Source organism: uncultured Psychrosphaera sp. (assembly GCF_947500655.1).
GTDB lineage: Bacteria > Pseudomonadota > Gammaproteobacteria > Enterobacterales > Alteromonadaceae > Psychrosphaera.
This window is the reverse complement of sequence record NZ_CANMSK010000018.1, coordinates 1-57,671: the sequence shown is the minus strand read 5'-3', so window position 1 is coordinate 57,671 and position 57,671 is coordinate 1. Positions and strand designations below refer to the sequence as shown.

General features: G+C 37.2%; 47 protein-coding genes (1 of these 47 running past the window's edge). 32 read left to right on the top strand and 15 right to left on the bottom strand.

Features of this window, described 5'->3' with window-relative positions; translation table 11 throughout:
* On the top strand, window positions 1-1,901 hold the 3' portion of the coding sequence (locus Q0940_RS13965) for a TonB-dependent receptor (RefSeq protein ID WP_299269680.1). 121 nt of this gene lie to the left of the window's left edge; only the last 1,901 of its 2,022 coding nucleotides appear in the window; its start codon lies off the left edge, out of view; the stop codon is at window positions 1,899-1,901.
* 133 nt (window positions 1,902-2,034) lie between these two features.
* On the opposite strand, the gene Q0940_RS13960 is transcribed toward Q0940_RS13965, so the two are convergent.
* A complete protein-coding gene (locus Q0940_RS13960) occupies window positions 2,035-2,748 on the bottom strand; it encodes a hypothetical protein (RefSeq protein ID WP_299269677.1) in 714 nt (237 codons plus the stop codon).
* A gap of 69 nt (window positions 2,749-2,817) precedes the next feature.
* A complete protein-coding gene (locus tag Q0940_RS13955) occupies window positions 2,818-3,546 on the bottom strand; it encodes a hypothetical protein (protein ID WP_299269674.1) in 729 nt (242 codons plus the stop codon).
* Between the two features lie 212 nt (window positions 3,547-3,758).
* Between Q0940_RS13955 and Q0940_RS13950 the strand changes: the two genes are divergently transcribed.
* The 5 genes from Q0940_RS13950 to Q0940_RS13930 all read left to right on the top strand — a co-directional run bounded on the left by Q0940_RS13950 (window position 3,759) and on the right by Q0940_RS13930 (window position 8,740).
* Window positions 3,759-4,181, top strand: coding sequence for a type II toxin-antitoxin system PemK/MazF family toxin (locus tag Q0940_RS13950; RefSeq protein ID WP_299269671.1), 423 nt, complete (start codon window positions 3,759-3,761; stop codon window positions 4,179-4,181).
* A 734-nt stretch (window positions 4,182-4,915) separates the two neighbouring features.
* Window positions 4,916-6,394, top strand: coding sequence for a hypothetical protein (locus tag Q0940_RS13945; RefSeq protein ID WP_299269668.1), 1,479 nt, complete (start codon window positions 4,916-4,918; stop codon window positions 6,392-6,394).
* Window positions 6,395-6,408: 14 nt separating this feature from the next.
* On the top strand, window positions 6,409-6,876 hold the full coding sequence (locus Q0940_RS13940; RefSeq protein ID WP_299269665.1) for a CreA family protein: 468 nt from the start codon (window positions 6,409-6,411) through the stop codon (window positions 6,874-6,876).
* Window positions 6,877-7,085: 209 nt separating this feature from the next.
* Entirely contained in the window at window positions 7,086-7,589 is a 504-nt protein-coding gene (locus Q0940_RS13935) for a hypothetical protein (protein ID WP_299269662.1), read from the top strand.
* 497 nt (window positions 7,590-8,086) lie between these two features.
* On the top strand, window positions 8,087-8,740 hold the full coding sequence (locus tag Q0940_RS13930) for an outer membrane beta-barrel protein (RefSeq protein ID WP_299269659.1): 654 nt from the start codon (window positions 8,087-8,089) through the stop codon (window positions 8,738-8,740).
* An 85-nt stretch (window positions 8,741-8,825) separates the two neighbouring features.
* Here the strand turns inward: Q0940_RS13930 and Q0940_RS13925 are convergent, their stop codons facing one another.
* Window positions 8,826-10,754 carry a M14 family metallopeptidase gene (locus tag Q0940_RS13925; protein WP_299269657.1) on the bottom strand — a complete coding sequence of 643 codons (1,929 nt, stop codon included), beginning with the start codon at window positions 10,752-10,754 and terminating at the stop codon, window positions 8,826-8,828.
* 185 nt (window positions 10,755-10,939) lie between these two features.
* On the opposite strand from Q0940_RS13925, the gene Q0940_RS13920 reads away from it, so the two are divergent.
* On the top strand, window positions 10,940-11,467 hold the full coding sequence (locus Q0940_RS13920; RefSeq protein ID WP_299269654.1) for a DUF2058 domain-containing protein: 528 nt from the start codon (window positions 10,940-10,942) through the stop codon (window positions 11,465-11,467).
* A gap of 419 nt (window positions 11,468-11,886) precedes the next feature.
* On the opposite strand, the gene arsJ is transcribed toward Q0940_RS13920, so the two are convergent.
* From arsJ to Q0940_RS13885, 7 genes are all read right to left on the bottom strand, one after another.
* A complete protein-coding gene (arsJ, locus tag Q0940_RS13915) occupies window positions 11,887-13,125 on the bottom strand; it encodes an organoarsenical effux MFS transporter ArsJ (protein WP_299269651.1) in 1,239 nt (412 codons plus the stop codon).
* Between the two features lie 32 nt (window positions 13,126-13,157).
* Window positions 13,158-14,165: an ArsJ-associated glyceraldehyde-3-phosphate dehydrogenase gene (locus tag Q0940_RS13910; protein ID WP_299269649.1), complete on the bottom strand. Its 1,008-nt coding sequence runs from the start codon at window positions 14,163-14,165 to the stop codon at window positions 13,158-13,160.
* Between the two features lie 24 nt (window positions 14,166-14,189).
* Window positions 14,190-14,681 (bottom strand): dual specificity protein phosphatase family protein, encoded by a 492-nt coding sequence (locus Q0940_RS13905; protein WP_299269647.1) that lies wholly within the window; start codon window positions 14,679-14,681, stop codon window positions 14,190-14,192.
* 76 nt (window positions 14,682-14,757) lie between these two features.
* Window positions 14,758-15,612: a metalloregulator ArsR/SmtB family transcription factor gene (locus Q0940_RS13900; protein ID WP_299269644.1), complete on the bottom strand. Its 855-nt coding sequence runs from the start codon at window positions 15,610-15,612 to the stop codon at window positions 14,758-14,760.
* A 228-nt stretch (window positions 15,613-15,840) separates the two neighbouring features.
* Window positions 15,841-16,659, bottom strand: a complete 819-nt coding sequence (locus Q0940_RS13895) for an ion transporter (RefSeq protein WP_299269641.1) — start codon at window positions 16,657-16,659, stop codon at window positions 15,841-15,843.
* Between the two features lie 108 nt (window positions 16,660-16,767).
* Window positions 16,768-17,787: a hypothetical protein gene (locus Q0940_RS13890; RefSeq protein WP_299269639.1), complete on the bottom strand. Its 1,020-nt coding sequence runs from the start codon at window positions 17,785-17,787 to the stop codon at window positions 16,768-16,770.
* Window positions 17,788-17,866: 79 nt separating this feature from the next.
* Window positions 17,867-18,493, bottom strand: a complete 627-nt coding sequence (locus tag Q0940_RS13885; protein ID WP_299269636.1) for a YigZ family protein — start codon at window positions 18,491-18,493, stop codon at window positions 17,867-17,869.
* 444 nt (window positions 18,494-18,937) lie between these two features.
* Between Q0940_RS13885 and dgt the strand changes: the two genes are divergently transcribed.
* From dgt to tyrS, 3 genes are all read left to right on the top strand, one after another.
* The gene (gene dgt, locus Q0940_RS13880; protein WP_299269633.1) at window positions 18,938-20,386 is read left to right on the top strand and encodes a dGTPase; all 1,449 of its coding nucleotides are present in this window, start codon (window positions 18,938-18,940) and stop codon (window positions 20,384-20,386) included.
* Window positions 20,387-20,511: 125 nt separating this feature from the next.
* Window positions 20,512-22,017, top strand: coding sequence for a carboxypeptidase (locus Q0940_RS13875; protein ID WP_299269630.1), 1,506 nt, complete (start codon window positions 20,512-20,514; stop codon window positions 22,015-22,017).
* A gap of 238 nt (window positions 22,018-22,255) precedes the next feature.
* The gene (gene tyrS, locus Q0940_RS13870; protein WP_299269627.1) at window positions 22,256-23,455 is read left to right on the top strand and encodes a tyrosine--tRNA ligase; all 1,200 of its coding nucleotides are present in this window, start codon (window positions 22,256-22,258) and stop codon (window positions 23,453-23,455) included.
* A 119-nt stretch (window positions 23,456-23,574) separates the two neighbouring features.
* Here tyrS and Q0940_RS13865 read toward each other — a convergent pair whose 3' ends face one another.
* Entirely contained in the window at window positions 23,575-24,072 is a 498-nt protein-coding gene (locus tag Q0940_RS13865; protein ID WP_299269624.1) for a diguanylate cyclase, read from the bottom strand.
* A gap of 199 nt (window positions 24,073-24,271) precedes the next feature.
* Between Q0940_RS13865 and Q0940_RS13860 the strand changes: the two genes are divergently transcribed.
* The 12 genes from Q0940_RS13860 (at window position 24,272) to Q0940_RS13805 (ending at window position 38,850) form a co-directional block, all read left to right on the top strand.
* A complete protein-coding gene (locus tag Q0940_RS13860; RefSeq protein WP_299269621.1) occupies window positions 24,272-24,613 on the top strand; it encodes a hypothetical protein in 342 nt (113 codons plus the stop codon).
* Between the two features lie 246 nt (window positions 24,614-24,859).
* A complete protein-coding gene (locus Q0940_RS13855; RefSeq protein ID WP_299269618.1) occupies window positions 24,860-27,664 on the top strand; it encodes a bifunctional aconitate hydratase 2/2-methylisocitrate dehydratase in 2,805 nt (934 codons plus the stop codon).
* Window positions 27,665-28,327: 663 nt separating this feature from the next.
* Window positions 28,328-30,916, top strand: a complete 2,589-nt coding sequence (acnB, locus tag Q0940_RS13850) for a bifunctional aconitate hydratase 2/2-methylisocitrate dehydratase (RefSeq protein WP_299269616.1) — start codon at window positions 28,328-28,330, stop codon at window positions 30,914-30,916.
* 214 nt (window positions 30,917-31,130) lie between these two features.
* Window positions 31,131-31,703 (top strand): hypothetical protein, encoded by a 573-nt coding sequence (locus Q0940_RS13845; protein ID WP_299269613.1) that lies wholly within the window; start codon window positions 31,131-31,133, stop codon window positions 31,701-31,703.
* A 17-nt stretch (window positions 31,704-31,720) separates the two neighbouring features.
* Entirely contained in the window at window positions 31,721-33,202 is a 1,482-nt protein-coding gene (locus tag Q0940_RS13840) for an SUMF1/EgtB/PvdO family nonheme iron enzyme (protein ID WP_299269610.1), read from the top strand.
* 196 nt (window positions 33,203-33,398) lie between these two features.
* Window positions 33,399-33,647 (top strand): 30S ribosomal protein S16, encoded by a 249-nt coding sequence (rpsP, locus tag Q0940_RS13835; RefSeq protein ID WP_105053488.1) that lies wholly within the window; start codon window positions 33,399-33,401, stop codon window positions 33,645-33,647.
* A gap of 26 nt (window positions 33,648-33,673) precedes the next feature.
* Entirely contained in the window at window positions 33,674-34,213 is a 540-nt protein-coding gene (gene rimM, locus Q0940_RS13830; protein ID WP_299269605.1) for a ribosome maturation factor RimM, read from the top strand.
* A 5-nt stretch (window positions 34,214-34,218) separates the two neighbouring features.
* Entirely contained in the window at window positions 34,219-34,974 is a 756-nt protein-coding gene (gene trmD / locus Q0940_RS13825) for a tRNA (guanosine(37)-N1)-methyltransferase TrmD (protein ID WP_299269601.1), read from the top strand.
* 47 nt (window positions 34,975-35,021) lie between these two features.
* Window positions 35,022-35,390 carry a 50S ribosomal protein L19 gene (gene rplS / locus Q0940_RS13820; RefSeq protein ID WP_105053486.1) on the top strand — a complete coding sequence of 123 codons (369 nt, stop codon included), beginning with the start codon at window positions 35,022-35,024 and terminating at the stop codon, window positions 35,388-35,390.
* A gap of 243 nt (window positions 35,391-35,633) precedes the next feature.
* A complete protein-coding gene (locus Q0940_RS13815) occupies window positions 35,634-36,725 on the top strand; it encodes a 3-deoxy-7-phosphoheptulonate synthase (protein WP_299269593.1) in 1,092 nt (363 codons plus the stop codon).
* A 12-nt stretch (window positions 36,726-36,737) separates the two neighbouring features.
* Complete coding sequence (tyrA, locus tag Q0940_RS13810) at window positions 36,738-37,856, top strand: bifunctional chorismate mutase/prephenate dehydrogenase (protein WP_299269590.1); 1,119 nt, start codon at window positions 36,738-36,740, stop codon at window positions 37,854-37,856.
* 151 nt (window positions 37,857-38,007) lie between these two features.
* Window positions 38,008-38,850 carry an HDOD domain-containing protein gene (locus Q0940_RS13805; RefSeq protein WP_299269587.1) on the top strand — a complete coding sequence of 281 codons (843 nt, stop codon included), beginning with the start codon at window positions 38,008-38,010 and terminating at the stop codon, window positions 38,848-38,850.
* A gap of 124 nt (window positions 38,851-38,974) precedes the next feature.
* Here the strand turns inward: Q0940_RS13805 and nadE are convergent, their stop codons facing one another.
* Window positions 38,975-39,808, bottom strand: a complete 834-nt coding sequence (gene nadE / locus Q0940_RS13800; RefSeq protein WP_299269585.1) for an ammonia-dependent NAD(+) synthetase — start codon at window positions 39,806-39,808, stop codon at window positions 38,975-38,977.
* Window positions 39,809-39,895: 87 nt separating this feature from the next.
* Here nadE and Q0940_RS13795 point away from each other — a divergent pair, with 87 nt between their 5' ends.
* On the top strand, window positions 39,896-40,234 hold the full coding sequence (locus tag Q0940_RS13795) for a P-II family nitrogen regulator (RefSeq protein ID WP_299269581.1): 339 nt from the start codon (window positions 39,896-39,898) through the stop codon (window positions 40,232-40,234).
* A gap of 83 nt (window positions 40,235-40,317) precedes the next feature.
* Here Q0940_RS13795 and tpx read toward each other — a convergent pair whose 3' ends face one another.
* Window positions 40,318-40,944, bottom strand: a complete 627-nt coding sequence (tpx, locus tag Q0940_RS13790; protein WP_299269579.1) for a thiol peroxidase — start codon at window positions 40,942-40,944, stop codon at window positions 40,318-40,320.
* Between the two features lie 158 nt (window positions 40,945-41,102).
* Here tpx and Q0940_RS13785 point away from each other — a divergent pair, with 158 nt between their 5' ends.
* A complete protein-coding gene (locus tag Q0940_RS13785; protein WP_299269576.1) occupies window positions 41,103-42,107 on the top strand; it encodes a response regulator in 1,005 nt (334 codons plus the stop codon).
* Between the two features lie 2 nt (window positions 42,108-42,109).
* Window positions 42,110-43,078 carry a sensor domain-containing diguanylate cyclase gene (locus tag Q0940_RS13780; RefSeq protein WP_299269573.1) on the top strand — a complete coding sequence of 323 codons (969 nt, stop codon included), beginning with the start codon at window positions 42,110-42,112 and terminating at the stop codon, window positions 43,076-43,078.
* Between the two features lie 96 nt (window positions 43,079-43,174).
* On the opposite strand, the gene Q0940_RS13775 is transcribed toward Q0940_RS13780, so the two are convergent.
* A complete protein-coding gene (locus Q0940_RS13775; RefSeq protein ID WP_299269571.1) occupies window positions 43,175-43,915 on the bottom strand; it encodes a TIGR04211 family SH3 domain-containing protein in 741 nt (246 codons plus the stop codon).
* A 221-nt stretch (window positions 43,916-44,136) separates the two neighbouring features.
* Between Q0940_RS13775 and Q0940_RS13770 the strand changes: the two genes are divergently transcribed.
* The 4 genes from Q0940_RS13770 (at window position 44,137) to dnaJ (ending at window position 52,146) form a co-directional block, all read left to right on the top strand.
* Window positions 44,137-45,696 carry a CYTH domain-containing protein gene (locus tag Q0940_RS13770; protein ID WP_299269568.1) on the top strand — a complete coding sequence of 520 codons (1,560 nt, stop codon included), beginning with the start codon at window positions 44,137-44,139 and terminating at the stop codon, window positions 45,694-45,696.
* Window positions 45,697-45,769: 73 nt separating this feature from the next.
* Window positions 45,770-48,586, top strand: a complete 2,817-nt coding sequence (gene glnE, locus Q0940_RS13765) for a bifunctional [glutamate--ammonia ligase]-adenylyl-L-tyrosine phosphorylase/[glutamate--ammonia-ligase] adenylyltransferase (RefSeq protein ID WP_299269566.1) — start codon at window positions 45,770-45,772, stop codon at window positions 48,584-48,586.
* A gap of 279 nt (window positions 48,587-48,865) precedes the next feature.
* Window positions 48,866-50,794: a molecular chaperone DnaK gene (gene dnaK, locus Q0940_RS13760; protein ID WP_299269563.1), complete on the top strand. Its 1,929-nt coding sequence runs from the start codon at window positions 48,866-48,868 to the stop codon at window positions 50,792-50,794.
* Window positions 50,795-51,000: 206 nt separating this feature from the next.
* Complete coding sequence (gene dnaJ, locus Q0940_RS13755) at window positions 51,001-52,146, top strand: molecular chaperone DnaJ (RefSeq protein WP_299269560.1); 1,146 nt, start codon at window positions 51,001-51,003, stop codon at window positions 52,144-52,146.
* Window positions 52,147-52,259: 113 nt separating this feature from the next.
* On the opposite strand, the gene Q0940_RS13750 is transcribed toward dnaJ, so the two are convergent.
* On the bottom strand, window positions 52,260-53,150 hold the full coding sequence (locus Q0940_RS13750; protein WP_299269558.1) for an FAD:protein FMN transferase: 891 nt from the start codon (window positions 53,148-53,150) through the stop codon (window positions 52,260-52,262).
* A gap of 245 nt (window positions 53,151-53,395) precedes the next feature.
* Here Q0940_RS13750 and Q0940_RS13745 point away from each other — a divergent pair, with 245 nt between their 5' ends.
* The 3 genes from Q0940_RS13745 to Q0940_RS13735 all read left to right on the top strand — a co-directional run bounded on the left by Q0940_RS13745 (window position 53,396) and on the right by Q0940_RS13735 (window position 57,561).
* Complete coding sequence (locus tag Q0940_RS13745) at window positions 53,396-56,218, top strand: DUF748 domain-containing protein (protein ID WP_299269556.1); 2,823 nt, start codon at window positions 53,396-53,398, stop codon at window positions 56,216-56,218.
* 67 nt (window positions 56,219-56,285) lie between these two features.
* Window positions 56,286-57,248 (top strand): zinc transporter ZntB, encoded by a 963-nt coding sequence (locus Q0940_RS13740; protein WP_299269553.1) that lies wholly within the window; start codon window positions 56,286-56,288, stop codon window positions 57,246-57,248.
* A gap of 76 nt (window positions 57,249-57,324) precedes the next feature.
* Complete coding sequence (locus Q0940_RS13735; protein ID WP_299269551.1) at window positions 57,325-57,561, top strand: hypothetical protein; 237 nt, start codon at window positions 57,325-57,327, stop codon at window positions 57,559-57,561.
* Window positions 57,562-57,671 lie beyond the last annotated feature (110 nt).

Here is a 57,671-nt window from a genome sequence, read left to right as displayed (position 1 = left end):
ATGACAGCACAATTGAGAAAATCCAAGTTAACGCATCACGCTTAGGTCGTATTGTTACCGAATCAGCAACACGCACCGAAGTCATTGATGGTGAAGAAATTCAAGAGAAAGCCCTAATGCGCCCGGGTAATATCTCTATGCTGGTGGCTGAAACGGGTGGCGTTAGGGTGCAAACTACATCGCCAGCTTTAGGCAGTGCCAATATCAGATTACAAGGCATGTTTGGACGATACACTCAGTTGTTAAGTGATGGCTTGCCATTATATGGAGGCCAAACTGCTTCAATCGGTTTGTTACAAATCCCACCAACGGACCTTGCTAATGTTGAAATCATTAAAGGCTCAGCGTCTTCACTGTACGGAGCTTCGGCTCTTGGTGGCGTGATCAATTTAATCTCAAGAACACCTAATGACGAACCTGAAGGTGAGGTGTTAGTTAATGTCACTTCTAAAAATGGTCAAGATATTACCTCGTATTTCTCATCGCCACTGACTGAGTCAACTAGTGCATCTGTTACCGCAGGTGCTCATCACCAAGAACAACAAGACTTGGATGATGATGGTTGGATAGATATGGCCGGATACAAAAGAGCCAGTGTTCGTCCTCGTTTTTATTGGCAAGATGATACCGGCGCTAACTTGTACCTTACTTTTGGAGCAATGACTGAGCAAAGAACGGGAGGCACAGTTGCAAATTCAAACTTTCCTGAAGAAGGTGCAACACTTCCAGACGGCAACCCATTTGCGCAAACACAAGATTCGTTAAGAACCGACATTGGTTTTATTTATGATAAACCAGTAGGTGAGGTGATGAATGTTAATGTTCGTGGCTCAGCAATGAACCAAGATCATGAACATGAATACGGCGCTGTGTTTGAAGATGACAGCCATCAAAGTCAACTCATTGAAACTAGTCTTTCAGGCTATACAGAAAAAGCAGCATGGGTTGTTGGTGTCGCTTTCCAATCAGAAAAATACAAGTCAGAAACCTTTCCAATACATGATTATTCTTATCAAGTTCCTGGCGTATTTACACAAGTAGACTTTGATGCCAACGATGAGGTTTCATTATCATTGAGCACTCGCGCAGATTGGCATAGTGAATATGGTACTCAAGTTAGTCCGCGTATCTCAATGTTATATAAGCCCGGTGATTGGACGGTAAGAGGCTCTTACGGACAAGGCTTTTTTGCTCCTAGTCCATTTATTGAAGACATAGATGAAGCGGGTTTATCGCGCCTTGCACAGCTAGAAAATATAGACGCTGAAACCGCATCAACTGCATCTATGGATATTAGTTATGTACTAGGTAGTGTGGAAACCAGCATGACATTGTTCGCCTCAGATGTTGAAAACGCCACGGAGCTTGAAGTTATCGACAGTGTAAATGCCACATCAGATAAACAAGTTCGTATTGTTAATGCCGCAGGAGAAAGCCAAATAAGAGGTGTTGAGCTGTTATTACGCTATCGCTGGCAAGACATTAAATTTACCGGAAGTTATTTATACACAGACGCAACAAAAGCCGATAACACAGGTACTAACCGTATTCCACTTGCTCTTACACCAGAACATTCAGCTGGCGCAGTGGTTATGTGGGAAGAGCACGGTAGTCATATGGTTGGATTTGAGGCTTATTACACCGGCAGCCAACAATTAGAAAATAACCCTTACTTAACTAAAAGTAAGCCGTATTGGCACTTAGGACTGTTAGGGCAAATTACCATAGGCAAGATCAGTTACTTTCTTAATGCTGAGAACCTGCTGAATGTTAGACAAACCAAAGACTATTCTTTAGTTCTGCCAACACAATCAGCAAGCGGAAGATGGACAACTGATATCTGGTCAAGAAACGACGGCTTCACGGTAAATGCCGGGCTTAGATTTAAATTTGGAGAATAGTTTTATATTTAGAAGTTAAAAGCGAACCTAGCGGTTCGCTTTAATCAAATAGTTGAAATAACTGGATTAGGTCAATGCACCTTTATTCCAGTGAATACAAACTAACGCTTATATGTGTAGTAGCAAACCTAACTTACTCATAAGCATATTTAACTTCTGCTTTCCAAGCTAGCTGAGCTCCAAGGTTGTCTTGGTAATCAAAAGCGTAGTAAGAGTTCGTCACTGGATGATATGATGCATCCATTAACTCTTTTATATCAATAATGTCTTTAAAATTTTCTTGGGTAACGTCATATTTACCCCAATATTGCCCTTTGCCATCATTACCACGGTCATATTCCATGCCTTTAATTAAAATATCTGGAACCTCTTTGGCTAAACGGACAAGATCTTCATTTTCATTTAATTTTTCTTCAAGGTAAATTCGTTCATCTTCAGTTATATCGCCAGAGACAACTAACTTGTCATTTTCATCAACGGAAAACCCCCAATCTTTTTGTGCTAAAGTCGGTGAATCCGTTTCTAAATCATTCATAAATAGTTGAAACTCATCCCGTATTTTTCCAATTTGAATAGGTAACTCACCAAAAGAAATTGTATTGGTCATTTTATCTAGCAATTCTGGATCATCAGCTAAAACAGTGGTTAATTCTAGAGGTTTGTCGTAAGTAACTTTAGGAATATGTTCAGCTTTAGTATAAATATCATCAGCCAATGTTTGAGACTGCACTTTGCTTACTGCGTCAGTTAAGTTGCCGGTGGATGACTTGCTAACCTCAACAGGCTTTGATTGTCTTTGAGCTTGTGCTGTTGCGATTTCTTTTAATGCGTTCTGAGTGATTTCCATATTAAATTCCGTCTTTCTAAAAAACTAGGCTAGATGACTTATATTACCGAGCTGTTATTAATAAACTAACTAATAAGCATATTTAGGGTCAGCTCTCAATTGTAATTGACCTCTAAGGTTATCTTGGTATTTTATAAGGTCGACATTATTGGCCGCGAAAAATCCCATTTCTTTTGTTGTATATGACTTATCCAATAGTTCTTTTACATCAATAATGTCTTTAAAGTTCTCCTGAGTAACATCGTACTGTCCCCAGTACTGACCTTTGCCATCATTACCACGGTCATATTCCATGCCCTTGATTAAAATATCTGGAACTTCTTTAGTTAAACGTACAAGCTCTTCATTCTGATTTAATTTATCTTCAAGGTAAATTCGTTCATATTCTGTTATATCACCAGAGACAACTAACTTATCATTTTCATCAACAGAAAAGCCCCAATCTTTTTGGGCTAAAGACGGTGAGGTTGTTTCTAATTCATTCATAAAAGCTTGATACACAGGTTGTATTTGACGGACATGGGTTGGTAATTCCCCCATAGGTATTGTATTAGACATTTTATCTGACGTTGCAATATCATCAGCTAAAACAGTAGTAAATTCTAGCGGTCTACCGTAAGTAACGTTAGGAATATGCTCAGCTTGAGTATAAATATCATCAGTCAATGTTTGGGACTGCACTTTGCTTACTGCGTCAGTTAAGTTGCCGGTGGATGACTTGCTAACCTCAACAGGCTTTGATTGTCTTTGGGATTGTGCAGTCGCGATTTCTTTTAATGCGTTATGAGTGATTTCCATAGTAAATTCCTTTTATTCAAGCAGAAACATAATTTAAAATGTGCTGTTAATTTATACATCGGCTGGTTAAATAAAAACTTTATTAATTAGTGGTATAGAGAGGTTTTTTACTAAACTATATTTTCAACCGTCAACTAGAACCGCACCATAAGTGAATTTAATTGCTAATATTATTTGTACTATGTGTTAAACAATTTTTAACGGATTAAAATATGGCTATCAAGTTTCATCCTCAAAGGGGAGCAATGTTGATGTGTGATTTTACAAATGCTTTTAAACCACCTGAAATGGTAAAAAAAAGACCAGTTATTGTGATATCACCTCGCTCAAGAAGGAAAAGTGGTTTATGTACAGTCGTTCCTATAAGCACTAAAGAACCAGTGCTTATCGAAAAGCACCATGTGAAAATTGACTCTGGATACTTACCTCCTAGCCCTTTCTTTCAAGGGCATAATAATCAATATTGGGTGAAATGCGACATGATTTATAGAGTTGCTTTTCATAGGCTAGATTTGATCAGGATAGGAAAGTCAAAAAACAGAAAATATTACAATGAACTTATTCCTTCTGAATTATTAGCTTGTATCACTGAAGGTGTAATACATAGTATTGGGGCAGGATATTTACTGAAATAACAAGAGTATATGAGCCAACCAAGGAATAGTTTTAATCCGTTATTGAGTTTTTAATTAAAAAAACTATAATTACCTAGTTCCCGCTCTACTTTTGTATCGGGCTTTTGAGACTACATTAACTTGTAGCTACCGCTAGAATAACGATGACAAGTCTCTAGTGGTATGAATTAAGGCACCTTATGGGTGCCTTTGTCGTTTTTAATGACCAATTTTTAATTAGCTATTAGGTTTCTGCTGACGGTGAGTTACCTTTTTTAACAGCCAAAAAAGGTGAAGGGGATTTGGGTTTCGTATTTCAACTGTGACATTGTATTTGGCTGAACACTAAGGTTTCACCTTGACGGCGACCATACCTTTTTTCAACAGCCAAAAATGTAAGCCGCTCTTATAATAAAACAGAGCGCCGCTTCCAACCAAAATCCAATACTTTATTAAATAGTTATTTTTGTTTATGTAAAAACGGGCTTAACTTTCGTCCATGAAAAAGCCCTTGCTCAGCATCCATGCTTCGAATTTTATAAAAAATAATATTTAACAAAGTGATTTTGTGATGGAGAAGAAAAGCAAAGCAAGAGCGCAAAGATAAAAAGCGAACCTTACAGTTCGCTTTTAAAAAAATAATTAAAATGAAGTGTTTTTCATTATTTTTCGCTAACATATTTAACTAATATACAGAGTGATTTTAAACCTGATACACTCAATGTATCGAGATATAGTGTAGCTACGGAAAACGAATGATTAATCAAAGAGAAGACATGGAAGATATTGACTTGAGTGAGTTGTTCAGTGGAATAGATATCAAAAATATTTCAAAACCGTTTGATGAATATCTATCTAGTTTAGATTCCTTCTTTACTAAGTACGACAATGGTAAATCCCCACGGTTGATAAGATTCTTTGAGGAATTTAATCCAGATAGTTTTATCAATGATGAACTAAAGTTCTCTGCTGGAGCCTTGCTTATAGCTAACTATGATGAAAGCGCATTGCGTGGTGAATGTGTAGTATTGTTTTCTGAACCCGTAATTATATCTGACATTCAATGTAAAAATGTGCCTACAAATGAAAATGAAGGAGCGGTAAGGTTAATATCTTTTAAAGGGATGGAAAAGAAGTTTACTACTAAAAGATCAACTCGCTCGGGACACTCCATAAAAAGTTCATTAGTTAGTACCTACAAGGTTCATGATGTTGTTTTGGGGCTTATTTTACCAAGACGTTGTGATTTTCTGTCTGTAAAAATTGCTAAGTACAGTTCATTGCTTACAGACTATAAAACGCTTGAGCGCACTGAAAAGGCACTACAAAATGCAAGTGACTTACCACTGATTGCAATTGAAAATATCGAAAGAAAATTTCATAATATCAATGTGTTAATTAATAGTAGACTAGAAAAGTATTATACGATCCAGAGGGATATTCAAGCTTTAGAACAAGAGAAGTCTCACACCGAGAGTAGTCTTGATAGTAGTAAAATAGCTTTAGATAAAGCTCGCAAAGATTTAGATAATACAAGCAGAGAGTACGAAAAGTTAGCAAGTCGTGTTGTTGAAGAAAGGGAGTCGCTAGACGTAGTTCAAGCAAAAATTAAAGCTGAAGCTTCGTTTTACAAAAATGAACACTTAAAGCTTGAAGGGATTCAAAAGGAATCAAAGGTTGTTAGTGATTCACTGCAATTGATCAGACAAGAGTTAAATGATGCTAATAGAGAAAAGAATTTAACAACTCTTGATATGGTTGGCCATTCTAATGAAACATCTAAACAACTTAAACCTTACTACTTCTTCGCATTTATTACCTTTGTAATGTTAGCTTGTATGGCCAAGTATATTTATACAAATGGGGAAAGTTTTATCGAAATTTTACCTTCTCTTATTCAAGTAAGTGCATGGGATATACTACTCAGTCGACTACCATTAATAACCGCCTCAACACTTATTATTGGTGGCTTATCAGGTGTTTTATTTTTTTTGATTAAACATATAGTCTCACTTAATACTGAAAAAATGATGATGTTGAAAGCCGCAATTCTTGCTGAGCAAATAACGAACTCTCTAGATTGTAAGAATATGACAGAACAAGAACAACTGGAGTTTAAGCGTGACACCAAAATTAAATTGATAACCCAAGTTTTTTCAAAGAATAATTCTGAAAAAGATAAATCGAACTTTATTATGGATGTGTTGGAAGCGGTAAATAAAAAATCAAAATAAACAAAGGAACAAATATGAAACTGTTAGTTACATTAATATTGGCTGTTGCGCTTACGGCTTGTACAGAAGATGCAGGGAAGGTGAGTTTGGGGCTGTTTACTACTAAAGATGTGATCATCAAGGCGGAGCAAGATCCTAAAATTCCGGGAGTTACTTGTCATATTAGTCACATTGAAGCGGATTTGGATTTCTCTGATCCGTCCGATATGTCTATTGCTTGTCGTCAAACTGGACCTATTTTACCAGAGCATCTTGATGGTATTGATTTATCCAACAATGGCGAAGTGATCTTTCGTGAGTCTAAGAGCATTTTATTAAAAAGCTTAAAAGTGCGTCGTATTTTTGATAAGAAAACCAACACCTTAATGTATTTATCTTATTCAACCAAAGAAACCAACGGCAGTCACCATCACGCATTGTCTACCGTTCCTTTGTACAAAACAGAAGCTTGGCATTGGGCTGAAACGTTAAAAAGTAACTAGTTTTTCGATTATAAAAGTTAACTTTTCAATTCTACTTATAGTGGTTAACTTGTTGTTTTTTAATTAACAAATAATTGCTCCTTAGGTAATTAGTTGTTAAATTGCTATTTACCAAACGGCAATTGTGAAAAAGTTACTAAATAACTAGGTTTAAAATTTAACCTGAAAAATACATTTGCATATATTAAAAGTATAGAAGGAATTAAAATTTGTTTAATAGATTATTAATGATCTGTCTTATTAGTGTTTTTATGGTTGGCTGTAGTCATAAAAGAGCGCATAAGGTTGTAGTTCATGAGCGTGATAAAATAGCGGAATCTTTTTATTTAACAGACGTTACTTTTTCAGAAGGAATTGAGGATGGAGCATTTAAAACTGATTGCGCAATGTTGTCAGGATTAGAAAAATCTATTTTAGACTCTTCTAAAACTAGCGCCCTTAAAGTATTACCTAGTAATTCAATAACACCTGAACAGTATGAATTAAAAGTTGAGTATACAAATGTAGAGTCTCATAAATGGTTGTTTATGGCTATTAGACCTAGCTCGGCTGCAGAAGCCAAAGCTTCTATTGTAAAAAATGGAAAGGTTTTACATTCTACGACTCAATCAATAAGCTCAGCTGTTGCGTTTGGTGCATGTGACAGACTTGAAAAGATATCGCTTGCTCAAGGGCGTTATATATCAAAATGGTTATCTAATTACGCTAAATAAAATAATAACCGTCATCAAAATGACAGTTGTAGAATAATGTTTTATAAAACTAAGATAGAAAAAGCCTAGCTGTTATTACGTTAACATCTAGGCTTTTTATTTGGTGGGGATCAGTCGTTAATTCGAGGCTTTCCAATTTAAGGTCTAACTGACTGAATCAGCTATTACGGATTCTTTCTTCAACTATCCCTTCGACATGATAATTTTTACATGCGAGTTGCCAATTAAAAAAATTATTAGTGATAATCAATTCTCCTGAACAAATTGGGCAAACCTCTCCTTGAATGTACTTGGAATTGCTTTTTTTACTCTTTTTGAAAAGAGTCCAAACAAACTAAACAAGTCACCATCACGCATTGTCTACCGTTCCTTTGTACAAAACAGAAGCTTGGCATTGGGCTGAAACGTTAAAAGTGGATTAAGTTTGCATTGTAAACTTTTGTTGTTATGGATAGTATTATCGACTTATCACATACAAGGATTAAGGAATTAAAAGTATGAAAATTAAATGTTTAGCTACTCTTTTGGCATCAGTAATGGCAACTGGTTTTGTAAATGCAGAAGAAGCGGATACAAGCCTGGTTAAATGGAATAAAGTTTCTGCAACTTATGTAACTGAAGGCAGTGATGATAGTGATGGTTTGTCTTTAAGTGGACTGTCGGTTGGAGGGAGTTATCTTTTAAATGACAGCTTTTTTACTTACGCAGGTTATTCATCGGTTTCTGATGAATATTCATATTCATTCTTTTCCGTTAATATTAAAGGTGAAGTGAGCCTATCTAGTTTAGGTCTAGGACTTGGTTTTAAGCACACATTAACGCCTAATTGGGATGTTTTTGCTTCTGCTGGTTTTATCAGCCAAACTGCAGAAGTTACGGTAAGTGTAGAAGGTTATGGATCTGAGACTGAAAGTACAGATGCTAATGGCACAAATATAGAAGTTGGTTTTGTTACCGCTATCACTAACGCTCTGCAAGTTAAGGGTGCATATTCAGTAACTAATCTTGAGTATGACGGCGGAAGTGACAGCGAAGATAGTTTTAACTTGTCTGCTGATTATTTATTTAATGAAAACTTTGCAATTAATGCAGGTATTTCAACAGACGGCGATACTAGTATTGTAGGGATTGGTGCGAGCTACTTCTTTTAATAGTTAGCAACAATAACTCCCAAAAAGCCTAGATGTTTTACGTTAACATCTAGGCTTTTTAGTTTTGGATTTGCTTTAAAAGTTGTTAATTCATTTGTATCAACACTGGATATTTCAAGTGTTGGTTGTCGTAATAAACCGAACGTTGATATAACCATTTCATTTTCTCGGCAGACTGGTTTTCAGAAGAACCTGAGAACAACTCCTGTAGTGATCCTGCTTTTTTAGCTGCTTTCTCTTTAGTGCTTGTGTCCGCAATTTGTTTGCTCTCGGTTTCACCAAATTTAGCCATGAATTCTTTTCTCAATTTATCATCATTGTTCAACATTTTATGCGCTAGTGGCACCATAGCGTAGCTTTCTATGTATTCTGTTTGTTGGAACATCTGATTGAAGAAGCCCCATTTAAAGTAAGAATCTGGCGCTCTTGGGTCTAATAAGGTAACAGCCAATGTACCTAACTTCTGTTCGGTTGGTACTTTAATAGTGCCTACTGGAAATGTTTTGTTAACAATGTTTGCGTCAAATTTAGCGTCTGCGGTTAAATGTCCCTCAAACGGTACTTTACCAAAGCTGTAGTCTTTTGCGGTTAGTTCGGTTACTTTAAGCTTTTGTGCTTTGCTTAATACCTCGAACTTAATGCCTTGGTTTTGTAAGCGCTTAATTACCTCAAGATGCTGCGGTGGAATGTAATAAGCGTTTGGTACTGTGACCACTTCACTTGGTTTACGCGCCCAAAAGATTGGCAAGTCGTTGTACGTTTTGGCTTTGCCTGTCCATTTTATATATTGAATTCCCGTTAACTTATCCACGGCTTGTTGGTATTCCATGCCTTGGAAATCCATATATTCAGGATTGTCTGAATCCGCAGACCAAGACAATGGCAAGGTTTTACTTTTACGGTTAATGTCTTTTTGGGTTGCTGTAATTAGCTCGTGACCACTTTTAGCTAATTTGTTGATTATGGTTTCCAAGAAAACATACGTGCCTAAAACACGCTGGTGGTACGGTTTTAAAGAATGATTTTCCACTAATATAGTTGGCAAGTGGCGAGCGTCGCCCCAGCCGTTGCTGTATCTTGGGCTGGCCGTCCAACCAAATAAACCTTTAGCAAAATCTTTATTGTCCATGCCAAAAGTAAGTGGACCGCCTAAGTGCCCATTTTTGCTAAGCTCAGTATTAATCACAGGTTTTAATTGTGTATCTAACCACTTACTGATATTTGGTGAATAACCGTGTGTGCCGTTAAAGCCGTAAGTAATATCGTACTGATAATCTTCACCGTCGGTAACATGAATATCTAAATACAGTGTTGGTTTCCAAAGGTTTATAGTGTTAATAAGCGCTTGCATTTCTGGCGTGTCTGCTTTGGCATAATCACGGTTAAGGTTTAAGTTTTGCGCCGTTGTACGCCAACCCATATTACTAGGGCCTCGTTGGTTTACCCGGTTATGTGGGGTTGAACGTTCGTGTCCGTCTACATTTAAAATAGGGATAAAAAGTAAATTTACTTGGTCTAATAAATGACCTTTGTTGTGTTTACTTATGTCGCGTAACAACATAAAGCCTGCGTCTTTACCGTCTATTTCCCCTGAGTGAATACCTGCTTGAATAAATAGAGTTGGCTTTTTATTACTACGTAACTGCTCTGGGGTTTTAGCCCCATCTTTGGAAGCAATTAACATCCAAATGTCTCGGCCTTGTGGGCTTTTACCAATGCTGGTTAAATTAAACTGCGGTTCAGAGTTTGCCAAAGCGGTGATGTACTTTATGCTGTCATCATAATTTGGTGTGGACTGCATATTGGATTTTTCAAATCCAGTTTGCCATTTGCCTGACTTACCTTTAAGTAGTTCTTGGCTTTTACCTTGCCAAGGTTTAATTGGCGGAAGTAAGTTGTTGTTAGCAAACGCATCGTCTGCAAGAGCTTGGTTACTGGTAAAACCAAACAAGACTGAAATGATCAGGGTTATTAATAACTTATTAGTTGAGTTGGAGCCTAAATTCAAGAGCATATTAGTAAATTCCATAAGGTAAGACATTCAGGTCATTGTACTAAAAATGCCACCAAGTAGTATTTATTTTGTGAGTGTTTATAAAGTTGTTACTGAGCTGTTTATCCAGTTACTGAAATCAGTGGTTGAAATAATTTATCAGTGGCCGATAATATCGCCATTAAGCAGACTTATTGGATATTCAAATGGCACAAATGTCATTACAAGAGCAGTTGTTACAAGCTGGTCTTACAAACGAAAAAAAAGCAAAACGTGCAAAAAAAGCCAGCAAAAAAACACGTGATATGAAACGTGAAGTTCAAGCGGCAACAGAAGAAAAACGTGCAGCACAATTAGCTAAAGACAAAGAGCTAAATGAGCAAATAAAACAGCAAGCATCAGCTAAAGCGGTGCAAGCGCAAATCAAACAGTTAATAGAAATGAACATGCTGGACATTTCTCACGGCAATGTTGCATATAACTTTACCGACGGAACTGCCGTTAAAAAGCTAACCGTGTCAGACAAAATCCAACGCCAATTAGCCAACGGCTTATTAAGTATTGTGCGCTTTGGTGAAACTGGTGCTGACGACTACGCCGTCATTCCAAGTGTGGTTTCAGGGAAAATAGCATTAAGAGATGACTCAGTTTTAGTCTCTCAAAATGAAATCCAAGAAGTTGAAGAAGACGACCCATACGCAGATTACGTCATTCCAGACGACTTAATGTGGTAGGGTTTTTCTCAGAAGGGGCCTGAGTGGCCCTTTTATTTTTCCTCAGTTTATACTTAAATTTCTATTTTCTAGATTAAAATTTGTATTAAATAATAACTTTACTCGTCAAATACGGAAAAACATTCGTCCCTGAACATTTTCCTCAATCGGGCATCCATGCCCGCTCGATTTGAGAAAAGTTATATTTGCTACAGATGCTTTGAAGCGGGAGAAAAAGCAAAAGCAAAAGCAAAAGCAAAAGCTTGTAATTCCTGCTAAATGATGTGAATTTCAAACTCGTAACTCGTAACTCGTAACTCGTAACTCGTAACTCGTAACTCGTAACTCGTAACTCGTAACTCGTAACTCGTAACTCGCAACTCTAACATCGTTACACCGCCTTTTTACCTTCTAGCTTTCCAGCCTTAAAACCTTCCAGCTTAAAACCGCTTTTTCTCCAACCCCAACGACAATAAAGCCGCTAATATTACAAAGCCACAAGATATCCATAAACAAGCTTCCAAGCCGTAATTTTGATAAACCCAGCCAGACAATACCGTACCAATTAATCTGCCCATGGCGTTTGCCATGTAGTAAAAGCCTACGTCTAACGATACGCCGTCTTTGTCGGCAAAGCTGACAATTAAATAACTATGTAATGACGAGTTAATCGCAAACACTGCGCCGAATATTAATAGGCCGACTATTAATGAGGTTTGAATATAAAACTCAAAGTGCAATGCCAGTGCGATTAATGCCGGTAATATAGCTAATAAACTTGCCCAAAAGAATGCTAATTTTGCAGGTGTATTTGCTTTGCTATCTTCAGATCTAGTAGCACCTCTATTAGTAATAGAAGGCGCAATAGATTGCACTATGCCGTAACCAATTACCCAGCATGCCATAAATCCGCCAACCCACCAGTGATCCCAATTAAAGGTAACCGCTAAATAAACTGGAAGGGCGACCACAAACCAAACGTCTCTTGCGCCAAATAAAAACAAACGAGCTGCGGATAATATATTGATGGGTTTGCTTTTTGATAAGATGTCTTTAAATTTAGGTTTGTAGCTGGCTTTGCCTAAGTCTTGTTTAAGGGTAAATAAACTAAACAACCAAACCAGTATTAACATGCTCATCATAATGAGCACGGCACCACGGAATTCAAACAAGGTTAGTAACAAGCCACCAAGGAAAAAACCAACGCCTTTAAGGGCATTTTTAGAGCCCGTTAAAATAGCCACCCATTTGTATAATTTACCTTGTGTGTCTTCTGGTACTAATAACTTGATTGAGCTTTTTGCACTCATTTTATTTAGGTCTTTGGCAATACCCGACAATGCTTGAGCGGCCATAACATAAATAACAGTGAGCCAAGTCGCATCAACGGTTAACATAGCTAGAGCTATAATTTGCAATCCCAACCCTATGTTCATGGTTTTGTTGAGGCCTAACTTAGCGCCTAACCAGCCGCCAACTAAGTTGGTAATTACGCCAAATATTTCGTAAAACAAAAATAGCATGGCAATACTGAGCGGGTCGTATCCCAACTGATGGAAATACAACACCACCAACATGCGCAGTGCGCCGTCGGTTAAGGTAAATGCCCAGTAATTACCTGTGATAATTAAGTATTGTTTAATTTGCGTAGGCAAACTGGTTAAGAAATTTAGGCTCATTGTCGTTACTCTTTATTTATCTGTCTAAAACTCTATTTATCTAAAGAACCAACCATTCTTGCCAATTCTGCGGTACGATTTGCATAACCCCATTCGTTGTCATACCAAACGTATAATTTCAATTGAGTGTCATTTATCACCATAGTTGATAACGCATCAATAATGCCTGAGCGAGGATCGGTTTTATAATCAATAGAAACTAGCGGGCGTTCTTCATAACCTAAAATATCCTTTAACTCACCTTCAGACGCGGTTTTTAACAAGGCGTTTACTTGTTCTACTGTGGTGGCTTTTTCCAGCTCAAACACACAATCGGTGATTGACGCATTGGTTAATGGAACACGAATAGCATGGCCATTTAATTTGCCTTTTAACTCAGGGAATATATGAGTAATGGCAGTGGCTGAACCTGTGGTAGTTGGGATTAAGCTTGTGCCACAAGAGCGTGCGCGGCGTAAGTCTTTGTGTGGTGCATCAATAATCGTTTGCGTATTAGTAATGTCATGAATAGTTGTCATTGAACCGTGTTTAATACCAAGGTTTTCATGAATAACTTTAACCACAGGCGCTAGGCAGTTTGTAGTACAAGATGCAGCTGTAACAATTGGGTGTTCAGCTTTATTGTATAAATTGTCATTAACACCCATGACGATATTTAATACGCCATCTTCTTTTACTGGTGCGGTAACCACAACACGTTTAACGCCTTGATCTAAATAGCCTTGTAGTAAAGCTTTGGTTTTAATTTTACCTGAGGCTTCAATCACCACGTCACATTGCGACCAATCAGTATCTTGAGTTGCTGTGTTTTGAGTACAAGCAATAGCATGACTATTTATTATAAGACTGTTGTGCTCAGCATCCACTTCGTGATGCCATTTACCGTGTACAGAATCAAACATCATTAAGTGCGCTAAAGTGGCAGCATCGCCTGCGGGATCGTTAATTTGTACTATTTCAATATCATCCCAATCATACGCAGCGCGCATTGATAAACGACCCATACGGCCAAAACCGTTAATACCTATTTTAATTGTCATTAGTTTGTCCTATCGAATATTCGGTTATAAATAAGAGTTAAAGTAATTTAATTGTGCTGGATTAAGTAAAGCTTTAGGTCGTATGTTCTGCACCTCTTCAATTACCTTTTCACCAGAGTAACCAAACGCCAAAAGAATAAGGCCAATGACTAATCCGGTTCTGCCAGAGCCACCTTTGCAGTGAACGGCAATCGTCCCTTGTTTATTAATGACCTTAAGAATATTCGTTTTGTGTTTATTCCACTGAGACTCAAATTCTTGGCTTGGTGCAGCATCATCTAAAATCGGTAATTGCAGCCAAGTTATACCTTGCTTTTCGCATTCTGTTGGTAAAGAAAGAACGTCGTTTTTTTTCATTTCTTCATCAAACATTAAGGTCAGTAACATGTTGACGCCAGCTTGTTTAAGCGTGGCTAACGACTCTTCTAACCCTTGAGCTTTTGTACCAGGGCAGGGAGTGAAAATAAGTTTTGCACCGTTTTCTAGTGTTAAAACATCATAAGGGTGTGTTTGCATAAAATTCTCTTTTTGTTGTTAAGCAAATTAAACTTTGAAGTAGCATCGCTGCTTATACATAGCTACTTCAATATAACTACTTACAGAAACTTGCTCGGTCAGGTCTATTTTGCATGTCAGCTAAGCGTTGAAGTTTTGTTTCTATCAGTGGAATATTATTTTCTGTGGTCTGTGCAATGACAGACTTAGCCCATAATGGTAATTCTGGATTGATACGATAAAACACCCACTGACCGTGTTTTCTGTCGGTGAGAACTTGGGCCTTTTTTAATAGAGCAAGATTGCGAGATATCTTAGGTTGACTGTTTACGTCCATCGCTTCCATCAATTCGCAAACACAAAGTTCACCGTGATAATGCGTTAACATCAAGGTTTTTAACCGAATATCATCGGTTAGCGTTTTATAAAAACCGATAGGGTCAAAGTCAGTAAGTTGTTCAGTTGAGTTCTTGAGTGAGCTGTTTTTAGCTTTAATTTCTGCGCCGCTCTGATCATTAGCACTGCTCTCTTCAATACTAACCTCAACCTGTAGAAACATCGAAATGCGATTATTAATCTCGCTTAATGTTGTGGAAAATGGATGGTTACCTGAACGAGTTTTAGGATCTGGGAAGTCCCATGCTAGTTGCTTACCTGCATTAGGGTAACTTCTGCATTCATTATTGGCTTTGTCGCATAAGGTTATGACGTAATCAAAAGCTCGTCCTGCAAAGGTGTTGATATGCTTAGAAACTAAATAGTCGGCGTCTAAACCAAACTTTCTTAGTGCTTCAATAGTACGAGTGTCAATGGTGTCAGGTTGAGTACCGGCACTATAAACATCAAACAGATCTCCGGCTTTGTGTTTTAATAAAGCTTCAGCCATTTGTGAGCGTGCAGAATTACCCGTGCATAAAAACAGAACCGTTCGTTTTTTTATTGTTTCTACCATAGCGCAATATACTTAATGTCATTAATATGCAATATATTGTATATGCAAAAAATCATATGTAAAGATTTGTGGAAAATAATAAACAAGTTTTCGTAAGTGAGAATTTAGTAAAACTAAGGCGGATCTATAGTGCTGGCTGTTGATAATAACTGAGGAGTGCAGAGATTGGAGTTACACTCTTATGTTGTCAATCACATAAGAGTGTATTAGGAGTCCGTTTGTTTGAATTTATTTATCAGCGATTTGCTGTTGTAGTTTTTTTATTTCATTCAAGATGTTATTGAGCTTTTCGTCTTGTTCGGCAACAACTTCATCTTGTAATTCTTTTTGATGTTCTTCACGGGCGTTGGCGTGTTCTTCTTCCATTACATTCACCACAATACCAATAACCATATTTAAAAATGCGAAGGCGGTGAAGAAGATAAAGGTTAAGTAAAATATCCAACTCATTGGATACACAACCATAGTTTCATACATAACGTCGGTCCAATCTTCAAAAGTCATGACTCTGAAAAGTGTTAATAAGGAAATAGTGATATCGCCCCATAAATCCGGATTAATGTCTTCAAATAAGGTGCTGCCCACGGCGGCATACATATAAAAGATAATAAACATTAACAACATGACATAGCCAAGTTGCGGCATGGCTTTAATTAACGAGGTTAATAAAATACGCAGCTCTGGAATAAAGGAGATCATCCTTAATACTCTGAATACACGAACCAGACGTGCAATAAGTGCCATGTCACTATTTTCAATTGGAATAATACTGACGATGACGATAATGGTGTCGAACACATTCCAGAAATCTTTAAAGAAGTTGAGCTTTTTAGTTTCGGATAACCACCTAATAGAGATTTCACAGATAAAAAATACAGTAATAAAAATGTCTAAATAATTAGTGATAGTGTGCATCGTCGATGAAACGTCGTAGGTTTTCACACCAACTAATAATGCAGAGGCAATAATTACTGAGATAACAAACAGTTCGAATAATTTGTTACTACGGATTTTAACAAAGAGGTTTGTTGCGCTAGATAATTTCATAGGTTGTTATATTTGAAACAGAATTTAATAAAGGCCTAGTTTACATTAAATTCTGTATAAACAAATAGTTGAATTTGTAGGCTTTTATGTGGCCTATTTCCTAGCGTGTTATGGAGTCACGTTAAATGTAGGAAGAACACCTTCAAGTGGATGAAAATGAGCTAAGCGTGCTTTGATTTTTTCAGCTAAAGCTGCAGATTTAACTTCTGGTACACGAGTTAAGTCTGTTTCGTAATTGGCATTTTGCCATTGCTGAGTAAATTCATCTAAATCACTGTTGTTATTCAAAGCATTGTTTTTATGCAGTTGACGGGTATTTACAGACAACTCGGCAATTCGCTCAACTTGAAGTTTACGGCTAAAACGAGCAACGCCTGCGTAATTAAAGTTTTCTTCTACATGACGGTTACTTAAATGGATAAGTTGCGACATTAACTCAAACAGTAATTCATTTTTATTATGTTGTTCAATAGTTAACACAATATATTGCTCAGTTAATAATTCAGGCAATTTTGTATTTTCAGCGGGTAATACTTCAAGTTCAATAATGTGACTGCCAGATTGAAGGCTATGTATATTGTGTATAAAGAAGTTTGCTTTGTCGTAAGATATTTCGTCAAGGCATAGCTGTAACTCGGCCCACGAGTTGCTCTTATTTTGCTCCGTTAAACAGCTGTGATTTTGGCTTAACAAAGGTAAGTCATGATGATTGTTAAATGGTGTGGTTGACTTGTCTTCAACCGACATTCTAAATAATTCTCTTATTTCATGCTCTCTTGCAACTTTTACCGCCAATAATGCGGTTTGAATAATTTCAGAGGTAGGAAGCTGTGGCTCTACTCGCCATTTACGGCCATATACAATTTTAGACTTTGGTTGTTCAGTTTGTACTCGGTAATTGTCGTAACCAATAATGCCAACTTGTAAGTAAATGCCACCATTGTCTTCAGACACAAAAATAGGGTATTGGTTGCTATATTCTATATCTATTACCAGCTTTTCTACGCTAGCAAGATTATGATCATATTTTAAATAATGCTGCGGAATACATTGCTGATTATTTTTCATTTGGTAATACGGAGCATTTTGCAATGCAACTTCACCTGGCAATAAATTAAGATACTTCATAAATAAACCAATTAATTTTAATACTAATTATACGAGACCGGATGATCTTAGATCACTTTTCAAAAAAAATTATTTAATTTTAATCATCGGCGATTTTATAAATAAAACTTCGGCTATCCAATGCTTCCTTAATAGTTATAAAGTTAATTTGTGGCAAAATTATTTCAACGGTAACTAAATCTGAATATTCTGTGTTTAATACTTCACCTTGGTTCTTATCAAGGTGATGTCTAAGCCACTGTTCATCGGAAAAAGGTATTTGAACTGTTAATGTGGACTTGGGAATTACAGGCACTAATTCAGCCAATGAAAAACACTGCTCTACAGCTTGAGAATACGCTCTTACTAAGCCGCCTGCACCCAATTTAACACCGCCAAAATAACGAATAACAATCGCTAAAATATTATCAACAGGTTTATGCTGCAGTACATTTAACATGGGTTTGCCTGCAGTGCCGGACGGCTCTCCGTCGTCAGACATAGCGGCAGTCATTGAGTTTGGATTTGCCCCCATAATATAAGCCCAACAATGATGACGTGCGTCTGGGTATTCATTTTTTGCTTGTTGAATATAATCTTTCACTTCTTGCTTGTGCTTTTGTTGATCACCTTGAGAAGCACTAATAGGAATTAACCAAGTAATAAACTGACTCTTTTTGATCTCTAAGGTGTTTTTACACACGTTATCTAAAGTGAAGCGGGTCATATAAAGATCCATTTGAAATGAAATTGCATTATTTATCACAAGAGGGGGATTATCGCATGTTTTGCTGTTTGATTTGAACTTGGTTTTTTCCTTGCTCTTGTTGTTGAGCTGAATATCGTGCTGAATTTTGTGGTCAAGTTTTTAATTAACCTGAGTTCGGGATAAGATGGTCGACTGACTGTTCAGATATTAAATAAATACAGATAGTTACGAAATATTTAATTAAATTGTTAAGTTAACCGCTAGCTCGGTGACTAAAGTTTTGTGTATAGCAAGGCGGGGTTTCGTACGTCATAGCGGGCTATGACTAGAAAACACAACGTAGATAGGCGCAAAAATAGCGTTACTGAGAGGCTAGCTTATCCCGAACTCAGGTTAACTACTATTCAATCACATGGTTTGCGGGTAGACTGCATTTACTATCAAATAATTGCAGTTTGAACTATGGATTTCTCTAAAAAAATAAACGCCACTCGCAGATACAACAATAACCCTAAAGCTAATGTGTCTGATCAGTTTGAAAGTGACCGCGGTCGTATTATTCAGTCGGCAGCAATTAGGCGTTTACAACAAAAGACTCAAGTATTTCCTTTAGAACGCAACTCTGCGGTACGTAGTCGTTTAACTCATTCTTTGGAAGTGCAGCAAACTGGCCGTCATATTGTCCGTACTATATTTAAAATGTTGGGCGAAACTGCTAAAAATTATGGTTTATCGACTTTAGAAAGAGAGATGGAAAGCTTGGTGGAAATGTCGTGTTTAATGCATGATATTGGCAACCCGCCTTTTGGGCATTTTGGTGAAGCGGCAATTAACCATTGGTTTAATAAGCATTTAGACAAACATGTATTGTTTAGCCAAGCTGACAATAAAATGCTGTCTCTGCAAATCAAACAAGAATTAAAAAGCTTTGAAGGTAATGCCCAAGCCTTCCGTATTATTTTTAATTTATTAAAACTCAATCTTACTTATTCTCAAGCGGCCAGCATTTTAAAATACACGCGCTGTGGTTTGGATATGCGTCCAGACAAAGACAAACCTCTCTCTTATTTAAAGAAAAAAGTCGGTTTTTATTATTCTGAAAAACAAGATATTGAACTTTTATCTGAAGAGCTTGATATAAAGCCAGGTCATCGCTTTCCTTTGGCTTATTTAATGGAAGCGGCTGATGATATAAGTTATTGCTTGGCTGATATTGAGGATGGGGTAGAAAAAGGCTTATTAAACTGTAAACAATTGGCTGAGCATTTAATAACTACCTTTACGCGTTTAAGTGACGACCAAGCCGACACTGCATTTTTAAAAGGAAAAAGCTTTCAGCAAGCTGTTGATTACGCGTTATCACGTGCAGATAAAGAACCAATTAATAAAACCCATGAATTTTTTGTTTGGTTACGAGTTCAATTAATACATGCCTTAGTTGAACATGCAGCGTCGAGCTTTATAGATAATATTCAACAAGTTTATGATGGTGATTTAAACCGTGCTTTATTAGAAGATGGCAGCTTGTTTCATGACATGATCAGCACGTTTAAAGAAGTGGCGATTACACATATATTTAGCACTAGTGAAGTGGAAACTAAAGAGCTACAAGGTTATCGAATAATCACTGGATTGTTAGATGCCTACGAACCGTTACTCTTGATGCAAACAGAAGCGTTTCAAGATATGGTGTCGGGTGAACAAAAGGGCGGTTTGATTGAAGCTAGATTATACAAACGCTTACCTAAAAAGCATTTAAAAGCTTATCAGCAAGCTTTGTTGCCTTTAGCTGATAAGCCTGACTTTAAAGTGCATGAGTTCTATTATCGCAGTCGTTTAATCCAAGACAATATCAGTGGCATGACAGATCAGTTTGCATTGGAAGAGTATCAAAACTTATTTCCTAAATAGCTCTTATATCGATACCTCTAATACCATTAAGCCTAAAAATAATGTTAACCAACTTATGTAAGTCGAATTTGTTAAATATTCGTTATAAGTTGTGTTCATTAATAAACAAACACCGGAATAAATTCATGAAAAAGATATTCTCGATTCTTAGCTTGCTGCTGCTAACGTCATCGTTTGCACAAGCTGAAAATGAACGCAATATTGATGTTGATCAGTCAGTTGTTACTAAGCACAGTACTAAAATTAACGGCAACAAAGTTAACTATACCGCTACGACAGGAACTCAGCCTGTATGGGATGATGAAGGTAATGCCACAGCAAGTTTGTTTTATACTTATTATGAACGAACGGGCATTAAAGATAAGAGCACCCGACCGTTAGTTATTTCGTTCAATGGCGGCCCAGGTTCAGCTTCCGTTTGGATGCATATTGCCTATACCGGCCCTCGTGTTCTTAATGTCGACTCAGAAGGTTATCCACTTCAGCCTTATGGTGTAAAAACAAACGAGTTTTCTATTTTAGATGTGGCGGATATTGTCTATGTAAACCCAGTTAATACTGGCTATTCACGTATTCTGAAAAATAAAGACGGTAAGCTACCGTCAAAAGCTGAACAGAAAAAAATATTTTTTGGCGTAAACGCAGACATTAAATATTTAGCTGAATGGGTAAACACTTTTGTTAGTCGTAAAGAGCGTTGGCGCTCACCTAAATTTCTTATTGGTGAAAGTTACGGGACAACAAGAGTTTCAGGGTTAGCATTAGCATTACAAAACCAACAGTGGATGTATGTTAACGGGGTTATCTTAGTATCACCTACTGAGTTAGGCATAATGCGAGAAGGCATTGTAGAGCAAGCTAATCGTCTACCTTATTTTGCTGCTACTGCTTGGTATCACAAGGTTTTATCAGATGATTTACAGAAAAAAGATTTAGCCGAAATTTTACCAGAGGTAGAGCAGTTTACTCTTAATGAATATATACCTGCGCTTGCCCGTGGTGGATTTATTACAGACGCAGAAAAACAAAAAATTGCCAAAAAAGTGGCTCACTATTCTGGTTTATCTGTTGAGGAAGTTTTAAACAGTAACTTAGATATAGACACTCGTTATTTTTGGAAAGAGTTGTTAAGAGACCGCAAACAAACGGTTGGCCGTTTAGACTCTCGTTATTTAGGTATTGATGAAAAAGCCACTGGTGCGCGTCCAGATTATAATGCGGAATTAACTTCTTGGTTACACAGCTTTACCCCTGCTATGAATTATTATGTATCTGAAGAGCTAAATTATAAAACTGACTTAAAATATAATATGTTTGGCCCTGTGCATCCGTGGGATAGAAGCGGCAATAAAAGTGGTGAGAATTTACGTAAAGCGATGGCGCAAAACCCATACTTAAATGTAATGATCCAATCTGGTTATTATGATGGTGCGACTAACTACTTTGATGCCAAATATACTATGTGGCAATTAGATAGAAGTTCAATTATGAAAGAGCGTTTGTCGTTTAAAGGCTACAGAAGTGGTCATATGATGTACTTACGCGCTGAAGATTTAAAGAAATCTAACCAAGATGTGCGTGAGTTCATATTGAAATCACTGCCAAGTAAAAATCAGCCTGCTAAATATTAAGGATGGTTGTTCTTTCGTTAGCGTTTCTTTTCAGTTAAACAGGAAAGAAAAGTAAGCTATTATTATGCGAATCCAGGAAGCTAGTTCATGTAACTAGCTTTTTTCATTCTGTAATTCAAATTTAGCTTTTTAAAATCTAGTTTTTTAATCTAGCTAGGTTACTTTATTGGCGAATATCCAGTAAACTTCGGGCATTACCTCACATTAATTTATTGGCCAAGTGCCTTTGTAGTAGAAGATGACAGATATAAATCAAGCATTAGCAGAAATTAAACGTGGCTCAGACCAGATCTTGCCAGAAGACGATTTAATCGCCAAATTAAAAGAGGGTAAACCTCTTAAAATCAAAGCGGGATTTGATCCAACAGCTCCAGATCTGCATTTAGGTCATACGGTACTTATTAATAAATTAAAAACGTTTCAAGACCTAGGTCATGAAGTTATATTTTTAATTGGTGATTTTACCGGCTTAATTGGCGACCCAACGGGTAAAAATGTAACGCGTAAGCCTTTGTCAAAAGAAGACGTTTTGAAAAATGCTGAAACCTATAAAGAGCAAGTGTTCAAAATATTAGATCCAGCTAAAACCACAGTGGCGTTTAACTCAACTTGGTTTGATGAATTTAGTGCCGCAGATATGATCAAGCTTGCTGCTCGTCAAACTGTAGCGCGTATGCTTGAGCGTGATGACTTTAAAAAGCGTTATGCTGGTGGACAACCAATTGCGATTCATGAATTTTTATATCCGTTAGTACAAGGTTGGGATTCTGTGGCACTTAAAGCTGATGTAGAGCTTGGTGGAACAGACCAACGTTTTAATTTGTTAATGGGTCGTGAACTTCAAAAAGAAGAAGGCCAACGTCAACAAACTGTATTGATGATGCCACTTTTGGAAGGCCTTGATGGCGTTCAAAAAATGTCTAAGTCGTTAAATAACTATATTGGTATTACCGATGCTCCAAACGATATGTTTGGTAAAGTAATGTCTATATCTGACGAGCTAATGTGGCGTTATTATGAGTTATTAAGTTTCCGTCCATTAACTGAAATTGCTCAGTTAAAAGCCAAAGCTGAAGCTGGCGCAAACCCAAGAGATTTTAAAATTGATCTTGCTAAAGAGCTAATTGCACGTTTTCACAGTGATAATGATGCAGAGCAAGCGCACCAAGATTTTATTAAACGTTTCCAAAAAAATGCTTTACCAGATGAAATTCCAGAATTTACGGTTACAGCTGGCGAAGCAATGCCATTAACTAACTTGTTAAAAGAAGCTGGATTAGTTGCAAGTACATCTGAAGCTAATCGTATGATCAAGCAAGGTGCTGTGAAGCTAAATGGTAAAGATAAAATTGAAGACACTAAACTAATTATTGAATTGGGCAGTGAAGATATTTATCAGGTTGGTAAACGTAAGTTTGGTAAAATCAAACTGGTTTAATTTAGTGTGAATTAGCCGCTAAATTAGATAGCCCAATTAAGTTAAATATAGAAAAAGTCGGTAACTAGTATTAGTTATCGGCTTTTTTGTTATTAGTTCGTTTGCGTTTTTGATGAGCCTTAAAACGATTCACATTGGTAATTGTTCTTACCTTCCAATTGAGCTAATTCGGCTAATATATCAGTGCGTTCAAAAATGTTCTGTATATGTAGTTGACTGTTAGGTAAAACATTAACTGCACCCACAGATATATTTACATGTTCAAAAACTGTAGGTGGTTGAAGGTTTAAAGAATCGATGATCCTCTTAATGATTTTTTCAGTCCCTTTCTGGTCTAGATTAAATAAACCAATGACAATTTGATTTGACTGAAAACGACAGGCTAGATCGGAAGAACGCTTTATTGACGACTCTACAATTTCTGAGATTAATTTAAACGTTGCTTGGTCGCCGGGATCGTCAATATTTAAATGAGAGTGAACCGTGATAACAGATAAAGTATCGCTTTCTCTTAACATCCTATGCCATTCTCTTTGGAATACTTCAGTGAAATAGTCTTGGTTATATAAGCCAGATAGGCTATCTCTAAATGGTGTATTTAAGCTGTCAAAAATCATAAACGACCTCCAGTTCTTCTTTCATTTTTGAGTATAGACAAAGTTTTAGTTTTTTGACTATAGTTAATCTAGAGGATTGATACTTGAAAGTAATAAGAGTTTTATAGAGCAATCTAACAATATAAAGCTTGAAATTTATCTTGTATATTTAAGGTCTAATTGGGTAATGTAATAAAATTAACAAATGTAGAGAAATAATATGAAAACATTAAAGAAAACAACTTTGGCAGCAATGGGTATCGCGGCAATGGGTGTAGCTTCAATTACAAGTGTTCAAGCTGCCGAATTTCAATATCAAGAATTAGAGTCTGGTTATGAAGTTTCTGAGCCAGAAACTGATAAAACTGAGAAAGCTAAGAAAGAAGCTAAGTGTGGCGAAGGCAAATGCGGCGCAGACAAAAAAGACAAGAAAGACAAAAAAGCAGATAAAGAAGCTAAGTGTGGCGAAGCTAAATGCGGCGCAGATAAAAAAGCTAAAAAAGGTGACAAAGCTAAAAAAGAAGCTAAATGTGGCGAAGGTAAATGCGGTACTTCAAAGTAATTACGCTTTAGGTGCTTCATTTTATTAAATAAAATAAGCTCTAACATGTTTTGTTAACACTTATAAATAACCATTAGGCACCCAATAAATACCATTATAAACCGTGTGAATATCACCTATTCACACGGTTTATAATATTTATACTGCTAGCCATTCCCTTTATCCGGTGTGGCATCTATAATAGTCCTCCAATTGACTATGGTAATGCCTTTATCAATAGCACTTTATAATCATAGAGAGTATCGAATGAGCCTGTATTTAGAATATTTAGCGGAAATTGAAAGTCGTAAAAATGACTTAGGATTAGCTCCTAAGCCAATTGATGGCGCAGATTTGTTGTCAGAAATAATTACCCAAATCAAAGATAAAGAAAATCAATATCGTGAAGATTCATTAAACTTCTTCATATATAACACACTTCCAGGGACAACAAGTGCCGCTGGTGTAAAAGCTCAATTCTTAAAAGAAATCATTTTAGGTGAATCTGTAGTAGCAGAAATCACTCCTGAGTTTGCATTTGAATTACTGTCACATATGAAAGGTGGTCCTTCAATTGAAGTGTTACTTGATATTGTATTAGGTGACAACGCCGCACTAGCTAGCTCTGCTGCTGAAGTGTTAAAAACTCAAGTGTTTTTATATGAAGCAGATACAAGTCGCCTTGAAGATGCATTCAAAGCAGGTAACGCAATAGCTAAAGACATTCTTGAAAGCTATGCAAGAGCAGACTTCTTTACTAAGCTTCCTGATATTGCTGAGAAAATTGATGTTGTTACTTACATCGCTGGTGAAGGTGATATCTCTACCGATTTATTATCACCAGGTAATCAAGCTCACTCTCGTTCAGATCGTGAATTACACGGAAAATGCTTAATTTCTCCAGAAGCTCAAGTTGAAATTCAAGAGCTTCAAAAACAATACCCAGGCAAAAAAGTGATGTTAATCGCTGAAAAAGGCACTATGGGTGTTGGTTCATCTCGTATGTCTGGTGTTAACAACGTTGCATTATGGGCTGGTGAGCAAGCAAGTCCTTATATTCCATTTGTTAACTTTGCACCTGTTGTTGCAGGTACTAACGGTATCTCACCTATCTTCCTAACAACGGTTGGCGTAACTGGTGGTATTGGTCTTGATCTTAAAAACTGGGTTAAGAAAACAGATGCTAACGGTAAGACAGTACTTAATGAAAACGGTGAACCTGTTCTTGAGCAAGTCTACTCTGTAGAAACAGGCACTGTGCTTACTATCGATACCAAAGCTAAGAAATTATATAACGGCGATAAAGAGCTAGTAGACGTGTCTTCAGCATTTACTCCACAATCAGTTGAGTTTATGAAAGCCGGTGGTTCTTACGCGATAGTATTTGGTAAAAAATTACAAAGCTTTGCTGCTGAAACTCTAGGTGTTCCATTGGAGCTTGTTTATGCTCCATCTAAAGAAATTTCAATTCCAGAGCAAGGTCTTACAGCGGTTGAAAAAATATTCAACAAAAATGCGGTAGGTGTTTTATCTGACGCTGATCTTCATGCTGGTTCTGATGTTCGTGTAACGGTTAATATCGTTGGCTCGCAAGATACAACGGGCTTGATGACGTCTCAAGAATTAGAGTCTATGGCTGCTATGGTTATCTCTCCTATTGTTGATGGTGCGTACCAATCTGGTTGTCATACAGCTTCAGTATGGGATAGCAAGGCACAAGCTAATATTCCTAAGCTAATGAGCTTTATGAATAAGTTTGGTCTAATCACAGCACGTGACCCTAAAGGTCTTTATCCTGCAATGACTGACGTTATTCATAAAGTATTGAATGACCTTACTGTTGATGACCGAGCTATTATCATTGGTGGTGACTCTCATACTCGTATGTCTAAAGGCGTAGCATTCGGTGCCGATTCAGGTACGGTTGCATTAGCACTTGCAACAGGTGAAGCTACTATGCCAATCCCTGAGTCTGTGAAAGTTGTTTTTAAAGGTCACATGAAACCATATATGGATTTCCGTGACGTAGTACACGCAACTCAAGCACAAATGCTTAAGCAATTTGGTGATAACGTTTTCCAAGGCCGAGTAATTGAAGTTCATATTGGTACGTTAATGGCTGACCAAGCATTTACGTTCACGGACTGGACTGCAGAAATGAAAGCAAAAGCTTCTATCTGTATTTCAAATGATGAAACATTGGTTAAGTCTCTTGAACTTGCTAAGAGCCGTATCCAAATCATGATCAACAAAGGTATGGAAAACGAAGCGAAAACGCTTAACGGTTTAATCGCATTAGCTGACAAGCGTATTCAAGAAATAACATCTGGTGCGGTTCCAGCGTTAACTCCAGACGATAATGCTAAGTACTTTGCTGAAGTAGTTGTTGATCTAGATGTTATTGACGAGCCTATGGTTGCTGACCCTGATGTAAATAATGAAGACGTTTCTAAACGTTATACGCACGATGTTATTCGTCCGGTTTCATTCTACAAAGGTAAGCCTGTTGATTTAGCATTTGTTGGTTCTTGTATGGTTCATAAAGGTGACATGCAAATTGTTGCTCAAATGTTACGTAACATTGAAAAGCAAAACGGTAGCGTATCATTTAAAGCGCCATTAGTTATTGCTCCACCAACATACAATATTGTTGACGAACTAAAAGCTGAAGGCGATTGGGATATTCTTAAAAAATACTCAGGCTTTGAGTTTGATGATGTTCATCCTAAAGATACAGCTCGTACTAAATACGAAAATATCATGTATCTTGAACGCCCAGGTTGTAACTTATGTATGGGTAATCAAGAGAAAGCTGAACCAGGTGATACTGTTATTGCAACATCGACTCGTTTATTCCAAGGTCGTGTAGTAGCTGACTCTGCTGAGAAAAAAGGTGAATCATTACTTGGTTCAACACCTTTAGTTGTTCTTTCGGCTGTATTAGGTCGTTTCCCTTCAATTGAAGAGTACAAGGCTGCAGTAGAAGGTATTAACCTAACTGACTTTGTTCCACCTACTGAAGAAATGAGCACTAAGTTTATAGGTAAAGCTGTACCAGTAAAAATGGTATAAACTCGAAAAGAGTTAACAAGTTTTAATGAAAGGCCACTCAATGAGTGGCCTTTTTTTTGGTCCATGGATGGACCAACACCCGATGGACAGGATGTCCAAGGAGGGTGTACTGAAGGTACAAACTTGTAGCTCAAGATTAAATGGATGGACCAACACCCGATGGATTGCGACTAAATGGATTTAGGAGGTAGAGCGACGCAGGATGCCAAAGCCGAGATGTCCAAGGAGGGTGTACTAAGAGTGCAAATTTGTAGCTGAAGTTGATTGGGATGAAATAACATCGAAGCTACAGGGACGTAAAAGTTTCGTGTTCTGAAAGTACAAACTTATAACTAAAATTAACAGGAAGACCAACCCCCGATGGATTGCGACTAAATGGATTTAGGAGGTAGGGCAACGCAGGATGCCAAAGCCGAGATGTCCAAAGATGGAACACTGAAAGTACAAACCGTTGGCCGAAATTAAACTTGCATGTTTAGATTTTTCTAAGGCTAAAGTCTTATTGTAATACTCGTTAGAATAAGTATGATTTGTCTAAATAACATCCAGTGTAGGATGCTTCATAGCAAAGGCTTAATTACATTAATTGGCTCTTTCTAAATATTTGGATACAGAGCTGTAAGTAAATGGATTAACTTTTGTATAACTAAAAAGGGGAATATTGTGCTTCAAGAATATCGTAAACATGTTGAAGAACGTGCTGCAGAAGGTATCGTTCCAAAGCCATTAGATGCAGCTCAAGTAGCAGATTTAATTGAATTAATTAAAAATCCACCTGCTGGTGAAGAAGAGTTTGTTTTAGATTTAATCATTAACAGAGTTCCTCCTGGTGTTGATGAAGCAGCTTATGTTAAAGCTGGCTTTTTAGCTGCACTTTCCAAAGGTGAGGTATCGTCACCAATTTTGTCAGCGGATAAAGCGACAGAATTATTAGGGACTATGTTAGGTGGTTATAATATTGAACCTATGATCCACTTATTAGATAATGCTGAATTAGCTGATACTGCAGCAACAGGGCTAAAGAAAACGTTACTAATGTTTGATGCTTTTTTTGATGTTAAAGAAAAAGCCGATGCAGGCAATGCAGCTGCAAAATCAGTTATGGAGTCATGGGCTAACGGTGAGTGGTTCACTAACCGTGATAAAGTTGCTGAGAAAATAACAGTCAAAGTCTTTAAAGTTACTGGTGAGACTAATACCGATGACTTATCTCCTGCCCCAGATGCTTGGTCTCGTCCCGATATTCCATTACATGCAAAGGCTATGCTGAAAATTGCCCGTGAAGGCATTACGCCAGACAACGATGGCGTTGTAGGCCCTATCGCACAAATTGAAGACTTACAAAAAGATGGGGTTCCACTGGCATATGTTGGTGATGTTGTTGGTACTGGCTCTTCTCGTAAATCGGCAACGAATTCGGTGCTTTGGTTTATGGGAGATGATATTCCTTACGTACCAAACAAAAAAGGCGGTGGTGTTTGTTTAGGCGGGAAAATCGCGCCAATCTTCTACAACACAATGGAAGACTCAGGTGCATTACCAATTGAACTTGACGTGCAAAAAATGAATATGGGCGATGTTATCGACATTTATCCATATGAAGGTATCGTTAAAAAAGGCGATGAAGTTATTGCAACATTTGAACTAAGCCCAGTATTGTTAGACGAAGTTCAAGCTGGTGGGCGTATACCTCTAATTATCGGTCGCGGTTTAACTATTCGTGCTCGTGAAGCGTTGGGACTTGGCGAAACAGACTTATTCGCTAAACCCGTTGATCCAATAGCATCAACCAAAGGCTTTACTTTAGCTCAGAAAATGGTTGGAAAAGCTTGTGGTGTTGATGGAGTTCGCGCTGGTCAATACTGCGAACCTAAAATGACAACCGTCGGCTCGCAAGATACAACTGGGCCTATGACTCGTGATGAATTAAAGGATTTAGCATGTTTAGGTTTCTCTGCTGATTTAACTATGCAGTCATTTTGTCATACATCGGCTTACCCTAAGCCGATTGATGTAAACACTCACCATACACTACCTGATTTTATAATGAACCGTGGCGGAGTTTCTTTACGCCCAGGTGACGGCATTATCCATTCTTGGTTAAACCGTATGTTATTGCCTGACACCGTAGGTACTGGAGGTGATTCACATACTCGTTTCCCGTTAGGTATTTCATTTCCAGCCGGTTCTGGTTTAGTTGCTTTTGCTGCTGCAACCGGTGTTATGCCTCTTGATATGCCTGAATCAATTTTGGTTCGCTTTAAAGGTGAAATGGAGCCGGGTATTACCTTACGTGATTTAGTTCACGCTATTCCTTATTTTGGTATCAAAGAAGGCTTATTAACGGTTGCTAAAGCAGGAAAAATTAACGAGTTCTCTGGTCGAATATTAGAAATTGAAGGTTTAAAAGGACTCACTGTTGAGCAGATGTTTGAGTTATCAGATGCATCAGCTGAACGTTCAGCAGCCGGTTGTGCAATTAAAGTTGAAGAAAGCGCGATTGCCGAATACTTATCGTCTAATGTCGTGATGCTTAAATGGATGATCAGTGAAGGTTATGGTGATGTTCGCACTATAGAACGTCGTATTAACGCAATGGAAGCTTGGTTAGCTGATCCTAAGCTAATGGAAGCTGATTCAGATGCTGAGTATGCACATATATTAGAAATCGACTTAGCCGACATTAAAGAGCCAATTGTTTGTTGTCCAAATGATCCTGATGATGCGAAATTATTATCAGAAGTGGCAGGGACAAAAATTGATGAAGTATTTATTGGCTCTTGTATGACCAATATTGGTCACTTCCGTGCAGCTGGTAAATTGATTGAAAATTTCGGTGGTAATTTACCAACGCGAACTTGGGTTGCTCCGCCAACTAAAATGGACAGAGACCAATTAACAGAAGAAGGTTATTACTCTATATTTGGCAAAGCTGGAGTTCGTATTGAAACTCCGGGGTGTTCTTTATGTATGGGGAATCAAGCACGTGTTGCCGATAACGCAACTGTACTTTCTACTTCTACTCGCAACTTTCCAAACCGTTTAGGTAAAGGCGCAAATGTATATTTGACGTCAGCGGAACTTGCAGCTGCAGGTGCAATTATGGGCAAACTGCCAACACCTGCTGAATATATGGAATTTGCTAATAAGATCAATACCACTGCAGCTGATACCTATCGTTACTTGAACTTCCATAAAATGGAGCAGTATACGAAAAAAGCCGATAAGGTTATTGTTCAGCAAGCTGTGTAATGCATCTAATATCGCTAGCACTATTAAGTGAATAGAACCAAAGGCGCTCAATGAGCGCCTTTTTTGTACATAAATTATGTGAAGTGATTGATACTATTTAAAATTTTAAAGAGTCAGTTTTATGTCAGGTTATTGGCATGTATAGTGCTAATATTAGCAATAGAGTATATTTTAATGTGTTATTAAGTATTTAAAAGGGTGTGGTTTTATGTGGATGAAGAAAAAAATTAACATAGCGATAGTATTATCAATATGCTTTTGTACTGCTAATGTATTTGCATCTACTATTCCAGAATGGATATCTAACCCTACAATAAAAGATGGTTTAGCATCGGTTGATTGTGTGAAGTTTTCAGGTAATTGGTCTAGTGCGTCTAAACTTTCGTCGGCAAATGCAAGAATTGCATTGGCTCAACAAATAGAAGTAAAAGTAGAAAGTTTAGATCAAACTTACGACTCAAGACATTCAGATCAAGATGATATTATCCTTTCTACAAAATTCAGTTCAGTATCAAAACAGTTTACCCAGCAGGTACTTAGCGGCTCAAGAATTGTTAAGACAGAAATAGTAACTATCTCAGGTAACGAATATTATTGCGCTTTAGCAACGTTAGATCCGAGTAAAACTAAGCATACATTTGAGCTTATTGTAAAAGCGACAGATAAAAAATTAGAGCCTGAATTGGAAACTGAATTATTTGAGCAATTCAAAGAAAATAATGCACAAGCACCAGCTCCAATTGCTGAGTTAGTAAACAAAAATAATACATCTCCACAATCTAAATAAATGAACCAAAACAAATAATGATGTTACGCATTAATTTAACAACAATAGCTAAATTACCTTTGCTCGTTCTATTTTGCTTATCTGTGTATATATCCGCACAGGAAATAGAAGATGTAGAGGTGAATCTACAGCAGTTGAAAAGTTATGCCGATGACACCACAAATAAGTGGCTGCTTTTGCAGCAAGCCTTAGATGTTTCCTCTGAATCCAATACACTGTCAAATGAGCAAGATAGCCTGATAAGTCACCTACGTCAGCAGTATGAACGAGCTCGAACCGAAGAGTTAATTGTATTCGACCGTTTAATCAAAAAAGAAGCGGAATTAGATTATAAACAATATCTAGCAGAACGTGAGTTCGAAGTGGAACTCTTACACCAGTGTGATCGCATGTCTAGTAGACGACAATGTGAGGAAAAAGCACGTGTAGAGGTATTAAACAAAGCCGGTAAGCAAGGCAGTTCTATAATTATAAACTCCACTACCGACATCACAACGGTAAGAACAGAAGCAAGTAGCGGTATAGCAAACAGTTCTGAATTTAAAGAACAAACCAATATGCGCTCGTTCTCTAATATTATTTCTTACGACATAATTGAGTCCCATCAAAAGCAGGGTTCAACTGAGTATCAACGTTTATGGTTTATCAAAATAAAAGTGCATGTTTCCGCAAAAAGAAATGAAAGTTTATATCAACAAATACTTGATAAGCATAAAGAACGATTTGAATCTTATTTATCTGTTAATTCAATACTGCATGACATTACCGCCAATAAACGCGAACGTTATGTCGAAACGGTTGAACGCGTTAATCTTGTTATGATTAAAGTACCAAGTGGTCAATATCAAATGGGATCTGACCTTGGAGAATCTAACGAAAGACCTGTATTGGTTAAAAATGTAAGTGGTTTTTATATGTCTGAAACGGAAGTAACGAAAGGCTTGTACGACTTATGTGTTCAATCTAAAATTTGTAAAGGTCAGTTAGGTAGTGAACTAAGTACACAAGAGCAAAATCAACCACAAACGGATGTTAGTTGGAATGATATTCAGCAAGATTTTTTACCTTGGTTATCACTAAAAACCGGCCGAGAATATCGACTTCCTACTGAAGTTGAGTGGGAATATGCAGCTCGCGCAGGCAGTGAAGGTAAATACTTTTTTGGCAATAATATAAATGACTTATGCACATATGCTAATATCGCAGAAGCAAGAATAGACCAAAACCGTTGTGATGACGGTCATGTAAAAAAAGTTGCAGAAGTTAAGCAATTTCAACCAAATAAATTTGGTTTGTTTGATATGTTAGGTAACGTTTCAGAATGGACAAATACTTGTTGGCACTTGTATGGCAAAGCTCCTATAAGCTGCAACCGTACAGCAATAAGAGGTGGTTCTTGGTACGACCAAGCCTTTTATTTACGCAGTGCAAGTCGTAAAGCTAAAACAAAAAATACACGGTTAGATACCCTAGGATTTCGGCTAGTTTATAGCGATTAATCCATTTCACGTATTAAAATCATCCAATAAAACATCAAAAAATTAGGAAATCTTCCCCAATCTAATGACATTAGGCTAAATACAGCTTGAAATTTCTGCTCAGATCCGTACAATTGCGCGACCTTTTTTGGGGTGTCCAAGAAAGGCCGGTGATTTAATATTATCACCGTAAACTTAAGTAATAATTGAGGTAATTATGGTTTCTATTCGTTTAGCTCGCGGTGGCGCGAAAAAACGTCCATTCTACTCAATCGTTGTTGCAGACAGCCGTCGTTCACGCGATGGTCGTTTTATTGAGAAACTAGGTTTCTTCAACCCGATTGCAAATGGTAAAGAAGAAAAGATTCGTGTCGACTTAGACCGTATCGAACATTGGGTTGGTGTTGGTGCACAACTTTCTGACCGTGTTGCTAAAATCATTAAAGAAGCTCAAAAAGCTGCTTAAATGAAAAGCATAAGTGAAGGTGTTTTATGAGTCAGTCTAATTCGACAGAAGAATTAATCTTAGTTGGAAAAATTGGTGCCCCTTACGGTATTAAAGGCTGGTTTAAGATAAATGCTTACACTGAAATCTCGGAAGGGATTTTTGATTACAGTCCATGGTTTATAACCTTAAATGGACAGCAACACCAAGTGAAGGTTGCCAATGGCCGCCGACACAACAAAGGCTTAATAGCTAAGTTTGATAATGTTGAAACCAGAAATGACGCAGAAGCTTGGCTTCATGGTGAAATTTTTGTTGCAGCGAATCAATTGCCAGATTTGGCAGGCGATGAGTTTTATTGGCGTGACCTTAAAGGCATGGCAGTAAAAGCAGTCAATGGTTATGACTTAGGTATTGTTTCAGGCCTAATGGAAACGGGTTCAAATGACGTACTGGTTGTTGATGCAAAGAAAAACGATGCATTTGGCAAAACAGAACGACTAATCCCATATATTCAGGACGATGTAATTATTTCAGTCAACAAGGACGAAAACACTATTACAGTGGACTGGGATCCGGGATTCTGACAATCATGAATTGTCAGTTATGGATTGGTGTTATTACACTTTTTCCAGAAATGTTTGATGCAATTACCCAACAAGGTGTAATTGGCCGAGCTATTCAAAAAGGTACTATCGAGTTTAACACTTGGAATCCCCGAGCGTTTACACACGATAGGCACAATACTGTTGATGACCGACCTTACGGCGGTGGTCCAGGAATGTTGATGATGGTTCAACCTTTAACAGATGCTATTCGTACTGCGAAAGAAGCAGCTGGTGAAGGAGCAAAGGTTATTTACCTTTCGCCTCAGGGTAGAAAGTTAGATCAAGCTGGCGTTAAACATTTATCACAACACAAAAAAATTGTGTTGGTTGCGGGTCGATATGAAGGAATAGATGAACGAGTTATTCAATCGGAAGTTGATGAAGAATGGTCGATTGGTGATTTTGTTTTAAGTGGCGGTGAACTACCGGCTATGACACTGATTGATGCAGTGTCGAGAATGATTCCTGGAGTGTTGGGGCATAAGCTTTCAGCAGAACAAGATTCTTTTTCAGACGGTTTGTTAGATTGTCCACATTATACAAGACCTGAAGTTTTGGCTGGTCAGCGGGTACCAGATGTATTACTTAGCGGTGATCATGAAAAAATCCGACAATGGCGATTAAAGCAATCGCTTGGCAGAACCTGGTTACGAAGACCTGATTTAATTAATAATCTAGCTCTGACTGACGAACAGAAAGTACTGCTTGATTCGTTCCTCGCGGAACAGGATACAAACTAGTATTTGACGTTTTGCATTTCAGTGAAATCTAGAAAAGTGAGAATATAATGAGCAAAGTAAGTCAAAACATCATTAAGGCTCTAGAAGATGAGCAAATGAAAACTGATCTTCCGGCATTTGGCCCGGGTGATACAGTAGTTGTAAAAGTACGCGTTATCGAAGGTGAAAAAACACGTCTTCAAGCATTTGAAGGTTTCGTTCTAGCGAAAAGAAATCGTGGTTTACACTCTGCATTCGTAGTACGTAAAATTTCTAACGGTGAAGGTGTTGAGCGTACATTCCAAACGCACAGCCCTGTTATCGACAGCATCGAAGTTAAACGTCGTGGTGATGTACGTCGCGCTAAACTTTATTACATGCGTGAACGTTCTGGTAAGTCAGCACGTATCAAAGAAAAGTTGGACTATAAAAAGTAAACTTTTTTACTTGATGCCAAAAAGGAGCACATTTGTTGCTCCTTTTTTTGTGCCTGAAATTCAATAAACTGTAATTATTAATTACCCCAATTAGCTTAGTGAAACTTAACATTGCAAAAAAATCATTCCATATACCAGATTAGACATTGACACTGGTTACTGTTTTTAATAATGTGTAACTAAAGGTGTACGGGGTGTAAATTTAAGTTTACATAAATCCTCGATTTATGAATTGAGGTTAATATGAATAAAGACAGTTTGAATAATGTAAACGTTAAAGCCGAAAAGCTTTTAGTTATGCCGAGTGCATTAAAATCAGCTCTACCGTTAAGTGAAAAAAATAAAACGTTTATCGCTAACGCTCGTAGCACTATATCCAATATAGTGCATAAAAAAGACCACAGAACGTTAATAATTACAGGGCCATGTTCAATACACGATATTAAAGCGGCAAAAGAATATGCGTTGAAGTTAAAGCAGCTACAACAACAGTGTGGTGATACGGTTTATTTAGTAATGCGCGTTTACTTTGAAAAACCAAGAACAACTGTTGGCTGGAAAGGACTTATTAATGACCCACATTTAGATGGTTCATTCGACATAGAAACCGGTTTGTTAAATGCTCGTGAATTATTATTGTGGTTAACCGACCAAGAAATTCCAATTGCGACTGAAGCGCTTGACCCAATTTCTCCTCAGTACCTTTCTGACTTAATTAGCTGGTCAGCCATTGGCGCTCGTACAACTGAATCTCAAACGCACCGTGAAATGGCTAGTGGTTTATCTATGCCGGTAGGTTTTAAAAATGGCACTGACGGCAACGTAGGTATTGCAATTAACGCCATAGGAGCTGCGGAGAGCGGACATAACTTTATTGGCATTAGTGACAAGGGCCAAGTAGCGATAATTCAAACAAAGGGCAACCCAGACGCGCATTTGATACTTCGTGGTGGTAGTAAGTCAGCAAATTATCAAGCTGAATTTGTTGACGCTGCGGAAGCTGATATTGAGAAAGCAGGTTATAACGCGGCGATTATTGTTGATTGTTCACATGCCAATACAAACAAAGATTACACTAGACAACCTCTTGTTGCTAAAGACATTCTTCAGCAACTTGAAAATGGTAATCGCTCTATCGTAGGTATTATGATAGAAAGTAATATCAATGAAGGTAATCAAAAGTTGGTTGAGGATATCAGTACGTTAAAATATGGCGTATCTGTAACGGATGCTTGTATAGATTGGGCTTCAACAGAATCGTTAGTATTAGAATACGCTCAACGATTAGATGCAATTATTAAGTCGAAGCAATTAAATACGACAGAAGCAGCATAACGGAGTTTTGGTTTGGCGTTAAATAATCTTAGAGATGAAATTGATAAATTAGATACTCAACTTGTTGAGTTACTGGCTAAACGACAGGTGATCACAACCTCAGTCGGTAAGTATAAACAAGAAGTGGGTAAACCTATTTACGATCCTCAGCGTGAAGCTGAGCTTATTTCTAAGCGCCGCGACTTAGCTGCGTCATTGAATGTAGAGCCTGACTTAATTGAAGATTTATTGCGTCGTATTATGCGTGAATCGTATCAAAGCCAACATGTTTCATATCGTTGTGTTTTGCCAGAGCAAAGTAAAGTTGTCATTGTTGGCGGTAAGGGGGCTTTAGGCTCTCGTTTTTGTGACATGTTTACACGCTCTAATTACCTTGTTGAAGTCATTGAACAAGGTGATTGGCCGAACATAGACTCAAAAATTAAAGACGCTAAATTAGTTCTGATCACAGTACCAATTAAAATTACAGAGCAGGTTATTGCTAAGCTGCCTGAATTAGCAAGTGACTGTGTTTTAGCCGATTTAACCTCCCTTAAGCATTCTCCATTAAATGCCATGTTAGACAAACATGCAGGTGCTGTTGTTGGCTTACATCCAATGTTTGGTCCAGATGTACCAAACTTTGTAAAACAAGTGTTTGTTGTGTGTGAAGGACGTTTCCCAGACCAGTATCAATGGTTGTTAGATCAAATAAAAATTTGGGGCGCTATGTTGCAAGTAGATGATGCTAAAGAGCACGACACTAGCATGGAGCTTATCCAAGCGATGCGACATTTTACTACCTTTGTTTATGGCAGTTTCTTATCGAATGAAAAACCAGACTTGGATCAGTTATTACGCTTGAGCTCTCCTATCTATCGTTTGGAGCTTGCGATGACAGGACGTTTGTTTGCACAAGATCCAAACCTGTATGCTGATATTATTTTTGGCGCTAAAAATGCGCTGGAACTTGCAATTCGATTTAGGCAAGAGCTAGATGAGGCTATTACCCTTTTGCAAAATAATGATAAAGAAAGTTTTAAACAAAGTTTTCATGTAGTTGCCCAATGGTTTGGTGGTAAGTCTAATGAATTCCTAGCTGATAGCAGAAGTTTATTAAACTCAGCACAAGACTCTCGAATTTTAAAGTAAATAAATTTAACAATTGAATGAATTCCCGACTAAGATTAATGTAAATCTAATAAAAGTAGTTGTTTAATCATTTGGTTAGCTCATATTATTTGTTTAACCGTGATTTTATAAATATAGACTTTATAGCCAATGTATATTTGAAGGAACTCATATGTCTACAGAAAATGCCTTACTGACCATTCTTATTGAAAAAATAAAGAATGATTCTATCGTATTACCAACCCTGCCAGAAATAGCCATTAAAATTCGTGAAACTGCGGATGATCCAGAAGTTAATTTAACCGCGATGGCGCATGTTATCGGTCAAGATCCTGCGCTTTCAGCTCGTATGGTAAGAGTTGCCAATAGTGCATTTATGGGGCGTTCAGTAAAAGTTGAAAACCTTAATCAAGCAGTAACTCGTATCGGTTTACGCCAGATTAAAAATATTGCAACAGCTATCGCTATGGAGCAATTGTTTGTTTCAAAAAATGAATTAGTTCGTGAATACATGAAAGAGTCATGGCAAAAAACAGTGAATGTCGCTTGTGTGGCTATGGCAACGTTACAAATTTGGTTGAAAAATCATAAACGTACATCATTAAATATTGATACGTTAACGCTAGTGGCACTGGTGCATAGTATTGGTGTATTACCTATTTTAATTGAAGCTGAACGTCATGAAGAAGTATTTGCCAACCCTAGATTTTTAGATGTAGCTATCCAACGTATGGCGGGTAAGCTTGGTGGCGCTATTATGCGTTCTTGGGAATTTACCGGTGAATTTGTTGAAGTCACAGAAAATTGGAATAATTTAGAGTTTCAAACTGAGCAAGTTAGTTACCTAGATTTTGTTCGTATCGGTGCGATTTATACGGATGTAATTGGTAAAAATGCAGACAAGAATGAATTATTATCTGTGTATATAGAAAAAGGTATTTTACCTGACTTAGATTTCTTAGGTAATGATGAGTTTATTGCAGCGTTAAATGATGTGAAAAGCGTATTTGTCTAACGTGAATTTAGTTTGAGTAAATAAATAACACAAAAAAGCGAGTCACTTCATGACTCGCTTTTTTGTGCTGATTGATCTTAACTAGGGAGAGCTTAACTAGGCAAAGCTGGACTACCAGAGGTGATCAGTCGTAGATACTTGGAATCGCTTCACGCTTGTGTTGAGTACGGTTAAATATTCCAACTAGCTTGTCACTAGCCTCTTGACCAATATCTTTACCTTCCAAAAAGTCATCAATTTGATCATAGGTTAGACCTAATGCGTGTTCATCTTCCAAACCTGGAGCCAGTTCTTCTAAATCGGCTGTTGGCGCTTTTGTGACTAATACTTGCGGAGCACCTAAATAGCTAGCTAATGCACGTACTTGTCTTTTATTTAAACCAAATAATGGAATAAGATCACATGCTCCATCGCCAAACTTAGTGAAAAATCCAGTGATATTCTCAGCGGAATGATCTGTACCCAGTACTAAACCGTTAAGCAGACCTGCCACTTCATATTGAGCAATCATACGCATACGCGCTTTTACGTTGCCTTTAACAAAGTCGATACTTGGATCAGATAGAGCTGATTTTAATGAGTTAGGAAGAGAGTTAACAACTTGCTGATGTATACCTTCTACACCTTCTTTTACATTAACCGTTAAAGCATGAGTTGGCTTTATAAAATCAACGGCTAGTTGGGCTTCGTCTTCATCGGCTTGAACGTTATAAGGCAATCTAACGGCAGCAAATGAATATTTGTCTGTGTTATGTTCTTTATTAAGTTCATCTACCGCTTTTTGGGCAAGCTTGCCACAGGTTGTTGAGTCTATACCACCACTAATACCTAGAACTAAAGAAGTTAAATTTGAATTGGTTAATCTTGATTTAATGAACTCAACACGTCTGGATACCTCTTGTTCCACGTTAATACTTGGTTGAACTCTCATTTCTTTTATTATTTGTTCTGCATTCATAAACTTAACACTTCTATTGTTAATCTAGAGTGGTTATTCTATTCCAAAATTAATAATTGAACTAGTACTAAGTTTATTGAGGAAAATATGAAAAAAGTAACCGCTATTATTAAACCGTTTAAACTTGACGATGTAAGAGAGTCTTTGTCTGAATTAGGTATCACCGGCATGACTGTTACAGAAGTAAAAGGATTTGGACGTCAAAAAGGTCATACTGAACTATATCGTGGTGCAGAATATATGGTTGATTTTCTACCTAAAGTTAAATTGGAATTGATTATTACTGACGAATTATTAGAGCAAGTGGTAGAGAATATATTGGCAACTGCGAAAACTGGAAAAATTGGTGATGGTAAAATATTTGTCGAGAGTGTTGAACGAGTTATAAGAATTAGAACCAGTGAAGAAAACGACCAAGCTATTTAATAGCTGGTTTCACTTTCACATTGGCAATAAAAACCGGAAGCAAATACTTCCGGTTTTTTATTGTTTTTAATAACTAAAGCTGTTTATTTTTTTTCGTCAGACTCTTCAGCTACTTCAGTTTGTTCTGAAACTGCATTTATAGCGGCTAAGGCTGCATCATAATCAGGCTGACCTGATAATTTATTTACAATTTCTTTATAAGTAATATTACCTTCAGGAGAAATTACAAAAATTGCACGGGCTAATAAACCCATATCTTTAATTAACAACCCATAACTCATACCGAAATCGCGCCATACCGAATCAGATAAAGTTTGTATTTTATCTATATTTTCCATTTTGCAAAAGCGCTTTTGAGCAAATGGTAAGTCGGTGCTTATTGTTAACATCACGATATCTTGCGGTAAGTTTGCAAACTCATCATTAAATCGTTTTGTCTGGATACTGCAAATTCCAGTATCTAAACTTGATACTACGCTTATCAGTAACGGTTTACCTGAAAAGTCAGCTAATGTTTTAACACTAAATTTATTATCGACAACTTTAAAATCAGGCGCTGTTTGTCCCACGTTTACTTGGGTGCCTAATAAAGCAACCGGCTTATCACCCGCCTTGACTAGGTCAAAGTGGACAGGAAGATTTTTCTGAATATCATAAGCATTTGAAAATGTGCTTAAAAAAGTTAGTAGTATTAATATTGAATATTTCATAATGGATATTATAGAACCTATATTTTTCTTTGAAACAATAGGGCGTATTGTCTACTAAGTGCTATAGTTTTGAAAGCAATAATAAATATACCTTCGGGTGAAGTTATTTATAATTAAATATAATTCAACTCAATCCAATTACGGTCGATAAAAGCGGTATGCAAATTCCAGTAATAATATGTGACGATTCAAATTTGGCGCGGAAACAGATGGCTCGTTCTCTCCCTGAGGATTGGGATGTCGAAGTGATCTTTGCCAATAATGGCGAAGATGGTATGGATAAAATCCATCAACATAAACCAATAATTTTATTTTTAGACTTAAATATGCCTGTGTTAGACGGTTATGGCGTGCTAGAAAGACTCAAAAATGAAAATATTGCGGTGACGACTATTGTCGTTTCCGGTGATATTCAAGCTGAAGCCCATGCTCGTGTAAAAGCATTAGGTGCATTAGATTTCATAAAAAAACCAATTGATAAAAATAAGCTTGAAGAGCTTTTAAATAAACACGGCATTACCGAGCCTAGTAAACTTGAGGCATTAGCCCCTGAAGTTGAAGAGTTATTAGACCCAGAAACCCGTGACATATTGCAAGAAATAACAAATGTAGCAATAGGACAAGCTGGTAGCCTGTTAGCTAGCGTTTTAAAAGTGTTTGTTAAATTGCCAATCCCAAATGTTAACTTATTAGAAGTAAGTGAGCTTTCAATGGCATTACATTCTGTCGAAAGCAGTGATTCTACATCTGGTGTTTGCCAAGGCTTTATTAGTGGTGGTGTCGCAGGTGAGGCATTGTTAATTCTTAATGACTCTAGCTTTGTTGATATTGCCCGCTTATTAAATTACAACAAAAAAATTGATGATGGTGTTGAACTTGAACTGCTAATGGATATTTCTAATATCCTTATAGGATCAGTGTTAAAAGGACTTTCTGAGCAATTAGATCTTAACTTTAGCCAAGGCCACCCAGTTGTATTGGGCCAACATTGTAATGTATCCGACTTAATTTATAGCAACTCAACTCATTGGAAAAAATCATTAACTGTAGAGATCAGTTACGGTATTGAAGACTACGATATTCATTGCGACTTGTTATTGTTAATCACTGAAGATTCAATACCAACGTTAAAAAACAAACTTAACTTTTTATTTGATGTTTAATTATGAGTGAAAAAGCGACAGTAGAAATATCAGAAATCCATTGGATGATGGATATGTTCCAATCCGTAGATGTTGGATTGGTTGTATTAGACCGAGATTACAAAATTCAGGTCTGGAATGGCTTTATGGAAAACCATAGTGGTTTATTGCCTTATGAAGTAAGGGATAAAGTATTATTTGATGCCTTTCCTATGTTAGACAAAGAATGGTTATTACAAAAAATTGACCCTGTTTTTGTCTTAAAAAATAGAGCATTTACCATTTGGGAACAACACGCACATATTTTTAAATTTAAAAATTATCGCCCTATAACCAGTGTTGCTCCATTTATGTATCAAAACGCAACCTTTATTCCACTGACTAATATCACTGGTGATGTTACTCACTTGTGTATCATTATTTACGATGTTACCGATGTCGCTATTTCAAAAATAGAGTTACAAGAAGCCAATAATGAGCTGCAACGTCTAAGCCAAACGGATAGATTAACTAATCTTAACAACCGCGGTTACTGGGAAGAATGTTTACAAAAAGAATTTTCTCGCCAACGTCGTAATCAAACGGTTAGTAGTTTATTAATATTTGATATTGATCACTTTAAAAAAGTGAATGATGCATACGGTCATGCTGGCGGTGATGAAGCTATCTTGCATTTAGCTAAAATACTGAAGAAAAATTTAAGAGAAACCGATATTGGTGGACGTTATGGTGGCGAAGAATACGGCGTTATTTTAACGGGTACTACAGCAAAAGAAGCCTACATATTTGCAGAACGTTTAAGGATTATGGTTGAGGAATCTGTTGTTTCTTATAATGAATTTGAATTCCAATTTACAATAAGTTTGGGGATAGCTGAATTTACCGGTGAATTGAGTTCACATCAGAACTGGATTGAAGTAACGGACTCAGCATTATATAAAGCAAAAATGTCAGGCCGAAATAAAGTAGAAATATATACACAGCCTGAATAAAATACAGCAGAATAAATCGATAGATAATAAAAAGCTCAGTTCATAATATTATGACTGAGCTTTTTTATTTCTTAGGTATAAGTTGTTAAGAAAAACTTAGTTCCACTGTTTTTGTTTATTACGGCGAGTTAATAACCAACCAAAAAATACACCAAGTAACACGGCACCAACATCATATAGCTTAGCTAAAATACGTTTTGTTTCATCTATTTGCTCAACTGAAGCTCGTAACGTTTCATTTTCAGTTGTTGCGGCTAATAATTTTTCTGATAACGTTGAGTTGCTTGTTGTTAATTGAGCTATCTCAGTTTCTAAAACTTCTAAATCATCGGTAGATACTTTACCTAGTTTAGACATTTTAACGTTTAAGTCTTTAATTGTGGCGTTAGCTGTAGCTAGCTTAGCCTTTACTCCTGCAGTATCTACTAACAAAGTTGAGTCTATCCAACCTGTTTTGTTATCACTTAATTTTATTTCTAACCAACCGGTATTCACATTTTTTGTGATAACCGTTACTTTGTCACTCGCTGGAACACGACCAATAATGCGATAACGGCTACTACTACCAGAGTGAATGTATACAAATAATTCATCACTTATAAACATTTCATATGGAGTGACTTTAACTATTGGGCTCTTTTTCTCAACTGTTTCCGCTACTACTGCAGGAACTGCTACAGTTTCAGGAGTTGATGCCGCGTCTGTTTTTTCTTCAGCATTTATTGCTTTAGTTTCCGGCTCAGTAGGCTCCACTTCTGGTTCTGCAAGTGCAGAATTTGATAGAGTTAAGCCACAAAGTAGCATGGCGATAGTTAGCTTTATTCGTTTATTTTCCATTGCAAGTATCTTATTTTTAGTTCTAAAAATTTATCTATCCTTGATGTTAGGTTTTTACGCAAGGGAGTTCAAGTACTTATTGTTTAGTCTGTAGAAGCAACTTTAGTTTTTATTAATTAAATTAGCTTTATAAGCTGCAATGGAAAATATTGAGTTTAGTTTAATGGTTAGGTAACCTGCACATTACTTAACTTTTCCTACCATAAGAAAAAGTCACATAAATGGAAATTGAATTAAAGTTTTTAGTATCAAGCCTTGATAGTTCGTTGTTATCTAAGACATTAGAAGATAGCCAGTATCAGATTGAGCATAAACCTACGCTGAAATTGTCAAATGCCTATTACGACACTCAGGATAATACACTTCGTCAGTGGGATTTTGGTTTACGAACCCGCCGTAGTGAAGCTGACAACGGCAGTTGCCGTATGGAACAAACTATCAAGTTAGCGGGTAAAGATATCGGTGGATTGCAACAGCGTCCTGAATACACTGAAGCGCTAAATAATACCAATACCGAGTCTGTATTTGCTGATTTAACTTTATTCTCTCCATCTATTTGGCCACAAGGTTTTGTGGCGCAAGATGTTCAGTCTCGATTAACCAAAGTATTTGAAACTAATTTTACTAGACAAATATGGTTAATAACAACAGCCAATGGGGCAGTTGTTGAATGTGTGTTAGACAAAGGTTATGTTGAAGTTAATCAAGAAGGTGAAGTTCGCCAACAAGAAATTTCAGAGTTTGAATTAGAAATTGTTAGTGGTGATGTCTCCGACCTAATAGAAATTGCGACTTACTTAACGACAAAAATAAATGCCAAATTAGGCTATTTAAGTAAAGCGGCTAGAGGCTACATGCTAGCGCAAGATATTGTCTTGGAAAGTAAAAATTTAGAGCTTTGCCAACTTTCTAATGATCAGCAAATAGAACCCGCTTTTATTAAATTGCTTAGTTACGCAATAAACTTTATTCAGCATCATGAAGTTGTGTTTGCCCAGAAGAAAACGTTAAAGTCGTTACGTCGGGTACTCGATGGTTTTTCATTAATTATTCACATACTGCAATTATTTTCTAAATACTTACCTAATAGCCAATGCCAAAAATACATTGAGCAATTTAAGCAATGTCGAGGCGACCATAGTTGGATTGAAGCATTTTATCAGTTAGAGCAATTAACTGGACGAAAAAGCCCATATAGAAAAGACATAGATAAAAGTGAATATTTACGCTCTACATTGGCTTCTATCAAAATGCCAGATGATAAAATTGAAAAATCCCTCAGTAAATTTAGCTCAACTGAGTATAACCATTTGTTTTTGAGCTTTATTCAATGGATAAATAAAAAGCAATGGCGTAATGAAATGCCTTTGGATGCTTTAAATCAACTAACAATTCCTATGGTTGAAGTATCAGAAACCTGGTTGGATTATTATTGGATTACATTAAAAGAGGCATTGTTAGCCTTGCCTAAACAAACCAATATATCAGGCGTAGAGTCAACATTTTTGCCATTAACTAAAGTGTTATTAACGGGTGTTTGTGTGGATAGTCTGTTTGTTTGTGAAGAACGTAAAAACTTCCGCAGTCATCTATTAAATCTGATGGTTGGCTTTGAAGAAACCATTTTATTACAAAAGTCAGAGCAAATATTATTAGCTAATACTAAAGACGATGATGATGAAAAGTCAGCAATTAAATGGCTACAGTCAAAACAACAAAGCTTACAAATGGCTTTGGATGCTTCGGTTATTGCAACAACTAAACTAAAACCGTATTGGTAAAAGCAGAGTAAGTAGCCTTTAGCATAACAGGGACTATTTTAACGATTGATTCAGATGATGGAAATAAATCTATATGTTGCCACAAGAACTAAGCTCGCAAGCTGAATTACGCCTACAAAGCGTATTAGAAAAATGGCCAGACGTTAACGCCACCGAAGTAGGCACTCAAGTTACCTTGACCTTATTAGGGGTTAGCGAGTTTATCTTTCAAACCTGTCAACGTTATCAAAATGTTGCTGAATACTTTTTAACACTGAATAACCAGAGCGAGTTATTAACTGAGATTGCTTTTATAGATCAAGCATCTTTACAGTTAGATGAAGTAAGTTTTCTACATAAGCTAAGAAGCTTTCGTCATTTTGTTATGTCAGTGTATGCCGCAAGAGACTTTCTTAAGCTACAAACAATTGAATCCACAATGACAAACCTATCTAATTTGGCAGACCAATTTTATCTGTTAGTGAGAGAGTGGGTGAAGATACAAATGTCAGCTCGTTCCGGATTAGCTCTTGATCCGCAAGGCAATGAAATAGCTTTAATTGCTCTAGGTATGGGGAAATTAGGTGGCGGTGAACTGAATTTCTCTTCCGATATCGATCTGATTTTTGCTTATGCCGAAAAAGGTGAAACCAGTACAGGACGTCGCAGTGAAGACTTCCAAATTTACTTCACAAAAATGGCGCAAAAAATAATTCAATTGCTCGACTCGGTTACCGCAGATGGTCGAGTTTTTAGAGTCGATATGCGTTTACGGCCATTTGGCGATAGCGGCCCGTTAGTTAGTAGCTTTGATGCACTTGAAGATTATTATCAAGATCAAGGTCGCGAGTGGGAACGTTACGCATTATTAAAAGCACGGCCTTTAGGTTTAAGCTCTGCTATTACCGACACAGAACAGACGCAGCAGCAATTATTACTACAAGTGTTGAAACCCTTTGTATATCGTCGTTATATTGATTACAGCGTGATTGATGCTCTTAGAAAGATGAAACTGCAAATACAACAAGAAGTAAAACGCAGAAACCTTAAGCTTAATATTAAATTAGGTGAGGGCGGAATTAGGGAAGCTGAATTTATTGTCCAAGCGTTGCAAATGTTACGTGGTGGCAAAGACGCACAGTTACAAAAACAAAGCCTATTAAAAACCTTACCTGAACTAGTCGCGTTATCTGTTTTTACCGTAGAAGAGTCTGAGCAGCTTAAAACCAGTTATTTGTGGTTACGTCAATGTGAACAGTATTTACAAGCTTTTGCAGATGAGCAAACTCAAACCTTGCCACAGGATGAATTAAAGCAACTTGCATTAATCACGCTATTTAAATTGGACTCTTGGTCTGCATTTTTAGAGGCGTTTAAACAACATAGTCAAAAAATAAATCACGTATTTATTAATGTAATAGGTGAAACACCGCAAGACTCTAACCAACAAGAAGATCACTTAATTAGTAAGTGGCGTGATATTTGGCTGCACAGTGATGAACAGTCTGAAGATGAAGCGGATATTGTACTTATTCAGCAACTGAAAAAAGAGCTAGCCAACTCGGTTAGTGGCAGTCGTGGGCAAGATAAGTTGGACTTATTAATGCCTCTGTTATTTGCCGAGTGCGAGTCACAAAATATAAAGTTAGACCAAGCTACAGCGGTATTTAACTTAGTTAAAAAAATTGCATCCAGAACCACATATTTAGAATTGTTAGATGAAAACCAAGGTGCTAGAACGCAATTAGTTAAACTGGTAACTTCTTGTCACTTCATCGGAAAAGAGCTAACAAAATTTCCCTTACTACTCGACTTATTAATTGATCCCAAATTACTTTACTCCCCAGCAGAATTGACAAGTTACCATTCAGATTTAAGACGCAGTTTATTACGCGTTGAACCGGACGACTTAGAATTACAAATGGAAGTGTTACGCCAATTTAAATTATCCACCCAATTGGCCATCGCCGCTTGTGACGTTCAAGGTGTGATGAACTTAATGCAAGTAAGCGATCACTTAACTGAATTAGCCAGTGTGTGTTTAAATTTCGCGGTTGAAATTGCTTGGGCGCAGATGATTGCTAAATATGGTTATCCTGTTGGTAGTTCATTTGAACATAAAAACTTTGGTGTTATTGGTTACGGTAAGTTAGGTGGTTACGAACTAGGTTACGGCTCAGACTTAGATATAGTGTTTGTTCATAACTGTAATAGCTCACAGCCAACAGACGGTAAAAAGCCAATTGATTCTAGGCAGTTTTATTTAAAACTGTCGCAGCGTGTTATGCATATCTTTACTACTCGCACCTTGTCGGGGGAATTATATGAAGTCGATACGCGTTTACGTCCATCCGGTGCATCTGGTTTATTAGCTATTAATATTGAAACCTTTGCAGAATATCAACAGACCGAAGCTTGGACTTGGGAGCATCAAGCGTTAGTACGCTCTCGCTTTATTCTCGGAGATGAACATTTAGGCCAAAGATTTAATCAAATTCGTCATGATATTTTAACTAAACAAAGAGATGCGGATTTACTTAAAAAAGATATCGCGTCTATGCGGGTTAAGATGTTTGATAATCTAAATAAAGAAAAAGAAGGCTTTTTTGACTTGAAACAGTCAAGAGGTGGCATTGCTGATATCGAATTTATTAGCCAGTTTTTAGTCTTATCCAAAAGTTACCAATATCCTGAACTTACTGACTTACCAGATAATATAAGAATTTTACAACAAGCCGCAAAACTTAATTTAATCTCAGAGTCTGATAATAAAGAGCTGGTGGATGCGTATATTTTGTATCGACGCCTTTACCACACAGCGTCATTAAATGGTGATGAAAAGCTATCTCAACTTAACGAAATAGAAGATAGCCGTGACAAGGTACTCGATATTTGGCAAAGCTTGTTTTAACGTTAGATAAGCACCTTTAATCTGCCTGGATTATAAAGACTAAAGATAAGTGTTTACTGTGGATGATGATAATTACAGCATTTTATACGCGCTTAGCTCCAATTTTTAGCATAAATTTTCAATATAATTAGTAAAAATCATAAAAAAATCGATATAACCACACTAATTTAATGTTTTTTGCAAAAAACTTCATGTTTTGAGTTGAAAACCATTTAGCTAACCCCACTTAGATAGCAAGCAAATTTAACCCCCTAATAACAGAATTTTGGAGAACATCCCATGGGTAGAATGATCGGTATAGATTTAGGTACAACTAACTCTTGTGTTGCAGTTTTAGACGGTGACAAACCTCGTGTAATTGAGAATGCAGAGGGTGATCGTACAACGCCATCTATCATCGCATACACAGAAGACGGTGAAACTTTAGTTGGTCAACCAGCTAAACGTCAAGCAGTAACAAATCCAACAAATACATTATTCGCAATCAAGCGTTTAATTGGTCGTCGTTGGGAAGATAAAGAAATTCAACGTGATATCGACATCATGCCTTTTAAAATTGTTAAAGCTGACAATGGCGATGCATGGGTTGAAGCGAAAGGCGAGAAAATGGCTCCGCCACAAATCTCTGCTGAAGTTCTTAAGAAAATGAAGAAAACAGCTGAAGATTATCTTGGTGAAGCAGTTACTGCTGCTGTAATCACGGTGCCTGCTTATTTTAACGATTCACAACGTCAAGCAACTAAAGATGCTGGTCGTATTGCTGGATTAGACGTAAAACGTATTATCAACGAGCCAACAGCCGCTGCATTAGCATACGGTCTTGGTAAAAAAGGTGGCGACAATGTTGTTGCAGTTTACGACCTTGGTGGTGGTACATTTGATATCTCTATCATCGAAATTGATGAAGTAGATGGCGAGCAAACATTTGAAGTTCTAGCAACTAATGGTGATACTCACTTAGGTGGTGAAGATTTCGATAACCGTGTTATCAACTACTTAGTTGAAGAATTTAATAAAGAGCAAGGCGTTAATCTTAAAAATGATCCTCTTGCAATGCAACGTGTTAAAGAAGCTGCAGAAAAAGCGAAAATCGAACTTTCATCTGCGCAAACAACAGAAGTTAACTTACCGTATGTAACGGCGGATGCTTCTGGTCCTAAACACATGAACATCAAGATCACTCGTTCAAAACTAGAGTCTCTTGTTGAAGATATGATCCAAGCAACATTAGAACCATTAAAAATGGCTCTTAAAGATGCAGATTTATCAGTAAGTGATATAAATGACATCATCTTAGTTGGTGGTCAAACACGTATGCCTAAGGTACAAGAAGCTGTTACTGAATTCTTCGGTAAAGAGCCTCGTAAAGATGTTAACCCTGATGAAGCGGTAGCGGTTGGCGCAGCGATTCAAGCTGGTGTTCTTTCTGGTGACGTTAAAGATGTATTGTTATTAGACGTTAGTCCATTATCTCTAGGTATCGAGACTATGGGTGGCGTAATGACTGCAGTAATCGAGAAAAATACTACGATTCCTACAAAACAGTCACAAACGTTCTCAACTGCAGAAGATAACCAAGCAGCAGTAACAATTCACGTACTACAAGGCGAGCGTAAACAAGCGGCAAACAATAAGTCACTTGGTCAGTTCAACTTAGAAGGTATACGTGCAGCACAACGTGGTACGCCACAAATCGAAGTAACATTCGATGTTGATGCCGACGGTATCTTACATGTATCTGCAAAAGACAAAGATACAGGTAAAGAACAGAAAATCACTATCCAAGCATCTTCAGGTTTATCTGATGAAGAAGTTGAAGCGATGATCCGTGATGCAGAAGCAAATGCTGAAGAAGACAAAAAGTTTGAAGTACTAGCGCAAGCTCGTAATCAAGCCGACGCTCTAGCACATGCTACTGAAAAACAAATCGTAGAAGCTGGTGATGACTTACCAGTTGAAGACAAAGAAGTTATTGAAGCTGCTATCACTGAGCTTAAAGACGCATCTAAGTCTGGTTCAACAGATGATATTGAAGCTAAATCTAAAGCTCTAATGGAAGCTTCACAAAAGCTAGCTGAAATAGCACAAGCTAAATCAGGTGCGCAGGAAGCTGGTCCAGATATGGGTGGAGAACAAGCTCAATCTGCACAAGACGATGATGTAGTTGATGCTGAGTTTGAAGAAGTAAATGAAGACGATAAAAAATAATTGATATCGCCCTATTTGGCTCAATGTCGTTGTCGTAAGTGCTCATGTGGTAAACCACACTCCGCGCTTACTTCTAGACCTAGAGCCAACTAGAACGTCTAAATTACTTTTTAAAATAGTAATTTAGGCGGCTTCAAAATAAAGATTTTTATACGGGCGTACATTAGTACGCCTTTATTTGTTTTAAAAAAAGAGTGAATTTTAATATGTCTAAACGCGATTATTACGAAGTTCTGAGTGTTGAGAGAAGCGCCACAGAACGAGAGATCAAAAAAGCATATAAGCGCTTGGCGATGAAATTTCACCCTGACCGTACTAAGGGTGATAAAGACTTAGAAGTTAAATTTAAAGAAGTCAAAGAAGCTTACGAAATATTATCTAACGAAGATACTCGTCATAAATACGATCAACACGGACACGCTGCGTTTGAACACGGTCACGGCGGAGGTCATGGTGGATTTGGCGGCGGCGCTGATTACAGCGATGTTTTTGGCGATGTATTTGGTGACATCTTTGGTGGCGGAGGTCGTCGCGGAGGTGGTGGTCAACGTCAACAACAACGTGGCTCTGATTTACGTTACAGCTTAGAAATGACCTTAGAAGATGCAGTCCGTGGTAAAGAGCTTGAAATTAAAGTTCCTACCTGGGTAACTTGTGAACCTTGTGATGGTTCAGGTGCCAATAAAGGCTCTAAAGCTAAAACTTGTACAACTTGTCACGGTCAAGGCCAAGTACAAATGCGTCAAGGCTTCTTTGCTGTTCAACAAACTTGTCCAACATGTAAAGGTAAAGGTCAGATTATTTCAGACCCTTGTAAATCATGTTATGGCGAAGGGCGTGTTGAAAAGACTAAAACCTTATCAGTTAAAATTCCAGCAGGTGTTGATACTGGAGACAGGATCAGACTAGCAGGTGAAGGTGAAGCAGGATTAAATGGCGCTGGTACCGGCGACTTATTTGTTCAAGTTCACGTTAAAGATCACAAAATTTTCCAACGTGACGGAACTAACTTATATTGTGATGTTCCTATCGGCTTTACAACTGCAGCATTAGGTGGCGAGATTGAAGTGCCAACCTTAGGTGGCAGAGCTAATCTAAAAATACCTTCTGAAACTCAATCAGGCAGAACTTTCCGTTTACGCGGAAAAGGTGTTAAGTCTGTTCGTGGTGGTCCAGTTGGTGACTTGCTATGTAAAGTTATTATTGAAACACCAGTTAACTTAAACGACAAACAAAAAGATTTATTAAATCAATTTGAAGAAACTATGTCGGGTAAAACATCAAAAAATCGTCCAAAAGAACAAGGTTTCTTTGACGGTGTTAAAAAGTTTTTTGATGACTTAACCAGTTAAACTAAGCTTGAATAAATACACTTAATAAAAAACCGACATCATGTCGGTTTTTTTATTTTAATTTATAATCGATTAATTCAATTGGTGTAAAAGCTACTTTAAATGTCAGCTAATTAATAATGATTTACAACATACTTGATGCCGGTTTGTTTCTCTAGAAAGCTTTCAGTATCGTCACCTTTTAATAATGCTAATGTTGCTATAGAGCCTGCTTGAATACAGGTTTGCGCAGTAACGGTGACAGTGGAAACACTCTGTTTTATTGGCCAACCAGTTTTAGGGTTGAGGATGTGGCTGTAACGCTCACCATCTATCATAACAAAGCGATGTAAATCACCAGTTGTTGCCATTGCGCCTCTATCAAATTTAACTCTGAGTGGCTCTTGAGCATGCCTTTCTATATCTACGGTCCACTTTAAACCATCACTTCTTTTTTGGCTGATCTCCATATCGCCACCTATGTTGATCAATATAGAATGTTTCGGTGCAAGTTCACGACCGACTTTTGCTATGCAGCTAACGGCATATTCTTTACCCATAGCACCAAAGTCAATTTCCATGCCCGTAGGTAATGTAATCGCTTCAGGTGTAACTGTCATTTTTGTCCAACCAACATAAGGTAACACTCTGTCTATGGCTTCTTGCGTTGGTGTCACTAAGTCTTCATCAAAGGTCCATACTTGACTTAATGCACCTGAGGTAATATCAAATAAACCATCGGATACGTCATATAATTCTTGAGCGTATTTAAATAAATTGTAGGTTTCAGTATCAATTTCTACTGGATTGCCATTGGACAGGTTTATCTTAGTGCACACGCTGTCTAGTACATAACGTGATAATTTTTGCTCTAACCTTTCTACTTCTTTAATGGTATGTTTTATTAGTTTTTGGTGTTGGGTGACATCGTCACCTTCAATTAATAAATAACAAGGAGAAGCCATAGCTGTAAAAGCCACTTGTATATGTCCTTCTTGCTGAGTTACTGATATTTGATTAGTCATAGACTAGAAGTAGATCCTTTAAAGCTAAGTTATTTGGTGATGAATTTTATTTAATATTATTGCTAGCTAACTATAGGCACTTATTTCATTAGACACCAGAAAGTAGGTGAAAAATGTGGATAATTAATTGCTATGTGGCAAGGTACAATTAATATCATGGTAATCCCAAAATAATCACTTTATGATTAACCATAAATAGTCTTACTCTTAGCAAGGCTAAAATTTGAATTTAAAAAAGTTGAATCATGTCAAAAATATATTCTCGTATTATTAAAGTCGTTCTGGCCAGTTACCTTATTGTTAATGGGGCTGTTTGGACTTTGTCTCCTGTAGTGATAGATCATTATTTATCTTCTTTTTTAACAAGTAAAAACTTGCAGTTAAGTGAAGAAACTAGCATTCGCTATAATCCTTTTATTTCTCAGCTTTATATTAGTCAGTTAGAAATTTTAGACTCTCGGGCGAATGAAAATAACAGCTTGCTCTCAATCCCCTCAGCAACTATTGAAGTTAGCTTGTTTAAACTACTGGCGAATAGAATTGTTATTGAAAAATTTGAAATAGATGGCTTGCAAGCAGATTTAGAGCAAATCCTTACCCAAGTTGAATTAATAACGTCGCAAGATACATCTTCTACGGAATCAACGGCACCGACAAAAGCAACTAAACCGACAGAAGTAAAAGTTGCTGACTCATCTAAACCAGAGTCTGAAACTAAAAAAGAGCCAAAGTTTGAAGCTGAAGAAGAAAAAAGCTGGTTAAGTACAGCTAAGTTTGAGCTCCCAAAACTTTTAATCAAAAACGCTACCCTGTTATTCACTTTAGCTGAAGATAAGCAGAGCATTAAACTCAACAATTTAGTTATCTCTGACGTTATACTTTCTCAATTGCAACAATCAGCCGCTGCAACGCTCACCTTACTTGTTAACCAAGCTCCATTAGAACTAAATGCTAAGCTGCAACTAAATGATGGCATTGGTCAGTTTGAGTACGGAGTTAACCTGACTAAATTGGACTTACATCAGTTTAAATCAGCACTGTTAGCGCCACTTAATACTCCTGTTGAAACAGTTCAATCAGCTTTAACCCAAACTGCAACTGAAACTACCAAGGAGTTTAATAACATTGAAGGTTTACTGTCATTTCAATTACAACAAAACGTTGTGTTTGATCAGTCCAAAATATCGTCTCAAATAAAAGGTGTTCAATTACAGTTAACCGACTTTGCTTTAATGCAAACGGGCACAGAAAACCGTAAAGTCGCCATTTCTGACTTACAATTTAAAGACGGCGCTGTAGAGTTATCAACACCACATTCACTATTGTCGTTATTCAATCAAACAGAGCAAACGGTTGCCAGTTTACAACAAGGGCTGAGCTTGCGTTCAAGCATCGGCATTGAACAGACAGATTTAGTCGTTGAACAAACAAGAGCTGAGCAAGCTCCAGAAACATCTGCAGAGAAAAATAAACAATCTGACAATACAAAGGAAAGTGTTACTGAGCTATTGAAACTAGCCAAACTTAATATTCCAAATATCAGTGCTGTGATAGAAAATGGTGAAAATCTTATTCAAACCGACTTAATTGAGTTTGACAGCATAGTTGTGGTTAATGACAAAATTATAGAGCTTAGTGAAAACAAAAGCAGCAACAAGAAAACCGATGAAGAGAAAAATGATAAAACTAAAACAGATAATACTAAAGCGCCAGAAAAACCTGGGTTTTCACCTTTATTAGAAATAGCAAAAATTAGCGTAGCGGATATAGAGATAACCAATAATGGTGTATTAGTTACCAGTGTAGATATTAATAAAGTGAACTCAGCTATTAATAAACAAGCTAATGGCTCTGTGCTTCAGTTAAATGCATTACTTTCTCCTTCGTCTACAACCACAACTGAAACTCCTCAAGAGGCGGCAAGTAATACAGTAAACATTTCACCAGTAACTGGAGAGTCACAAGCAGTTAAAGCAAACACAAAGGCGGAGCCAGCAGATACAAAACAGGAAAAAGGTGTAGAAGATAAAGCGAGCGAGCAAGAAAATCCATTTCGTTTTTATGTTGGCAAAATAAGCTTGTCAGATGATCTGATTTTAGCGGTAACGGATCGCTCGGTATCACCAAGTTATAGTAACAACATTAAAGTCTCGACCTTTACACTAGAGCCTATTGATAGCGAAAAGCCAAGTGTAACGACCAAAGTTACCGTAGCAGGAGCGTTTGATCAATATTCAAAATTCAGTATTAATGCGGATGTCGAGCCCTTCAAAAAAGATAAATACGTTAAAGCTGATATTACCGTGAGCGAGTTTGATTTATCCACAACCACAGCGTACGTACAACAGTTTATGGCGATTGAAAGTGGCCATTTGAACACGGTAAGTAGCTTTGTTATTAACGGTGAACAGATCAATGGTAATGCACAACTTAACCTGTCACGTGTTGAATTGTCGGAATCTTTTGATTATGACAGTTCTATAATGGTGGATAGTTTTATCCCAGTGAATCTCGCACTATCTATGTTAAAAGATAGTGACGGTAATATTGAATTAGACGTACCAATTGACGGTGATTTAAATTCGCCAGATTTTAGACTAAGTGGTTTTATGTCGTTATTAGTTCAACGTGCCACTATGGCGGCCACCAAAGAATACTTGATGAATGCCTTTGTGCCATACGCCAGTATTGTTCAAATTGGCATGCAAGCAGGGGAGTTTATTCTTAAGGTTAGGTTTCAAGATTTGATATTAACTACAGGCGAAGACGAATTACCTGAGTCTGCTTCAGAGTTTCTAAACGAATTCTCAGCATTAATGATAGATAAAGAAGATACTCAAATTACCGTCTGTGCTTTGTCTACTAAATCTGATATTGGTATTGAAAGTACCGAGAAGTTAACCGTAAAACAATTAGATAAATTGAATCAATTGTCATTGAATCGAATGAAAAACTTTAAAGACTTAATGGTTGATGAATACAAGATAAAAAGCTCCAGATTGTTATTGTGTGCACCAAGAGTCGACAACGGCAAAGACGCCAAACCTAGGTTAACGTTTTCTAATTAATAATTATATGTAAACCACTTTAATAAGGTTTACTTGTGACACTTGCTATTTCTCAGGAGCAAAGCTGATGCAGCCTAAAAAATTTGTACATGGTTATTACTTTGATGAAGAACCATCAAGTAATCGTGTTACCGAACTAGACGAATTAAATACCGACAAACCTTATTGGTTACACTTTGATTATGAAGCAGAGGAAACTATCTCTTGGCTGAATGAAAAAAGTGGTTTAAACCAAGTTGTTATAGATGCGTTATTACATGATGAAACTCGACCGAGAGCGTCTGTATTTCATGATGGAATTCTTATCTCGTTACGAGGTGTTAACTTAGCGGCGAATAGCAACCCAGAAGATATGGTATCTATTCGTTTATGGTTGTCTAAAGATAAAGTGATCAGCACACGTCACCGCACATTATTATCAACCAGAGATATAGCCACAGACTTTGATGCAGGAGAAGGCCCAACAACGCCAGCTCAATTCGTCAGTATTTTAACGGAACGATTAATTATAAGAATGGCTGGAACCATTGATGAAATTGAAGATAAAGTATCTGAAATTGAAGAAGCTATTTTAATGTCTAGCAACTATGGTTTACGCAATGAACTGTCAGACTGTCGTCGTCAAATCATCTCCCTACGTCGTTACTTATCGCCACAACGTGAAGCTATGCAGCAATTATTAAGTGAAAAGGTCACCTTTTTTAACACAGAAGAACGCATTCAATTGAGGGAAACCACTGATCACTTAATCCGTTTTATAGAAGATTTAGACTCAATCAAAGACCGCGCGACCGTAAGCCAAGAAGAATTAAGTAATCGTTTAGCAGAGCAAATGAATGGACGCATGTACGTGCTATCCATCGTAGCTGCCATATTCTTACCGCTTGGCTTTTTTACCGGGTTGTTAGGGGTAAATGTTGGCGGAATACCTGGCTCAGACAATCCATACGCTTTCGGACTATTCAGCTTCATGCTCGTCGTGGTAGTTTCACTGCAAGTTTGGGTGTTTAAAAAAAATAAATGGTTTTAAGATAAATTAAATTTTCACCCTGTATTTGATTAGTAAATAAAGGCATTTTATGGAATTTAAAATTTGGTATGCCGTTGTGACAAGTATTGTTTTGATGAATTTAATTGTGACTATCTTCTTATTAAGAAGAGATGATTTGGAACCTTTCCAAAAAGGAGCTCAACTATTTATAGTTTGGCTAATTCCTGTCATTGCCGGAATTGGAATATGGCAATTCTATCGTAGCCAAGATCGTCCATTAGCTAGAAACAAAATAGGTTCATCGTTAAGTAATGGTGAAGGTTATTCGTCTGCTGGAGGCGGCGGAGACTGAAGTAAAAAAAGAACATAAAAAAGCCAACATAAGTTGTAATGCCGATCAGTTAAGAAATATTTAACGATCCATTGACCGATCTTTTGAATAGTTCAAAATCCGATATCAAT

Coding starts and splice junctions, on each gene's coding strand:
- Q0940_RS13895 (WP_299269641.1), bottom strand. CDS start 16,659: ATGAAATTATCTAGCGCAACAAACCTCTTTGTTAAAATCCGTAGTAAC.
- Q0940_RS13775 (WP_299269571.1), bottom strand. CDS start 43,915: ATGGAAAATAAACGAATAAAGCTAACTATCGCCATGCTACTTTGTGGC.
- Q0940_RS13845 (WP_299269613.1), top strand. CDS start 31,131: ATGAAGAAAAAAATTAACATAGCGATAGTATTATCAATATGCTTTTGT.
- dnaK (WP_299269563.1), top strand. CDS start 48,866: ATGGGTAGAATGATCGGTATAGATTTAGGTACAACTAACTCTTGTGTT.
- Q0940_RS13885 (WP_299269636.1), bottom strand. CDS start 18,493: ATGACCCGCTTCACTTTAGATAACGTGTGTAAAAACACCTTAGAGATC.
- Q0940_RS13795 (WP_299269581.1), top strand. CDS start 39,896: ATGAAAAAAGTAACCGCTATTATTAAACCGTTTAAACTTGACGATGTA.
- Q0940_RS13890 (WP_299269639.1), bottom strand. CDS start 17,787: ATGAAGTATCTTAATTTATTGCCAGGTGAAGTTGCATTGCAAAATGCT.
- Q0940_RS13745 (WP_299269556.1), top strand. CDS start 53,396: ATGTCAAAAATATATTCTCGTATTATTAAAGTCGTTCTGGCCAGTTAC.
- Q0940_RS13860 (WP_299269621.1), top strand. CDS start 24,272: ATGAAAACATTAAAGAAAACAACTTTGGCAGCAATGGGTATCGCGGCA.
- rplS (WP_105053486.1), top strand. CDS start 35,022: ATGAGCAAAGTAAGTCAAAACATCATTAAGGCTCTAGAAGATGAGCAA.
- Q0940_RS13940 (WP_299269665.1), top strand. CDS start 6,409: ATGAAACTGTTAGTTACATTAATATTGGCTGTTGCGCTTACGGCTTGT.
- Q0940_RS13815 (WP_299269593.1), top strand. CDS start 35,634: ATGAATAAAGACAGTTTGAATAATGTAAACGTTAAAGCCGAAAAGCTT.
- Q0940_RS13900 (WP_299269644.1), bottom strand. CDS start 15,612: ATGGTAGAAACAATAAAAAAACGAACGGTTCTGTTTTTATGCACGGGT.
- trmD (WP_299269601.1), top strand. CDS start 34,219: ATGAATTGTCAGTTATGGATTGGTGTTATTACACTTTTTCCAGAAATG.
- nadE (WP_299269585.1), bottom strand. CDS start 39,808: ATGAATGCAGAACAAATAATAAAAGAAATGAGAGTTCAACCAAGTATT.
- Q0940_RS13960 (WP_299269677.1), bottom strand. CDS start 2,748: ATGGAAATCACTCAGAACGCATTAAAAGAAATCGCAACAGCACAAGCT.
- tyrS (WP_299269627.1), top strand. CDS start 22,256: ATGACAGATATAAATCAAGCATTAGCAGAAATTAAACGTGGCTCAGAC.
- Q0940_RS13805 (WP_299269587.1), top strand. CDS start 38,008: ATGTCTACAGAAAATGCCTTACTGACCATTCTTATTGAAAAAATAAAG.
- tpx (WP_299269579.1), bottom strand. CDS start 40,944: ATGAAATATTCAATATTAATACTACTAACTTTTTTAAGCACATTTTCA.
- Q0940_RS13875 (WP_299269630.1), top strand. CDS start 20,512: ATGAAAAAGATATTCTCGATTCTTAGCTTGCTGCTGCTAACGTCATCG.
- Q0940_RS13770 (WP_299269568.1), top strand. CDS start 44,137: ATGGAAATTGAATTAAAGTTTTTAGTATCAAGCCTTGATAGTTCGTTG.
- Q0940_RS13780 (WP_299269573.1), top strand. CDS start 42,110: ATGAGTGAAAAAGCGACAGTAGAAATATCAGAAATCCATTGGATGATG.
- glnE (WP_299269566.1), top strand. CDS start 45,770: ATGTTGCCACAAGAACTAAGCTCGCAAGCTGAATTACGCCTACAAAGC.
- arsJ (WP_299269651.1), bottom strand. CDS start 13,125: ATGAGCCTAAATTTCTTAACCAGTTTGCCTACGCAAATTAAACAATAC.
- Q0940_RS13950 (WP_299269671.1), top strand. CDS start 3,759: ATGGCTATCAAGTTTCATCCTCAAAGGGGAGCAATGTTGATGTGTGAT.
- Q0940_RS13925 (WP_299269657.1), bottom strand. CDS start 10,754: ATGCTCTTGAATTTAGGCTCCAACTCAACTAATAAGTTATTAATAACC.
- Q0940_RS13905 (WP_299269647.1), bottom strand. CDS start 14,681: ATGCAAACACACCCTTATGATGTTTTAACACTAGAAAACGGTGCAAAA.
- Q0940_RS13840 (WP_299269610.1), top strand. CDS start 31,721: ATGATGTTACGCATTAATTTAACAACAATAGCTAAATTACCTTTGCTC.
- Q0940_RS13785 (WP_299269576.1), top strand. CDS start 41,103: ATGCAAATTCCAGTAATAATATGTGACGATTCAAATTTGGCGCGGAAA.
- Q0940_RS13930 (WP_299269659.1), top strand. CDS start 8,087: ATGAAAATTAAATGTTTAGCTACTCTTTTGGCATCAGTAATGGCAACT.
- Q0940_RS13945 (WP_299269668.1), top strand. CDS start 4,916: ATGATTAATCAAAGAGAAGACATGGAAGATATTGACTTGAGTGAGTTG.
- Q0940_RS13750 (WP_299269558.1), bottom strand. CDS start 53,150: ATGACTAATCAAATATCAGTAACTCAGCAAGAAGGACATATACAAGTG.
- Q0940_RS13910 (WP_299269649.1), bottom strand. CDS start 14,165: ATGACAATTAAAATAGGTATTAACGGTTTTGGCCGTATGGGTCGTTTA.
- dgt (WP_299269633.1), top strand. CDS start 18,938: ATGGATTTCTCTAAAAAAATAAACGCCACTCGCAGATACAACAATAAC.
- Q0940_RS13740 (WP_299269553.1), top strand. CDS start 56,286: ATGCAGCCTAAAAAATTTGTACATGGTTATTACTTTGATGAAGAACCA.
- Q0940_RS13855 (WP_299269618.1), top strand. CDS start 24,860: ATGAGCCTGTATTTAGAATATTTAGCGGAAATTGAAAGTCGTAAAAAT.
- Q0940_RS13955 (WP_299269674.1), bottom strand. CDS start 3,546: ATGGAAATCACTCATAACGCATTAAAAGAAATCGCGACTGCACAATCC.
- Q0940_RS13865 (WP_299269624.1), bottom strand. CDS start 24,072: ATGATTTTTGACAGCTTAAATACACCATTTAGAGATAGCCTATCTGGC.
- Q0940_RS13920 (WP_299269654.1), top strand. CDS start 10,940: ATGGCACAAATGTCATTACAAGAGCAGTTGTTACAAGCTGGTCTTACA.
- rimM (WP_299269605.1), top strand. CDS start 33,674: ATGAGTCAGTCTAATTCGACAGAAGAATTAATCTTAGTTGGAAAAATT.
- rpsP (WP_105053488.1), top strand. CDS start 33,399: ATGGTTTCTATTCGTTTAGCTCGCGGTGGCGCGAAAAAACGTCCATTC.
- dnaJ (WP_299269560.1), top strand. CDS start 51,001: ATGTCTAAACGCGATTATTACGAAGTTCTGAGTGTTGAGAGAAGCGCC.